Consider the following 57,671-nt stretch of genomic DNA (forward strand, 5'->3'; position numbering starts at 1 on the left):
GTAACCGCCCGATTGGCACCGCCTGCCGCATAATGCCTTAATGGCCTAAGACACGTGTTTAACGACGTCGTTAGCGACGTGTCTTATGGGGGGATCGCGATGCGCGTTGAAATTCTTGGGCAAGAGCGGCGGCGCCGATGGCGCGACGATGAGAAGCTCGCGATTGTCATGTCGGTTGGGGATGTTGGAGCGACCATCACAGAGGTTGCCCATCGGCACGATATTACGCGGCAGCAGATTTACGCTTGGCGTAGCGAGCTGAAGAAGAAGGGGCTTCTCTCGGCGTCGTCGAATGCATTGTTCATCCCCGTCGATGTGAAAGCGGTGCAGATGGATGTTGCTGATGACCGGGAAAGGTGTTCCGGGATGGTCGAACTGCGATTGACCTGCGGCCGCAACCTTCGCTTCGGCAGTTCGGTCGATACGGCTGCCCTGACGCAGATCATCCGGGCGGTGGAAGCAGCATGATCGGGCCTGGGACCGGCGTTCGGGTCTATCTTGCGTGCGGGATCACGGACATGCGCAAAGGAATTGAAGGCCTGGCTGCGCTTGCGCAGGACGTCTTGCGCCAGAAGCCGACGGGCGGCGCGGTATTTGCCTTTCGCGGCAAGCGTGGCGACCGTTTGAAGCTACTGTATTTTGATGGCCAAGGCTTCTGCCTGTATTACAAGATTTTGCAGAAAGGTCGGTTCCCGTGGCCTTCAGCGTCCGACGGTACAGCGCGACTGACGTCGGCTCAACTGGCGATGTTGTGGGAAGGGATCGATTGGCGTCGTCCTGATTGGGGCGCGCCACCGGCCCGTGTCGGGTGATTTATCCCTCTGAAACCACTCGTTTTTATGGCAATTTCTCCTGACTTGTGGTAGTCAGGATCATGTCAATCGCAACGACAAATCTTCCTGATGATCCAGCCTTTCTCAAGGCAATAATAATCGCGTTGCAGGCGGAAAACGCGAAGATGTCGGCGACGTTGCAAGCGCACGACCAGTTAATCCAAACACTGCGGCTGCGCATCGCCAAGCTGAAGAAGCAGGTCTTCGGCAAGTCGTCCGAAAAGATCGAGCGTGAAATCGAGCAGTTGGAACTGGCGCTTGAGGATCTGTTGATCGCCGCCGCTGAGAGCAATACGGCCCCAATAGATGAGCCTGATGAGGAAGCGTCTATTGTTGCCTTGGCGGATACGGCTGAGAAGATCATGCGCCGGCGCCCACGCGTCTCGGACAAGGCAGTTCGCGAACGCCGGGAGCTTGATCCTGGCTCCTGCTGCCCGGAATGCGGAGGTGAATTGCGTCTTGTCGGGGAGGACACAAGCGAAATCCTCGACATGATTGCAGCGCAGATGAAGGTGATCGAGGTCGCCCGATTGAAGAAGTCCTGCCGTTGCTGCGAGAAGATGGTGCAGGTGCCTGCGCCCAGCCGCCCGATCCCTGGCAGCATGGCGGGCGCTGGCCTCTTGGCGTACATTCTGGTGTCGAAGTTCGATGACCATTTGCCACTCTACCGTCTGAACGAGATCTTCGCCCGCATGGGTGCCGACATTCCCGACAGCACGATGGTTGATTGGTGTGGTCGTGCCATGCAGGTGCTGCAGCCTCTCATCGAACGGATCGAAATGGCGATCATGGCGAGTGATCTCCTTCATGCTGACGACACGCCAATCCGGGTGCTGGATCGCTCGCTGCGAGACAAGGGCTTGGGCAAAGGCGTGAAGAAGGGCAGGCTCTGGACGTATGTTCGCGATCAACGTCCCTGGGCTGGCAGTTCTCCGCCCGGTGCAGTCTATTATTTTGCTCCCGACTGGAAAGAAGAGCACGTCCACCGCCACCTCAGGCAATCAAGCGGCATCCTTCAGGCTGATGGCTACAAAGGATATGGCAAGCTGTACTCGCCTGGAGCGGATGGGCGTCCTCGCTTCAAAGAGGCGGCCTGCTGGGCCCACTGGCGACGCGACTTCCACGATATCTGGACATCGAACAAGTCCGAGATCGCGCGAGAGGCGCTCGATCGTATCGGAGCGCTTTACGATATCGAGCGAGGCATCAACGGCCAACCTCCTGAGATCCGGCTTGCCGCGCGTCAGATGCAGAGCAAGCCTAAGGCTGAAGCATTACGCCACTGGGCTGAAGCTCAACTGACGCGCATTCCGGGCAAAGGCGATCTGGCGGTAGCGTTCCGCTACGGGTTGAGCCGATGGTCTTCGCTCTGCCTGTTCATGGAAGACGGTCGTGTCGCGATCGACAACAATGCTGCCGAGCGGGCTCTGCGTCCGATAGGTGTTGGAAGACGCAACTGGCTATTCGCGGGAGCCGACACCGGAGCGGAGACTTTGGCGCGGGCCATGACGATCATCGAGACGGCCAAGATGAATGGTCTTGATCCACAGGCATACTTGGCTGACGTGCTTAATCGCATCCACGATCACAAGATCAATCGGTTAGACGAGCTGCTGCCGTGGAACTGGTCGCCGCTCGTCACAATCTCTGCCGAGGCAATCTGATGGCAACAGTTACCTACGTCCGTACGATCAAATTTGTTGCCGAAATTCTCAAAGAGGACCCGGAGCTTCTTCAGGCAATCGTCTCCAACGATGATAATCTGAGCTACGGCAGCATCATCTCCGTCTATACCGGAGACGATGAATCCATCACCGCACTGACAGACGACGGCATGGACGAGTTGGAGCAGATGCTCAAAGACGCCCGCCGCTCACCCCAAGAATGGAACGACTTCCTAGACAGCTTTGTTGACAACGAGCTGCTCGTCGCTCGCATCAAAGCCAAATCTACGCGGTAGCAATCGGGCGGTTACCCAAGAATGGAACGACTTCCTAGACAGCTTTGTTGACAACGAGCTGCTCGTCGCTCGCATCAAAGCCAAATCTACGCGGTAGCAATCGGGCGGTTACGATCGAGTAACGCGCCACCCACTCCGAAACCGAAGGTGCGATCGCCGCGGAAAATAGCGCCGGTAGAGAACCCACTATCTCGTGCCGCACAGCGAAAGCGGAGGCGACAAGGTCGCCCGATACTGAAACTGGTGAAGCCGGAGTCCTGAACTCGAGCGAGGCGTACGGTCACATTCGCATTTGCATGCGGTTTGCGTGAGGCAAGCGTGTGGGGCACCGGGGCTGAGCGGAAATTACCAATGAACTGAATGAGACTCCGCCCAACCACTGTTGTAGGAGCTCGGAGCGGTGTGATGCAGCTTTCCGACTGTGTCGCCTCCTTGACACCAGCCTACCGCGTTACTAGCGCTCAGTTCGCTTGTCGACGTAAGCGGTACGTGCACAGTCCGCCCAATCTACTGAATCGTCATCGCTGGCGAATGCCTTGACTTGTTTTTCTTGAAAACCGTTTCCCGGTTTTTAAAGCCATTATCTCATGCTCCCCTGGGCGCATTTCCGAGATAATATTGTTGGCATTTTCGAGGGGATTTATATCCTCCCAACGAGCATTTATGCAGATAACATTATCTCCGTTTTCCAACCGATATTATCTTATCAGACGAATTTCATTATTGAAAATTTCACATTAATTCTCCGAGATAATATTGTCGACAATCAACCACGACCTCCCATCGCGCCCCGCAAAGAGCATTTTTAAAATAATGCTATCTTCATTATTCCCATAATATTATCTCAATCTCAGCGGCGATTATTGGCGCATTACATTCGTTTCCGGGGCTCTGTTGAGCATTCGGTGATCGGCCCTTTTTGCTATCCGCACATCTCGCAGAGCGTGGCCATCGCCGTTGGTGGTCACCGTGTTGTCTCGCGCGAGCGAGTGACAATGTCGGTGATTCCAACATTCTTTGGCGGCATGCGGATTTGTTGTCATCGTCGTTTTGTAGCTCGCGAGCTGTTCTATTACTCTGCATACTGTCAGTTTAAATTGGGACATCGAGTGGGTGATGGAAGACGATCGCGCGCGGACTGTGAAACATATACTGGACGACTACATGCAAAGCCCATCCCTCCGTCATCTTCGTGATCCGACCTCCTTGTTGAAGGTGGCGGAGGCTATCGTCAAACGTTTAGATCGGGAGAACGGCATCTGGCAAAAATGGGAAGGTGAGAGAGAAGCGCTTCTCAGGTCAGCTGTCGGATGCTGGATTCCTGTTGAGGATTTGCGAGGATACCTTAATCGAATGCCGGGCCCCTCCCTGACGATGACGGATGTTGCACAGCGGCTCAGGGCCTTTGAAGAAGAACCATACACCCTCTACCCCGATGATGACCTGAAGGATGGATGTCTTTCGGTGTTCGCCAGGGAGAAAGCGGAAGGAACCGAACTGCCGGCGATCATCCGACTGCTTTCAGAGCATGTCGAGCAGGAGCGCGAGCGGCTCCAACTTGAGCGCCAGGCGCGGCGGAAATCGTTGAGGATGCAAGAAAGGATAGCTGCGGAGCAGAGGCTGCTCTCGGGAGCCGACTGCAAATGGACCCAGCTTGGCAAAACTCCGAATTGGTATTGCCGCAGCAACGGGCGAACATACCGCCTCACGCCAACAAATGATAAGCGATGGGACCTTTATGAGGTGGAAAGCCCGTCCGCGGACGAGATGGGTGATTTCATTGGGACGTATGGGGCGCGTGGAGCCGCGACCAAGGCCGTGACTCAAGTTGCATATCAAACGAGTACACGATTTTAGCCTTCCGGCACGGCCGTGGCCGGCTATCGGTGTCGAGACGGCCGCTCGACGCAATCCCTTGAGCTGGATAGCCATTATCTAGATAATCCGAGATATTAATCGAAAACGGATTTTTACAATAATCGCTCGGACTTTTGTTCGGGGTGCTTGGCCGTGCCGCTCTTCCGAGATTATGGATGCAAGTTCCGCGTAACGTCCTACCCGTGAAATTCTCGATGATTATGGGAGAACATCAAAAATGGATTTTCGAGATAATAGCTGCGCGATCCATTCCTCAAAAAACATGCTGACGGATCCAGGCCTGACTCAATCCCCCAAGTTGGCGAATTGCCCGAACCATTGTTCGGGTGCATTTCCGTATAACACATCCGAGACCATCGGGCGCAGGTTCTCAATAAAGCCACTTATTATCTCGATAATTGCCGGAGATAATGACAATGGATTTTCGCGATAATAGCTGCGCGATCATTGCCCCTGGCTACACGACCGATCGTTTTACCCTCTTGGTAAATCCATTGTGCAAACGCCGACGACGAAGCAAGCAGGGCGATGCCAATATTTTGCGCTTGGATGCCAACTCTTTCGGCTCCCGTAGCGGGCGGACCGCCGTAGCGTCTCCTAGGACGCCAAAACAGAGCGGGATGGACTGCGCCATCCGGAACGCAATCCTGTCCTGCGCCGGCCCTGTGGAATGCTGTCGACATTTTGCTCCCACTACGTCAACGGCCCAATCGGCATCAGCCAATTGATGTTCCATTGAAATCGCCCGCATCCGGCCGCTAGGCGCCTGCGAGCTGACAACATTATCTGGATAATTGCAGGAGATAATCGAAAGTGGATTTTCGTAATAATAGCTGCGTCACCATTACACAAAACCAACTTGACGGGACGGCGATGCAGAATAGTTGTTGAACCGTTCGGTATATCGTTCGTAACTGCAAGCGCGCTTTGAGGATCGACGCCTAGTCAAGCTGAGCCACTGCTACGACGAGCCACGGAGCATGACGAGGGAACAGATTGGCTGTATACCGCGTCGATTATCATGAAAATCGGAGAGGATAATCGAAAGGCGATTATCTTGATAATAGCCTGAACACGCCAACGACCGAGCTGTACCGCTCTGTCCCTGAAGCTACCGACCGTCGTCCTGAGACGCATTCCCCTCGCCATGACCTCCTCCTGGATCCGCCCTTGCCCGTTTGGTTGGGCAGCATTGCAGAGTCAGGCAGGTGCCGTTGCGACCATGGAAGCGCAGAAGCGCCCACCCGAACTTAGACCAGGGATAAAGAAACATGGCCTGTTTTATTCTCGTAGAATAACGGCGATGACTTTTGACCAATTCCCACGGAAGGTGATGATGGCGTCTGGTCGAGCGGAACTTCGCGAAATATTCCCGGGATCGAGGCCGGGTTCTTTTTTGTGTGGGGGGCTTGCCAGACCCCCCATTCACAATGTAGGGATATTTATCCCTAACGCCGAGAGGCCTAAACTTTTATTCTCTCTTATCTATAAGAGAGAATGAGAGAGAGAGAGATGTTGTGTAATCCAGAGAAGATTACACCATAGGGATAAATAAAACTCCCCCATATAAAGATAATATTAAATAGAAAATAATCCATGATGATTTGAAAATCAGTATGGAAAATAATAATGATATTATTTTGGAACCCCCATTCTCATTATATTTATAATCTTAATTTATATTAATACGTTGATTTACTTCATTAATTGCGTGGTATTTTTAGACTTTTTTGATTGATAATCTTTATTTTATTTATGGTTCCAGTATGCTCACCAGYACTTGCCTCTCGCATTACCCTTCGCTCGCTGCGCTCGCTCGGGATGCTTCGGCTCGTCTGGTTCGCACCGGAGGTGATGAAAGAGAATATTATTATTTCGGGAATGGGCATTTTCGAACTGACTGCGGTGTTCACACCGGGGGCTCCCCCATGTTTTTTATGTACCCCCCCGGTCGATGCCCGCACATCTGACACATGCCCCCCACCTCGTTTCACTGGTTCCCTTAACAGGCGCTTCGCGCCTGTTGGAATACTTTACCGACGAGAGCTAACCAGAATGCTTTCCATTGGTTCCTCTTGGATCGCCCTTCAACCGATACAGTCAGGTCTTCTTTCTGGTTCGCTTCGGACAACATAGGATTCGCTACCGGAGCCCGAGGGGAACTGATGCGAAAGACATCAGAGGAGATGGATCGGCAACCAAAGCCTATGAGGCATTCGACAAGACCTAAACGCCATTGATAGTCTTCTTGAACCTGAGAGAACCTAAAGCATAACAAGAGCCCCGACACATTGTCGGTAAGGCCAGATCACGGTTCCTTCGTTTTCGGATAGACCAGCAGCAACTCAGCCATTCAAACCATAGCCGAGGAATTCGAGGAGAATTCTGGGATTTCCACTCTCGAAGTCGGAGGAAGTTGAACTCGTTCCATCTCTGGTTCCAACTTTCTAAAGACCAGCCGCATTTTCTCGAGTGGGGGGACGACAGGTAGCCTAAAGCCTATTCATTTGAGAGCATCGTTAATAGGGTCAGGACTCATTGATCGAAGCCAGAAGATGACTGCGGCTGCGATGCAGATCGCCGAGAAAAAAGTGCGGGCACGCGGTCGTAGCGCATCGCAATGCGCCGCCAGTTGCGGGCACATGTCGGCACGACAGAACGAAGGACTGCACTAAGCGCGGATCGGCGACGGGCCCTTCGAAAATCTTCCGAGCGGGTGCCAACGTACGCGGGCTCGCGATACTACCAATTTTGATGACGTGACTGTTCACCAGCGATGAGGGTAGCATCAGCTACGACAGGGTTGCCAAACCTGAAGACGGACAGGCGCGTAATGAATATTGAGATTCTGCCGCTGGCAGGTTTGACCAAGATCATTCCAACAAGACTGGGTGATCATCGCGGATATTTTTCAGAAGTGTTCAAGGACGGCTGGTTCCGCGAAAATGTCGCGGACGTTGCGTTCGTGCAGGAGAACGAATCTCTTTCTGCGACCGCTGGAACCGTGCGTGGTCTGCATTTCCAACTTGACCCGTTCGCTCAAGGGAAGCTGGTGCGCTGCATCGCCGGCACGGTTTTCGACGTAGCCGTCGACATCCGCGTCGATTCGCCAACCTATGGCCGGTGGTATGGTTGCGAACTTTCGATGGAGAACGGCGAACAACTGTGGATTCCGACAGGCTTTGCACACGGTTTTGCGACACTCCTTCCGGACTGTGTCATTTCCTACAAAGTGACGGCCCCTTATAGCGCGGTCAGCGACCGCGGTGTCTCTTGGGACGATCCGGAGATCGGTATCGAATGGCCCGTGCCGCTCGCCAATGTGGTCCTGTCGGACAAGGATAGGGCACAGCCTAAACTGGCGGATCTGCCCCCGTCTTTCAAATATTGACCGTCACAAAGACGGACGACGAGCGGAGATAACTGATGCGTATTCTCGTAACCGGCGGAGCGGGCTTTATCGGTTCGGCGCTCGTCAGGCACCTCGTGAAAAACGTCGGCGCGGACGTGCTCAATGTCGACAAGCTTACCTATGCCGGCAATCTCGCTTCACTCAAGGAGATCGAAGGCGCTTCAAACTACCGTTTTCTGAAGGCCGACATTTGCGATCTTGCAAAGATGTCGGAGGCAATGAACGGTTTCCAGCCCGACCGGATCATGCATCTTGCCGCCGAAAGCCATGTCGATCGCTCGATCAGTGGTGCGGGCGACTTCGTGCAGACCAATGTCATGGGCACGTTCAGCCTGCTGGAAGCGGCACGGCATTATTGGAACGGGCTGCCCGCTGATCGCAAGGAGACATTCCGCTTTCTGCATGTATCGACGGACGAAGTGTACGGATCGCTCGGCGATCAGGGCCTGTTCGAGGAGGCCACGGCGTACGATCCGTCATCACCCTACTCTGCTTCGAAAGCGGCGAGCGACCATCTGGCGATTGCGTGGTACCGCACCTACGGTCTGCCTGTCGTCCTGTCGAACTGCTCTAACAACTACGGACCTTATCACTTTCCCGAAAAGCTGATCCCGCTGATTATCCTTAACGCCATGGACGGAAAGCCGCTGCCGGTCTACGGCCAGGGCGTTAACATTCGCGACTGGCTCTACGTCGAAGATCACGCCCTTGCGCTCGACCTGATTGCGTCGCGCGGCCGCCTCGGTGAAAAATACAATGTCGGCGGTCGCAACGAGCGCCGCAATATCGACGTCGTGCATCGCATCTGCGCTCTGATGGACGAATTGCGCCCGAAGGCAAAGCCGCATGCCGACCTTATCACCTTCGTCACGGACCGACCGGGCCACGACGCCCGCTATGCCATCGATGCCACCAAGCTGGAGACCGAACTGGGATGGGAGGCGCAAGAAAACTTTGACAGTGGCATCGCGTGGACGGTGCGCTGGTATCTGGAGAATGAATGGTGGTGGCAACCGCTGCGGCAGAGGGTGTATTCCGGTGAACGTCTGGGCGTTCTGAAGAAGGCTGAGCAATGCGCGTTGCCGTGACGGGAAAACAGGGCCAGGTTGTCTCGGCTCTTCTAGAACGCGGTCCGGCGGCCGGTGTCGAGATCGTCGCCGTTGGTCGTCCGGAACTCGACCTGGTCGACAGGAACTCGATTCGTGCCGTCCTTTCGCAAATCAGGCCGGATGCAATCGTTTCCGCCGCCGCGTATACGGCGGTCGACAAGGCTGAAAGCGAAGAGGCTCTGGCTTTCGCCGTCAATGCCGAAGGAGCAACGGCGATAGCGGAACTGGCAAGCGAGTTCGGCATTCCGGTCGTGCATCTGTCGACAGACTATGTGTTTCCCGGTGACAAGCATGATGTATATGTCGAAACGGACGCAACCGACCCGTTGTCTGCCTATGGTCGCTCGAAACTCGCGGGCGAGGTAGGCGTCGCCTCTGCCAACCCCAACCACGCCATTTTGCGCACCGCCTGGGTCTATTCGCCCTTTGGCGCCAACTTCCTAACTACCATGCTGCGCTTGGCCGAGACCCGTGATTCGCTGAACGTGGTCGGCGACCAGCACGGCACGCCGACCAGCGCGCTTGATATCGCCGATGCGGTGATCACCATCGTGAAGCGCCTTTCTGTCGATCCGGACACCAAACTGCGCGGTGTCTTCCACCTGACCGGAAGCGGCGATACGACATGGGCGGATTTCGCCGAGGCGATCTTTGCTTCCTTGCTGGCGAAGAGCGGCAAGATCGTGTCCGTGCGCCGAATCACGACGGCGGAATATCCGACACCGGCAAGGCGCCCGGCCAACTCGCGGCTTTCGAATGAAAAACTGAAACAGGCCTACGGATTCGTGCTGCCCGATTGGAGGGTGTCCGCAAAGGTTGTCTTGGACCGCTTGTTATAGGTTGGCGCTTTCGGGTTTCATGAATGGAAGGAGTAAGCATGAAGGGTATCATTCTCGCTGGGGGCGCCGGCTCGCGCCTTTACCCGATCAGCAAAGCCGTCTCCAAACAGCTCATGCCGGTCTACGACAAGCCAATGATCTACTATCCACTGACCACGCTGATGATGGCGGGGATCAAGGAGATTCTGATCATCACCACGCCGCACGACAACGACGCCTTCAAGCGGTTGCTCGGCGACGGCAGCCAGTGGGGTATCTCGATCGAATACGCGGTGCAGCCGAGCCCGGACGGGCTCGCGCAGGCCTTCATCATCGGTGCCGATTTCGTGGGGGAAAATCCGTCGGCGCTGATTCTCGGCGACAATATCTATTATGGGCACGGCTTGCCGCAGATTCTTCGCTCCGGTGCATCCACGGTCGCGGGCGCGTGCGTTTTTGCTTATCACGTCACTGATCCGGAGCGTTACGGCGTTGTCGAGTTTGACGACAGCATGAAGGCGCTTTCGATCGAGGAAAAGCCGGCCAAGCCAAAGAGTAATTGGGCGGTTACCGGCCTCTATTTCTACGACAAGCAGGTTATCGACATTGCCGCAAACCTGAAGCCGTCGCAGCGCGGCGAATTGGAGATTACCGACGTCAACCGCGCATACCTTGAGCGTGGCCAACTGACAGTTGAACTAATGGGCCGCGGTTACGCTTGGCTCGACACGGGCACGCCGGACAGCCTGCTGGACGCCGCCGACTTCGTTGGAACCCTCGAAAGGCGTCAGGGTTTCAAGATCGCCTGCCCGGAAGAGGTGGCGTACCGCATGGGGTATATTGATGAGAATCACCTACAGAAGCTCGCTGACGAGCTCGGCAAGAGCGCTTATGGCCAGTACTTGGCGAAGCTCGCAAAGACCAAATACACCTTAGAACTCTAAAGGGCGTTGGCCCCACTGAAGCAACGAGACGAGGAATAGGCGGTCTTGGCTTCCATCAAAGGGGGCTCCGTAAAGCCTGGGCGACACATCGCTACTCTCTGCACCAACGTTTGCAATGAATCGATTATCTTGACTGACGAAGACGGCGAGACCCAGCCTGATTTGGTGCCACTGGTTTGAAAACTATCGATATCCATCGCTAATCTCTTGACACTTTCGCATGACGGCTTACCGACACAGGCCGTAAGCCAGTGAATATAGGGAACTTCATGAAATTCGGCACCAGCGGTCTTCGCGGCCTTGTAACTGATCTTCAGGGCCATGCATCGGCTCTGTACTCAACCGCATTTGCAAGACATCTGCTGCGTACCGGATTGGCAAAGGCGGGAGACCGCATCTTTGTCGCTGGCGATTATCGTCCCTCAAGCCCCGACATTGTCGCCACTTGCATCGGGGCACTCGCCCGCGCCGGCCTGCAGCCTATCGACTGCGGCGCAATCCCGACTCCGGCGTTGGCGCACTATGCCATGTCGAAAGAATGCGCGTCACTGATGGTCACGGGTTCGCATATCCCGGCAGATCGGAACGGCATCAAATTCTATCGCCCGGATGGCGAGATCGACAAGAACGACGAGCTTGCAATCACCCGTATCGCTGCCGAGATCGGAGACACGATTGATGACTTAACACCTGGAGAGGCACCGAACGAAAAGCATCATGCCTTTGCTCTTTTCTTGTCGCGAAACAGCGCGCTTCTGCCGGCTGGCGCTCTTTCCGGCCTGAAAATTGGCGTCTACCAGCACAGCACGGTTGCCCGCGACAGCCTGCGCGACGTCATCGCCGGCTATGGCGCGGAAGTCGTGGCACTCGGACGATCCGACCATTTCATTCCGGTCGATACAGAAGCCGTATCGGCGCAGACGATTGAATACTTGCGTGGCTGGGCGACGGAACATGATCTCGACGCTATCGTTTCCTCCGATGGTGATGGCGACCGACCGCTGGTCGCCGATGAAGAGGGAACGCCCCTGCGCGGTGACCTGCTCGGGCTCATCGTCGCGCGTTTCCTGGGAGCGGAGGTCGTAGTCACCCCGGTGACCTCCAATTCCGGCATCGAGGCCGCGGGTAGCTATCGCGTTATTCGCACCAAAGTCGGGTCTCCCTTTGTTATCGAAGGTATGAACAAGGCAGTCGCGGCGGGCGAAATGGCGGTAATGGGGTTCGAGGCCAATGGTGGCGTCCTGGCTCAGTCGGCCTTCGCCCTTTCCAAGGGAATACTCGGCCCTCTTCCGACACGTGATAGCTTTCTGCCGATTCTTGCGACGTTGTTTCTCGCCAATCAGCATGGCAAACCGTTGTCAGCCATCGCCGCCGATTTTCGCCTTCCGGTGGCGGCGGCCGGCCGCCTCGAGAACTTTGCCGTGGAGACTAGTACGGCGTTAATGGCGCATCTGCGCGCCTCTCCTGCAAACCTTGCAGCTTTCCTCAAGCCGCTCGGAGTTGTTCGCTCGGTCAGCGATATCGATGGCCTGCGCGTTACGCTCGCCGACTGTTCCATCGTTCACCTTCGTCCTTCCGGCAATGCGCCGGAAATGCGCTGTTATGTCGAGGCCGAAGATGGGACGGTTGCTTCTTCGCTGCTAGACAAAAGCCTTTCCCTCGTTCGCGACTGGGCGAAAGCGCAGTGACCCGATTGTCAATTAACAGTTGAGCCCCTACAAGCACGGTCCGTCCGTACCCGGAGATTTTTATGACCCAGAAGATCATTCCCGTCATCATGGCCGGTGGTAAGGGCACCCGCCTCTGGCCATTGTCGCGATCGAGCGCGCCAAAACAGTTCATCAAAGTCGTTGATGAAAAAACCTTGTTCCAGGAAACACTTGAGCGTGTGACGGACCACACGGTCTACGAGGCGCCTGTCGTCATCACCAATCAGGATTTTCGATTCACAGTGGCCGAGCAGGCCCGCGAGGTCGGCGTCGATCTGTCGGCCATCATCCTCGAACCGGTGGCTCGCAATACGGCTGCCGCCATCGCTGCCGCCGCTTTCTATTTGAAGCAGAAATTCGGCGAGGATGCCATCCTTCACCTTCTGGCTTCCGATCATGAAATCGATGCCAATGAGCATTGGTACGAGGCGATCGCATCAGCGCGCCAGACCGCCGCGGCGGGTAAGATCGTCACATTCGGCATCAAGCCGACCGAGCCCGCAACCGGGTACGGTTATATCGAACGGGGCGAACCGCTTTCGACAGGCGCGCACAAGGTTAAGCGCTTCGTCGAGAAGCCGCAAATTACCGCCGCCACAGAGATGCTGGCCGCTGGCAACTTTTTCTGGAACTCCGGCATTTTCATGTGCCGGGCCGACTTGCTCCTGAACGAGCTATCAACCTATGCACCGGCCGTGCACCAGGCAGCGGAGGGAGCGGTTGCCCAGGCCGCGATCGATCTCGATTTCGTACGTCTTGATGAGGCGAGTTTTCAGGCAAGCCCCGATATTTCGATCGATTATGCGGTCATGGAGAAGACCTCCAATGCCGCCGTGATCACATCAACCTTCGCATGGTCGGATCTTGGTAGTTGGGATGCTGTCTGGAAACTCGGTGAAAAGGACGAGAAGGGCAACGTCGTTATCGGCCATGCAACCGTCATGAATACCGAAAATTCGTTGGTCCTTTCGCGGGCCTCTCATCTCGCGGTTCAAGGATTGAAGGACGTAGCCGTCATCGCCAGCGAGGACGCGGTCTATGTTGGTCGACTCGATGAAGCGCAAGAAGTTGGTAAGCTTGTGAAATATCTCGCTAGTACCAACGCGACATCGAGCCTGACGGAAACTCACCCAACTTCCTACCGCCCTTGGGGCGGATACACCTCGCTATTGAACGGCGATCGTTTCCAGGTGAAGCGCCTGTTCGTCTTGCCCGGCAAGAAACTGTCGCTGCAGAAGCATTTCCACCGTTCTGAACACTGGGTCTGCGTGAAAGGCACTGCAGAGGTGACGGTCGGCGATAAGGTGACTTTCGTGCGCGAAAACGAGTCCGTCTATATCCCTCAAGGCGAATTGCACCGCCTCTACAATCCCGGCCGCATCATGCTGGAGATGATCGAAGTGCAGACCGGCTCCTATCTCGGCGAGGACGATATCATCCGTGTTTCCGACGAGTTCGGGCGGGAATAAGTCCCGCCGGTTCAGGTGCGCCGCCATGCTATTCTAGGCCTGAGATGTTGACCAACTACAGCTCACCACACAGTGCCGGGTATTCTCTTGTCGTATTGGCGCGATCTCGGTGGGAAAAGCCCGCTGAGCACGCGTTCTAGTCATCACCTTTTGGAACGGTGATACTCGCGCGACTGACGCCGCAGGGCAAGGCAATACTCTGGTACGCAGTGAAAGCTAAGAGCGCCGCCTGATCCACCGCGAAAGGCGGCGTAGAGCTGCAATCTTCAATGAGCTGGACGGTGCGGCAACCCCCAGATCGAATTCAGCCATTTCATTTATGCGATGGGCGATCCCGACAGGGCCATTCTCCAGCCCTACATGTGGCACGAGTTCAAGCTTAAATCCGGCCTTGGTGAAGGCAGAAACAATGAACTCCCGAGACCAACCGCTCTCGAACCAGCCGAATTTTCGGATACAATAGACGGAAACGGCATCAAGACGCAGTCCCCAATTTCTCCAGTAGCCGTAAATGGGTTCACCAGAGAATACAATCTTGCCCCCGTCTTTCAAATGCCTGCCTGCGTTCTCGATGACGATCCAGGGACGCAATGCATGGTGCAGGCACTCATAAAAAAACGCGACGTCAAACTTCTTGCCGATTTCGAAATGATCAAAGTTTCCCTGCCGCGCGTCGATCGGAAGGTTAAGCCGCTTAGCACGCTCCGTTACCAAATCGACAAATAGGGGGTTTATGTCAACGCTGGTGACCGAACCGCCACAGAAAGCGATAATCTCAGAGCTCAAACCCCATCCGCTTCCGATATCCAGCACATCGGCTTTGGGAGTAAGTTTTGCGATCAACATCGCAGTGGCCACTGCCCTAACGTGCTTTGTCATAAAGGCCAGATCTGTTGTATTATAGGGATTGACCGCAGCTGCATGGGCCGGAACGTCCAACGGCATCATTTCACCGGATGACTGATCGATGTCGCGACCGGCTATTTCCCTATACAACGCTATTTGCTGTTGGAAATATTCATCGCCGAAAGGGTCGAGCTGCTCGTTTACTACGCTCCTATAGCTGAGTGAAAAGTCAGTGACATAGTTCATGGCCTTCGGATCGGCTATCCCACCCAATGCATCGCATGCGGCCACAAAATCTGAGAGATCGTCAACAGAAATATGTCCAATTCCCATTCCTGATATCATCCGCACGCAAGAGACTTCGTCATTGTGCGCAACCTAAAGAACTGGCGTACGTGAAGATCGAATGCTCTGTCAAACTGGGGGCTCACATGGCGGCTTGGCGCCTACGGGTCATCGTTCCAACGGCCTTGGGCGCACGTCATCGTCTGGTCAAGCCGGTCTCCGATACGTACTGCGGAAGCATCCGAACGGCTCGGGGCTCCTGTTTTGCGCGCTCGCTTTGCCGAAACTTTTCCACCGCTGAGACCAACCAAACCTCCCGAATTGGCTTCCGGTCGTTGTCATTGGGCCTAAGACGAGCTAAATGGCGCAGGATAATTAGCATTCGACCAAGCGCCTTCAGGTGGCATTGCGTTCGTCTAGCTCAATGACAGGTCGTAGCGGCCGAAGGAACGGAGACTGAAGTGGCGAAAAAAGCGTTAATTACGGGCATAACTGGTCAGGATGGCGCCTATCTCGCAGAGTTGTTGCTGAAGAATGGGTACGAAGTTCACGGTCTCGCGCGCCGGTCAAGCACGTCCGATGTCAATCTCAGCCGCCTGCAGTGGTTGGGCATAGAACGTGACGTTCGGATCGTTGATGGGAACCTGTTGGACCTATCCGGCCTCATCCGGACGATGCGCGATGTAAGGCCAGAGGAAATCTACAACCTCGCGGCCCAATCCTTCGTCAAATCGTCGTGGCAGCAGCCTTTTCTTACCGGTCAGGTTACTGCGCTTGGTGTAACCAATGTCTTGGAGGCTGTTCGTCTTGAGAAGCCGGACGCGCGTTTCTACCAGGCATCTTCATCCGAAATGTACGGCCTGATCCAAGAGCCCATGCAGTCAGAAACCACGCCGTTCTATCCGCGCTCGCCTTACGCCGTCGCCAAGCTCTACGGCCATTGGCTGACAGTTAACTACCGCGAAAGCTACGGACTGCATGCATCCAGCGGCATCCTTTTCAATCACGAGTCGCCACTTCGTGGCATTGAGTTTGTCACCCGCAAGGTTACGGACGCCGTCGCGCGTATCAAGCTCGGCTTGGCGAAGGAACTCCGCCTCGGAAATATTGACGCAAAACGCGACTGGGGCCATTCCAAGGATTACGTGCGTGCGATGTGGCTGATGCTGCAGCAGGACGTTGCCGACGATTATGTGATTGCGACTGGTCGCACGACAACTGTTCGTGATATGTGCACCATTGCATTCCAGCATGCAGGCCTCAACATGGACGATCACCTCGTGATTGACCCCGACCTCTTCCGGCCGGCGGAAGTAGATGTCCTGCTCGGGAATCCACAGAAGGCGCGGGATAAGTTCGGCTGGGAGCCCAAGATCAGTCTCGAAGAGATGATCGTCGAGATGGTCGATGCCGATCTAAAACGACTGAGCCAATACATCTGTCATTGAGTTGTGAGTGTTCATGCCGCGGGAAGATCGAATTCTAGTTACAGGGGCCAACGGCTTCGTTGGGACATGGCTTCGGCGTGAATTTGACCGACGGCTGGCAGAAGATGGATGCAGGTTTTCCGTCATCACAACTGGTCACGGAACCGAGTCCGACCGGACGACCGACATAACGGAACGATACCAAGTTGTGGACTTGATCAAAAGCTGTCGGCCGTCCGCAATCATTCATCTGGCGGCGATGGCCGCCCCGGCGGAAGCTCGCAGGATGCCACAGCGAGCTTGGGACGTGAATTTTCGCGGGACGATGAATCTTGCGTACGCAACGCTCGAACACGCCCCCGAAGCGCGCTTTATCTTCGTCGGTAGTTCGGAAGCGTACGGCGCTTCGTTCAACGATGCGGCTGGTGCCGCGGTTAGCGAAGATCGGCCGCTTAGGCCGATGACTGTATACGGCGCTACGAAAGCTGCCGCGGATGTATTGGTCGGACAACTTGCCTACGAAGGATTGAAATCGATCTGCTTTCGACCCTTCAATCACACGGGACCTGGTCAGACCGATAGCTATGTCGCAGCTGCGTTTGCCAGGCAGCTTGCCGAGATCTCGTCAGGCGCCAAACCCTCTCGCATAGAGGTAGGAAATCTATCGGCCTTTCGAGATTTCCTCGATGTGCGAGACGTTGTACGAGCATATGCAGATTCGGTACTTATGGAAGTGCCACAGGATGCGTTTGGCAAACCATTTAACCTGTCTTCCGGTCGACCGATACAAATTCGGTCAATCCTCGAGACGCTGATTGAGCTGTCTGAACTTACAGTGGAAGTAGAGCTTGATCCCGAGCGCCTGCGTGGGTCAGAAGTCGCGGTGGCTTCAGGTGATAGCGAAGCGGCTTTCAGAACCTTTGGCTGGAAGCCTACAATTGAACTACGCCAGACGCTTAGTGATGTGCTCGAGGATTGGAAGGCCCGGATAAACTACCAGTGACTATCGAGGGAGTAGTGGGGGAGACGATTGCCGAATAGTACCTGGAGATACAGACACTTCATACTTTCCTCCATAAAGGGGAAACTGCATGGGCGACTGGTTCGCTCCCCATCGAGGCTTCTACATGGAGACTCTGACGCGAATCACAGGCGTTCACCTCAAACAGACGCACTGTTGAACAGGATTTCGTTTCCGTTCGGTTATCTTCCATGGCCCGATGCCAAGCTCAACATTTCAAGGCACCACTAAGCATGTTTACTTCCTACGCACAAAATTTCGAGGACGTCATCCTTTGGCGCGCCTTAAAGCATATTGAGAACGGCTTCTATATTGATGTCGGCGCCCAGGATCCCGTTGTCGAATCCGTCAGCCGGGCATTCTATGAAAATGGCTGGCGCGGCATTCACGCAGAAGCTACGACTTATTATGCTGAGAAAGTGCGCCAGGATCGGCCTGACGAAACGGTCGTCCAGGCAGCGATCGGTGATGGCGATGGCCATATCCGCTTCTTTGAAATACCGCAAACAGGCCTCAGCACCAGCGACCATGCCATTGCCATGAAACATCAAGCAGTTGGGCACGTGGTGACGGAGACCAACGTTCCGCTCATGCCCCTCTCAACGCTGCTAAACCAAGCTGGCCTTAGAGAGATCCATTGGCTCAAGATCGATGTTGAGGGCATGGAGGCATCTGTAATCCAAAGTTGGACGCCGTCCGAAGCAAGACCTTGGGTGGTCGTGGTAGAGAGCACTGCGCCCAACTCACAGGAAGAGGTCTTCGAGACATGGGAACCCACTTTGCTGGGGAAGGGCTACCGATTTGTCTATTTTGATGGATTGAGCCGATTCTACGTTAGCGATAAGCACCCAGAGCTTGTTCATTTTTTTGGTGCTGGCCCAAATGTCTTCGATGCCTTCGTTCTTGCGGAACGGACGCCGTATACGGCCCTTGTGCGGTCGCTCTCCATCAGTCGCATTAACGAAGAGAAAGCAGCCAGAAAACTCCTGGAAGCAAGTGAAGCGGCAATGCTGGATCAACTGCATCAGTTAGGACATCAACTACATCGTATGGAAAGAAGCTTGTCGTGGCGTCTAACCCGACCGCTTCGAGAGATGAATTTGTGGGTGGCTTCCACCAAAGCTTTTCCACGAAAACTCGTCCGAAGCTTGGCTGAGCGGGCAGTTGAGACGATTTCAAGAAATCACAAACTCAAGAGTCTGGCACTCCTCGTCTTGAACTATTTGCCGGGAATGAGGGCAAGAATAGAAATCTTCGCGGCATCACGCGGGTACGGAAGCGCTTCCGGCCCAGAGGGGGAAAACGAGAAAGGGTGGCAAATTAGCGCGCCCAAAGGTGCGACCGCGCGTTGGGCGAAACTGCTTGATCCCTAGAATTCACAAACGAAAGAAGAGAATACATGCGACTATGGGTAGACGGTCAATGTTTCCAGACCCCAAGCAAGTTTCGAGGGATCGGACGTTACGTCCAGGAATTGCTCATTGGGATTATTGAGAACTTCGCAGACGTGGAAGTTCTGGTTTCTTTTAACGCAGCTTTGCCGAATGAAGCTTTATCAGCGCGGGATTACATAGCTAAATGGGTTAAGCCGGCCAACATCTACATGTGGAACGGACTCGCGGAAGGCGGCGAGGCAATTCGCGGCCTTACTGACAGCCGACGCCTGAGTGAAATTGCCTTGGCCTACCACGTCGCTTGCCTCCAGCCCGACATTGCGCTCTCAGCTAGTCCCTTTGAAGGCGACACGAATAAGGCCGTTCCGCTTGCTCCCAACGATATCTCTGAAATTCCAGTAGCATCTATATTCTATGATGCAATCCCATATCGTTACCCTAAAAAGTACTTACGCTCCGCGAGAGCTCGCGCATTTTACAATCGTAGGCTGCTTCAGTACTCCAAATACGATTTAAACTTGTGCATTTCAGAGTTCTCTCGATCCGAGTGCGTAAAACTATCTTGCAACCCCCGATCGGTAAACATCCTAGCTGGCGTCTCCAAAAGCTTTGCGAAGGCACTCGAAAACGACCGAGAAGAAATCAGCTCCGCCCGCAAACGGTCTGTCCTTTACGTCGGTGGGTTAGACTGGCGAAAGAATGTGCCCTCCGCAATTGTCGCATTCGCGCAACTTCCCAACGAGCTCCGTGAGAAATTCAGCTTTATTTTAGCAGGAGATAGCCCAAGCTCGGCCCAAATGGAACTTAAAGCAAAATGGAAGAAGCTGGGCTTGCCCGAGGAAGACCTAGTCACCGTTGGCCATGTGTCGGATAGGGACCTAGTTTCGCTTTATGAAAGCGCGGATCTGGTGATACAACCCTCATTGTCTGAGGGTTTCGGTCTGACAGCCCTTGAGGCCATAACATGTGGCGTGCCCGTTATCGCGTCAAATGCTGGAGCACTGCCAGAAATCGTCGAGGACAAGGACTTCCTTTTCGATCCTATGGACATCAAAGACATCTCAAGAGCGATGGTACACGCTCTTAGCAATCCCGAAGAGGCAAAAAAGTCAGCTGAGCGCCATCGAACTAGAGCATCGGAATTTAGTTGGTCAAAATCGGCAATGATTGCTGTTGACGCACTGAGAAATGCAACACGCAGTGCGCCGTTGATCACTACCTCGGATAGAACAGCCGAGATCACAAGGTCTGTCTTGCAAAGTGTCAGAACCTTGTCCCTTCCGAAAGATCTAATAGCGGAAGCTCTTGCGCGCTCCGAGACGGTCGTGGAGACGGAACCTCGGCTGATTATCGACGCCACGGCCACATATAACGTGGACCACAAAACGGGAATTCAGCGTGTTGTCAAAAATATCTGTGCCAACATTGGTAGAGAAAAAAATATCGTTGGAGACGGTACGGAGTGTTTGATTGCGTCGTGCGATCCAAAGATCGGTTGGTTTCCTGTTGATCGTACACTGGAGAAAAAGACATCTGAGGTTTTCAGATCTGATGTACCGTTGGAGTTTTCTTCGAGTGATCGCATTTTGATGCTCGACAGTTCCTGGGATATCCATCAATCCGAGTATAAAAGGTTAAGATCCGCTCGATTGAGAGGAGCAGCTATTATCTCGTGCCTCTACGACACCGTCCCACTCATGTATCCCGCCATGTGCCATGCGGGAATGCCACCCTTCTTTTCGGCGTGGTTCCAGAAGGCACTACAATATTCGACAGCATTTGTGTGTATATCAAAAGCAGTCGCAGATGAGTTGATTGCTATCTTACACGCAATCCAATTTCCTAGAGAGCTAAGGGTCGGATATTGGCATCTTGGTGCCGATTTTGCAGAGCCAGCATCAGGCACAACAGCCACTCCAAGTGGCACAAACCTTACGCCGACCTTTCTTATGGTTGGCACGTTGGAGCCTCGCAAGGGACACCAGGTAGCTTTGGATGCGTTTGATAGTTTGTGGAATGCCGGTCTAGACGTCAAATTGGGTATCGTCGGAAGGCCTGGATGGGGCGTGGACAATATTGTTAAGCGCATCCAAAATCATACCGAATACGGAAACCGCCTGCTTTGGTTCAATGGCATTTCCGATGAGGAACTCCAGGAAACCTATGCGAGTAGCGATGCATTGATAGCAGCCTCCTATGCAGAAGGTTTTGGACTTCCCATCGTCGAAGCACAGCATTTTGGGAAATCGGTAATTGCGAGTGATATTCCAGTCTTCCGCGAGGTCACAGAACGTGGCCAAAACTGCAGCTTTTTTACCGTCGGTTCGCCTGAGTCACTTGCCAATGCGATCCGTTCTTTCCTTGATGTAGGCGCGAAGCGGACCAATACTTCACAAGGTAGTTGGATCAGTTGGAAGGAGAGCGCCGAAGAGCTTCAGAGGACGGTGCTGTCAGAGAATTGGTATCAAGTATATCGGCCGAAGTCTGAAAGGGCCTATGTCCCAATAAGCGATATCGGCGAGACAAAAATGAAGGCAGCCCTCTCTCCGAACGAAGCTCGGTGCAAAATCGAACTCATTGAGGGACCAATCACCACCGATGACGGCCACCTCCTGAAGTATGTAGTAAGGATTACAAATCTCTCCGGTACGCTATGGTCCAGCGTGGGCGAGCGTGGTGGCGCATTTGCGATCATGGCAGGCTATCGGATAGTAACAGGCAGCGATCAAATCATAGTGTCCGAGAGCCCCCACCTCTCTATGCCCTTTGTACTTCCGCCTGGAAGCAGTCTGTACCTATCAATCCCAATCCCGGCTGACTTCACAAGGAAGAATGGCAAATTTGCAGATATTGGTCTGTTTCAGAAATCAGTGGGTTGGTTAGGCGGCGAGTTGCGAGTTCCGCTGTGAAGCAACTAGAAAACAGGAATTCTGAATAGCCATGAGAATTGGTGTAGATGCGCGCAATCTCACTACCAGCATGACTGGAATTGGGCGGTATGTTCTGGAGATGAGCCGTCACCTCGCCCAGCTGGGGCATGAGTTGTACTTCTATCTCCCACAAAGACCCTATGGCGACCCAGCGGAGTTACCCGCGGCGAAAGTGCGCGTCGCCCATGCGTCGAGCAGCATGAGGCGCATGATCTGGGCACAAGGGGAACTGCCACGCCTCGCAGCAGAGGATGACCTCGATGTATTTTGGGGGCCGGCTCATCGACTGCCTCTATTTCTCGATCCCCGTATCGCACGAGTGATAACGATACACGATATGGTGTGGCGGAACATGGCATCGACCATGCGATGGCAAACTTGGATGGCCGATCGCTTGCTGATGAAGCCGGGTGTCTTAATCGCCGATGAGATCGTCGCCGACTCTACTGCTACAGCTAGAGCACTAACCAACGAGTTTCCTGCAATCGGCAAAAAACTTAGCGTCGTTCACCCTGGTCTGACGACCATCAAGGGAATTACGACCACGGATGGTCTCACACGGCTGGGCATCGCAGATCGCTACATCCTATTTGTCGGAACTCTTGAGCCTCGCAAGAACTTGCTTCGGCTGCTAAAGGCTTATGCCTCTCTCCCAGAGTCCACACGGCGGCAATACCTGCTTGTGCTAGCCGGAGGGCAAGGTTGGAGATTGCGGGATCTGACAGGATATATACGCGATTTGCGGATCGAACCGTTTGTGCGCCTTACCGGCTATGTCAGCGACACTGACCTATCGTTTTTATACACTCACGCACGATTTCTCGCGATGCCTTCTCTCTACGAAGGCTTCGGCTTTCCAATTATAGAAGCAAATGCAATGGGCATTCCGGTGCTAACGTCGAATTCGTCATCGATGCCTGAGGTCGCAGGTAAGGCAGGCATCTTGATCGATCCCAACAGTGTGCAATCCATTCGCAATGGCCTGGAAGACTTAACAAGCAATGAGGACCTCTATGCTCGTCTTGTTGAACAGGCAAGGCCAAATGCATCCCGCTTCGACTGGAAAAAAAGCGCTCAAGCACTCGAAGTCATATTTGAAAAAGCAATGCATAAGCGCCTTCAGCTTAGGTCGGAATAAGGCTATCGACGCGATGCTCCGCCTCGCGCCCCAAATGGCAGCGGCGTTAAGAGACCGAGCGAAGTCATTTTTACTAGGTTTGCCTGCTCCCGAGCTGACAAACGTCCGAGCGCTCATTCAACTGCATATTGCGGTCAGTTGAACTGGCGGACATCTATTACACACTGTTTACGCTACTAGAACGCAAATAGCTGCCAAGCGAAAGAGGAACACCGATGCTAAGAAAACTTGCACTCCATATTCCACCAATAAAGAGGCTATGGGAGCACAGAAATTCTTTGCTAAGCAGGTTGAACGTTAGTGGTGAGAAAGGAAGCCCGTTTTTCAACTACGTAAGTTCATTCGATGCAATTGAAGTGATGCAGCGCCATGCAGCCAAATCACTTACGCCGTCACCGGACCATTTGACAAATTTCCTTGGAGTTAAGATTTCTCCGGATTTTTTTCCAGGGATCCTTGATGGAAGAGCAGGACAGATTGAGGAGATTCCTATCCCCGCTAACTGGCACGCCGATATTGCAGAATGGGCCGCGGCTTTGCGCGCGGTTGATCTATCGCAAGAGAAATTCAGGATAATTGAACTAGGGTGCGGTTGGGGCTGCTGGTTGAATAATACTGGTGTCGCTGCTCGCAACTCTGGACGTGACGTGGAGCTTATTGGTGTCGAAGGAGACGCTGGACATGTCGAGTTTGCTCACCGGGCCATGGCCGACAATGGCTTCTCCAATACGGAATATCGGATAATTCATGGGATCGCGGCGCCGGCCGATGGGAGAGCTTTGTTCCCCGCAGTCGAACGCGCAGGCGCGACGTGGGGGTCAGAGCCACTTTTGAACGCCACAGAGGCACAACGAACAGAGGCCGCGGCAACAGGCGGCTATATCGACTTGCCATCGTTCGCACTTTCCAGCATTGCCCACGGCCGGCCGGTTGACCTACTTCACATCGATATTCAGGGTGGCGAAGCGGACTTCGTGCAATCCACACTGGTCGATCTCAATTCTCTCGTGCGGTACATTTTAGTCGGCACTCACTCTCGGGAAATTGAGGGTAGGCTGATGGCCATACTACGCAATGCGGGGTGGCAGCTGGAAATGGACAGGGCTGCCATAATAACCATTCTGGACGGCAGGCCTCAGATTTCTGTCGACGGCGTGCAAGCTTGGCGCAATCCAAGATTGTAGTTGGAGCTATTGGCCTCTGCTCACTTCCTGAGCAGGACGGCATGTATTTGTGACGGCTCGAAGATGGTCGAGTCGTCCTATCGCTTCAAAGTAAGCCGGGTGCCGCTCACGCCAGGGCGGAATTCCCGACGCGGGCACGATGCTCCGTCAGCAAGCTAGGCATGTAGGAGATCAACGGTGCTGATCGTTTCTGCCTTCCAGCCAGGCGGGCTTATGGGGAGAGACCACGCAACTCAGCTTCGATGCGATAGAGTTCACTGATCCGCTTCACGCCGTCTTCAGCAACCAGCGCTGAGCCAGTGCGGGTGATCTCGACAAGCTTACGCCGCGCATCGCCTTCAATCTATAGCGCTCCGGCACGTCACCTACCATCACGCCGGGTCGCAAGCTCTCTGAAACGAGCTGCCCTTTCACATTATCCGGCCATTCCCGAGGAACCTCACGCCCAGACTTCCTGGTCGTGAAAATCTCCAATGTACTCGCCATGGAGAAGTTCTCCTTCGTTTGTCCAGGGAAAGAGGCAATCACAGGCGGTGCGGCGATGACAACGGGGCAAAACATCGGTCACGCTCCAAAGCTGCGCGCATGGAACACTTTTCCGAGTAGAGACTGCTAAGGTACTGGCAACGAAACAAGCAGCCGCTGGGTCCCAACTCGTGGAGAACTCTGCACAAATCTCTGCCGCAGCAAAATGCCGGCTCATTGCGAATTAGAGAATACAAAGTGCTTATTCAAAAGATAAGATAACGCAATATATATGGCTCCAGCGGGGAGCTGAGCGAAACCTTTATTGACGTGGAAAACGTCGATAAGCGCAATCAATACTACAAGGTTTGCTGCATACGCCAAAAAGAATACCAAGGCGAATTTGAATGGCTCGGAAATATTCCTCGACTCTGTCTTAAAGGTAAACCATTTGTTTAGAACAAACGATACGACAATACCAAATCCATAACCAATAAAGTTGCTTGCAACTGCATCGATCGAAAGAAGATACATACACGCAAATATGACAGCATATCCTAAGAGCGAATTGATCACGCCCACACATATGTATCGAAGAAATTGATTCATTTTGCGTGCCGCACCACACTGCAGTATTGCCCCCCGAGAGGTAGCCACCCAAGGTGGTCTTCTAACCTGACGAGCGAGGAAAGCCTTGGCGGAACGAACAGGCAAAATGACCGGTCGGTAACCGTCATATTAACTTGGCTGAATCGCTTCGCCAGTTCCGAAGGGCGGAGAAGAACCGCATCAGCATCGAATGGGCACGTATTGACGATTGAGCGCGTGATCGGATTGTATGGGTTGTGCTCGAAGACTGTCATCGTTCCGGAACGCACTAGTCTGTTGCTTAGCAATTGGCAGACAGCTGGACGCTCGACGGGTGCAATATGGTGGAATACGCCGGCAACGAAGATCAGATCGAACTGCCCGATTTCCAGTCCGGGACTTTCCAACGCAAAAGTGGCAGTCTTGTTTTCTGCCGCCGCCAGCTCCAAACCAGCGGCCGAGATATCGGTCCCAAATACTTCTGCTCCAGGAAACATCGACTCTAGAAACGGAATATTTCTGCCAATTCCGCAGCCGTACTCGAGTATTCTTTTAACTTGATGCTTAACCTTCCTACGCGCCAACCTGACTTTGTATTCGGCAAAATAGTTCTCATTACTCGTAAAGAAGCCCGTACTATCTCGGAGAAGATCGTTGTAGTTATCGGTGTATTTGTCAAAATCGACTTTTTCACTCATGCGACGATATCTCCTCATCAATAATGTATTTCGGCCTAGCCTTTACTTCATTATATATGCCGCCGATGTATAGCCCGATCACACCTAGAACTGTCAGCTGAACTGCGCTGAACAGCAGCAGTAGCGTTACCATGCTCGTCCACCCACTCGGTAACGAGCGGTCTATGAAGAAATTGACTATGGCGGTGCACATCAACACCAGGGCAACAATGCCAAACGCTGCACCCACAACAATTCCAGTTTGCAGAGGCTTGGTACTAGACGAAAGGATCCCACTCGAGGCTAAGCGAACCATTTGTGAGATCGAGTATTTCGATTGGCCGGAGGCTCTCGGTGCCGCAGTGAACTCAACGCCTACCTGGCGGTAGCCCATCCAGGTAAAGAGTCCTCGCAAGAACATGTTGCGTTCTGGAAATTCTGCCACCAGCGTGGTAGCGACTCGTTGGGAGATCAACCTGAAGTCGGCCGAATTGGGATTGATCGGCACGTCAGAAATTCGATTCAGAGTGTCGTAAAACAGATTCCCCAGGAATTTTCGACCTGCCCCGATATCGAGCGTATCTTTGCGGACGGTGAAAACGACGTCGGCGCCCTCGCTGAAGTGCTGCACGAGCTCTGGAATCAACTCCGGCGGGTGCTGCAAATCACTATCCATCATAATCACGGCGTCAGCGTTGACGGAATGCTCGATTCCCGCGAGAAGCGACATCTGGTGGCCAAAACGGGCGCTTAATGCAAGGACTACCACTGCACTATCTCGCGAGGCAATCTCTCTCAGAATCTCAAGCGTATTGTCCGTACATCTATCGACTACATAGACCACCTTGAAATCTAGTTCAGGACATTTTTTAAGGACACCACTTAGCCGGCCGTGAAACTGTTCGATGACATCAGCTTCGTTAAACACAGGACAAACCACGTTGAGCTTGATCGGGGACATTACTTAGCACCCATAAGGGCGATCGTATGTTCAACGTCCGCGTAGATGACGGGTACGTCAAAGCCGCTCCGCCCGTGAGGTAGTGCTCCCTCGACGACAATGTCCATTCCTAGGCCCCGCTCTTTAAGCATCCCTTGAAGCAGTTCTCTCATCGAAACTGGTTTTCCGCTTGCAACATTGTAGATCGAGCCAGATTTCCCGGCCTTTATGATGGCCATCAACTGCTCTCCGGCTCCCGAGAGCGATATGTAATCTCTGACCGCCGCCAAAGGCCCTGTCTCGATCCTGTCGCAACTTCCAGCGTCCAATTGTTTGAGCTGCTTATAGACGCGACCCACAAACAGCCGCTCGGACATGCCAATACCAACGAGATTAAATATCCGCGCAACAACGACATCCTGCCCCTTGTGCGCACTGTGGACTCCCCACTGCGTCTGCCAGGACTTGGTGACCCCATAGATTGACACCGGACGCAGTACTTGCGCGACCGAGATCGGGTTTTCCTCAGGATGGACGATCCCATATTCTGCAGCGGATCCAGCCAACAGAACCCGGGCGTCAAGATGGTTTTCCTCGAGCGCCGCGAGCAGGTTCTTTGCGCCTATGACATTCGTGGCGAGCGCCAGCGCAAAATCGTCGGAAAACACGGCCGACAAGTGCACGACAATCTCCGGCCTGAGAGATCTCAGCGCTCCGGACAGATCGGCATAATTGCAGACGTCGATGCATACGGAGTCAGGGGCGTCAACATTTGACCGCCCGGCTTGAACAACGTGATGGCCGACGGATCGAAGTTGTATTGCCAATGAACGGCCGAGTGCGCCCCAACCGCCTGTGATCAGCACTCTACTCAAGGCAGGTTTATCCCCAGCTTCCCCGCAAGTGTGTCAAAATTCTCATCAGCGTACTGATAATCATCCGGCCTGCCAATATCCAGCCAGTATCCGGAAAATGGCCTGATCGTCGCTGGACTATCGGTGGCTAATCCATCCAACATCAAATTGTCAAAACCGTATGTCCGCCCTTTCTCAAGGCGCTCCACCATCTGCCGACTAAGGCAATAGATTCCCATGCTCACATCGAAATGGAATGTCGGCTTCTCCTCGAACGAAACCAGTTTTCCTTCAACGTGCTTCAGTACTCCAAAATCAATCTTGACGTCACGACGGTAGGCAGCAACTGAAACCTCACTACCCGCCTTCACGTGCTCCTGCAGGAACTCATGATACGGCAAGTCCGACAGGATATCCCCGTTCATGACTAAGAAGTTCTCGGGAAGGTCCCTAATCAGCGTCAAAGGACCGATTGTACTAAGTTCACTCTCCTCAATCGAATAGTCTAGTTTTACACCCCAACGTGCACCGTCCCCGAAATACGCCATGATGAGGTGTGAAAGGTGGTTCACCGCTAACGTGATGTGAGTAAATCCGGAGCTGCTAAGCTGCATGATAATGATCTCGAGAATCGAGAATTTTCCGCCCAGTGGCACCAACGGTTTAGGTATTAAGGTGGTGTAGGGCCTCAACCTCGTCCCCTTACCGCCTGCAAGTATGATGGCCCTCATCGTTTACATCTCCCTCGTCTCAAACATTATAGAGCCAAGCCTTGTAGCGGTTCAGATTTTCCGGCATCTTAAACCATTCGACCGTATCGCGTAGTCCAGCTTCAATGTCGTAAGAAGCCTCCCACGCCGTAAGGCTCTTGATAAGACGGTTGTCTCCGATAAGTCGAAACACCTCTGACGCTTCGGGCCGCAGACGCTCTTCGTCGGTGGCGATTGTGGCATCCGGATTGATTTGTGCGACAAGAGTTCGCGCAATTTCTCCAACAGATACTTCCGTCCCTGTTGCAATATTTACTTCCCTACCAATTGCCTCCTCGCATTCAGCAAGCGCGAGGAATCCCGCAACCGTATCCTTTACGTAGTTGAAATCACGCGTCGGCGAGAGGCTGCCCAATTTTACTTCGGACGCTCCAAGCAAGAGCTGCGTGATCACTGTAGGGATGACAGCTCTTGCCGACTGCCGCGGTCCGTAGGTATTGAAAGGTCGAACTACTGTCACCGGCGTTTCAAATGACCTGAAAAATGACTCCGCCAGGCGATCGGCACCGATCTTCGTTGCGCTGTAGGGCGACTGGCCCTGAAAAGGATGGGATTCATCAATCGGGGCATACTGAGCAGTGCCGTAGACCTCAGATGTAGACGTGATCAAAACGCGTTCGGTTTCGAGGCTTCTAGCGGCTTGGAGCACGTTGAGAGTGCCCTTGATGTTTGTGTCGACATAGGAGTCGGGCGAGTGGTAGGAGAATGGAATTGCGATCAAGGCCGCCAAGTGGAAAATCACGTCGCATCCCGCCATCGCAGTTGCGACTCCGTTTGGGTCGCGAATATCGCCGGGAAACACATCCAGGTCTTTGAGCTGGGACTGGGGGAGCGAATCCAGCCAGCCCCAACTGTTGAATGAGTTATAGAAGACAAACGCGCGCACGTCGCAGCCATGATGCAACAGCGCTTCAACAAGATGGCTGCCTATGAACCCGTCCGCCCCTGTCACCAGAACCTTCTTGTTCTTCAAATCCATGTTCAGTCCTCTTTTAAAGTCGGATTAACAAACCGAAAGTACATTACCCGCGCATCGCCGTTTGCAGGCACCCTGTCACCCACGTATCTGAATGTAAGCTTTGTCGTTTGCTTCGCTGGTAGCTCCAAAGGCACGGAAAAATCGCCGCTTCCAGACTGCAAGTCCACCATTGTATCCAGCTCTGATCCGAGAATATGCAATTGGCCGCCGGGGAGACTTCGAAACCCGGCAGAAAACGTTACGCGTCGCGTGGTCGCAGAGGGATTGCTCAACAGTATTCGCGAAACGCGTTGTGACCATCGAAACGACTCCCCATCCGCGCCAGCCTCCTTTTGGTAGATACCAGAGGCAAAACCGAGAAAAGGAGCGTCCAGGGCCAGCTCCCCACGATCGACCGACGAAACACCTTGATTGGCAGCGGGCGATCCAGGTTTTTCGCTTAAATCAAAAAATGCATATCGCTTTGTGTTCGACTCAAGCTTCGGAGGTCCGATCTGGCGGCGAAGTGAGGCCTCAATTTCCGGCAAATCCTGCTCGCCGTAGCCGTATCGATCAAGCCAAAGCCCATTGAACCCCGAATCGAAAAGGTTTCCCAGAAACTCTGGATCTGAAAGGGATCCAATTCTTTCGTGCCATGCCTCCGACCTATAAGAGAAGCTGGGCCAACTCCAGCGCACTGCTTTAGACCAGACGAATGGGCGCCCGTGATCATAAGCTTTCATTCTGTTCTGGCCAGCGTCCAGAGGGAATGGGGTCTCGGGCAACTGATATATTTGCGTCACACTGGGAAAACGCTGTTCCACTTTGTCTACAAGGTCTTTCTCATCGATTGCTTGCGCGCTATCTGCGCTATATCGCTTTACCAACGGCCGTGCCGCATCACCTTGATCGATCAAGCCCGCAAGGAAAATCATGGCAACCAGACCAGCGGAAGCACTCTGCCTGGCCCACTTTCGGGTTTGAAACACGGGTTGGCTCTCTATAGACCTAAGCACGTCGGACAAGAGGGCGCATAGCACGACCGCGGAGAAAAATGCGATAAAGACAATGATCCGATTGTACGCTCGAATATCCGGCGCGATTAGCAAGTTGAAAATTGATCCGAGCCCGCCAATCGTGGCAACAAATGTTCCAAGCAACACCAGAACACCTGCAGCCCATCGGATATCGTTTCGGCTAGGGGGGGCTGTGAACAGCGCGTAGAATATCGATAAAAGATATCCAAGAGCCAGCACGATACCTAGCCTCACAAACCGATTCTCATTTTCCAGCGGGAAACCCGCCTTATCGGCACGTCGCTCCAGCATCACCGGGCTGATTACCTGCCTGATCTTTAGGCCATAGTAATCTGCCTCGACCGCGGACTTATAACTCATATTGGGCGGCACGCCGTTAGTCATCCACGTGACCGCAGAAGGAACGAAGTTTATCGCAGAAAAAATACAGATTATTGCAATAAATGGAGCGGCAGATCGAGATGGTTTCGAATTTCTCTTGATAACCGTAGAAACACCGGCAGCGCAAACCAGAAAGAAGCAAGCAAAAAAAGCATTGTATACGTAATCAAGTCCAAGAAATACACAGGCAACGACAAGCATTGCTCGATTTTTCCTGTTGAGCTTATCATTTTCACTGCTGCTGATGATCCTCAGGCAATGCGCACATATAACCGGTACAAACGCGTAAGTAAGGCTAATATGCGCGACATTACGCTGCAGGGCGTATGGAAGCAGCGCGTATAGTGTCGACACGAGAAGCACTACCGACCATCTAAAACTGAAGAGTCGCAAGCTATAGCAGCAGACGATTGAGGTCAGAACGCAAGACAACAACCAATATAGATTTAGGATCCTGGCAGGATTTGACGTGAAAATTGAAAGGATCTTCATCACGGCGGATGATGCGGTGATGTTCTGCGGAAATGCGGCGGCATCGAAGCCAAACGGAGCGCCTAGATCGGACACCCACCATATCCACCCGCCGGAAGCAATCGACTTGGCAAGCGCCAACTCAAATATAGTGTCGCCTTCATAGTTGAAGGGAATCCCCATATCGAAGCGCCATGTCCTCAGAAGAATCGCGAGACACAACGATGTCAAGACAACCTGTATGAAATAAAGCAAATGTTCGCTGCGAAACGGCTCATTGGTCATAGGTAGAGGCACAAGTACGATCTCGGGTTCGGTTTCGTGCCGCGTTTACACTATTTGACTAGCTGTTCATACTGCTGGTGGTACAAATCCACCATCTTCGCAGCCTTTAGATTTTCCACGTAACGTCGTCGGGCATTCGCTCCATATCTGGCACACGCCGACGCCGAGCCAGCGATCTTTGTCATTGCAGCCGCCAGGGCTTCACTGTCCTGCGGCGGCACCACCAGTCCCGTGATACCGTCCAGATTTATGTAGCTCGTGCCCGTTCCTATTTCGCAGGAAATCATCGGCTTCCCAAACATCGCCGCTTCCACAAGGGAAAGACCAAACGCCTCGGAACGCAAATGGGATGGAAAGACGAAGCCGGTGCTTAACTCGAGAAGCGCGGATTTATCCGCATCCGACAATGCTCCGAGAAAATGTACGTTTTCTAAGTGGTGCTCCTTCGCGTACGCTGTCAGAGACAACTCCATTGGCCCTTCCCCGATCAACGCTATATCAAGCGTTGTCTGCCTTGCAGCCTCCAGGAGTGTGTGGACACCTTTGTAGTAGCGCAAAACACCCACGAAGAGGAAAAATGGCTTCGGGAACCGCTCTCGCCAACGTTCCTTCCGGTCGTCGGAGGCGCGGGGGTAGTCCCGCTCGTCTAGTCCAAGCGGAATGACCGTTATCTTGGCCTTATAGCGCTGCAAAACGTCACTGGTAGCAACATAGTTCGGAGACGTGGCCACAATCTTGTCAACACTGCTCAGAAAGCGGTGCATGACCGGCTTATAGAGCTGCAATAGTACTTGCTGCTTCACGATATCTGAATGATAGGTGACGATTGCCGGCCTCTTTGGCCGTGAAGTGAGGTGAACAACGTCCATCAGCGGCCATGGAAAATGATAGTGCACGATGTCGGCCTCTTCGATGAGTGCCCGAAATTTTCCAAAGACCTCACGCGAAAAGCCCGTCGAAGCGAATTCAAAGTCGAGCTTGGCCTTGTAAGCCAAATGTCCGTCAAACTCGCGACTGTTTTGCTCAGGCGCCCTGCTCAAGGAGAGTACGTCGGACTGAATACCGTGTCCGGCAGTTCCCTTTGCGATTGCGTGAATGGTTCGCTCCACTCCGCCAAAAGTATCCGGCCAGTATGTCTTGAAGAAATGTAAAACGCGCATCTCACTCCAATGCCCATTCAGTAGATCGCGGTCTTTACTTTGCCGAAATCAGCGCACATCCAGTGGAGGCATGCATAGCGGCTCGGAGACCCAATTACAGAGCGGCGAAATAACCCCCGATTGCGGGGCGATGAAGGCACTATCAACAAGCATGTGAACGGCAAAGCCGAGCAAGACTGTTTCCCAGTAGCTGCAGGCCTGAACAGATCGGCATGAGCAAGATTTAGCTACCCCTCAAGAGGGAATACATAAAATCCGCAGCCGGGGTGTTCTTTAGGCCCCGAGCCAGCCAGGTCGCCAACGACGCTTTTCGGTACGCCACCAGAGCAATCAAGGATTGCACTAGTACTTCCCTCCAATTTGCCTCGCCCTCTAACCGACGAAAAAATACGGCATCGCCCCAGCCTAACCAGTCTCGGGAACCACTAAAGGGTGTGCCTGCAAACGGATAGCGGCACAGCGTAGAGAAGTCTACTAACTCGAACCCAATAGCACGCATGTATTGTTCCACTTCGGAGAAGAGGGCCTGCCCCTTGTAGATCTCAACAAATGAAACTTCACAATGCACAACCAACGTACGCCTCAGTATCTCGCTCGCATGCTTCAAAGCCTCGAGTTCAAAACCCTGGATGTCGAGCTTAAGCAGGTCAACGTAAGGCTCGTCCGCTAGAATTTCATCCAGTGTGGAGGTAAGCGCAGTCTCTGTCCTCACAGTCCGCAGTGGCTCTAATTCCAGGAATCGGCCCATTACTTCAGGATTGAAAGGAAGCAGCGATGACGTTGAATCCGGCTCATTCAGCCGGAAGACATGTTCTCGCCCATCTCCGATGAACGCAGGCAGCAGCGTAAGTCCGGTTTCGTCGCCCTCCAGTCTTTCCTTGCGGCGGTGTTCTAGAGGCTCAAATCCAATCACCCGACTGGGAATATTTTTATCTATCAGACGTGCATAGACGTGGTCTTCGTCGCTTAGATTCTGCGCCCCAACGTCAACAATTACCACCGGAGAATTTTTTAGAACTCCCGGCAGGGCTTTAATTGTCGCCACCTCATTCACAATTTTTACTGGCGCTGATAGTCGCCTCGATTTGTATTCATCGCTTGACATCAATCCATTAGCGATCGCGGTGAGGTCAGATCCGCTCTGCCAGCTTGCAATCCAATGCGCAAGACCGGAGGCATCTGGTTCACGCCCCAGCAAAGACAAGTAAAGCCCACGCACTATTACGCCCATCTCATTGACGGACGGAGCGAAGGACGTGTTGTTATTGCGTCTTGAGTTCATAAGTCTTTAGAACCTGTTGTGCCGGCTGTCACCTGATTGTCAGACCACTGCCAATGGGGAACCGGGTGTATGTTGACAACTCCGGCCCAGATAATGGCCGACGGATTGGGCAAGACCCGGAATGAAATCACATCGTGCGAATAGTTTAAGAACTCGCGAAAAGCTCCACCTGGCAAACTGCCATTGGACAGCCCAACCGTTATTGTGTAGTCACCCGGTGAAAGGTCGATCGAAAATGCAAAACGGACCTCCACCTGCGAACCGGGATGCGCGACACCCAAGATGCGGCCCATGCAGTAGGTATTTGACTCGAATATAACCGTGCCAGTGGCAGCCCGAACTTTGAAGCCGACGTGAGGATCTTCGAGATATCGGTGCATCTGATATTTCACCGCCAACTCGACGCTATCCTCGCTAAAAACGACCGATATCTTCTCGCCGTTCTCGTTCACCAACGCCGCGTCCATACAAGTCGCATCATCGGTTAAAATACTGCCTGCACTTCCAGTGACTGATGCGCTGCCGTTGGAGGAATTGACGGAACTGATTGTGGGGTTGCTGTCACCTTCATGCTGCCTCACCAATACATCGGCCTGATACAAATCGACAGCTTCTTTGGGCGATCCGTCGCTAGCTATCATCCCGGCGCGCAAATAGATGGCTCTCGTACAAAATTCCAGAACTGTTGACATACCGTGCGTCACGAACAGTAGGGTCGTTCCATCGGCTACATATTGGCGAATCCGATGATAGCACTTTTGTTGAAAATGAACGTCGCCGACGGCTAGTGCTTCATCGACAATGAGCACATCAGGTCTATCCGCAACCGCGACCGCAAACGCCAAGCGAACTTGCATTCCGCTTGAGTACATGCGGACTGGCTGGTCGATATAGTCACCAATCTCTGCGAAAGCCAGTATACCGGGCATAAGCCGGTCGATTTCTTCAACACCGTGGCCTAAAAGCTGCCCGGCCATGTACACATTCTGTCGACCAGTGAAATCAGAATGAAAACCCATGCCAAGTTCCAGTAGTGCCGCAACACGACCTGTGACACACACGCTACCAGTAGTCGGTTGAGTGGTACCAGTAATCATCTTTAACAGCGTGCTCTTGCCTGCGCCGTTCACACCGATGATGCCTACCGCTTCCCCGGGTTCAATCGTAAAATTTAGGTCTTTGAGGACCTGACGCAGGTGATGGCGCGGTTTATGACGCGGATCCAACCATTCCGCGAGACGCGCCCAACGAGAAGTATATTGCCTGTAAGCTTTGCCGAGATCGCGGACTGAAACAGCGGCCATTAGAGTTCGTCCACCATTTCGCCTACTCGGCTGCGAAATAGTCGCAGTCCAAACGCAGATAGCACGATTGCCAGCGTCGCTAAGTAGAGCAGGCCTCGGAATTGAGGCCACTCCCCTAGGACGAGAACCCCCTGCACAGCCTCAATAAGATTCACCATTGGATTGAGCGCAATTATGTCCTTCACGCGTTCTGGCAAGATCGACACCGGATACACAATTGGCGTGAGCCAGAACCAGAACGTAATAACAATGCTGAACAACTGTCCTACATCTCGGAAAAAGACATTGAGGACACCAAGGATCAATCCTAGGCTCGCACCGAAGACCACCAAAAGCGCGATCAGTGGCACCAAACATACATAGACAAGCCCTGGAAAATTGCCCGTTACGATCAAAAAAGATGTGAACAGCCCAAAGACGATTGCGAAATTTAACAAGCCAATCGCCACTATCGTCACCGGCAGACACAGCCGCGGAAAATTCAGCTTCTTAAGGAGATTTGCGTTCTCCAAAAACATGCCCTGCGAGCGAGTTGTGATTTCTGCAAACAAACCCCACGTCAGAATTCCTGCACACAAATGAATGCTATATCCAAACGTACTAGCCACACCAGGCAATTTTGCATGCATAATCTGAGAAAAAACAATGGTATAGACTAGTATCTGAGCCAAAGGCTGAAAAAAGATCCACGCCGCACCCAACAGCGAATTGCGATATCTAGACTGGAATTCCCGCTTAACACTACCAAGCACGAACCCACGGTAAATCCAAACGGGACGCAAAATAGCTAGCATTAGACGCGTCCGTATAAATCTTGGAGGCGAACCGTGTCATCCTCATTCAGATATATGCTGTCAACGATGCTCGAATTATCCAGTTGACGCATGTGACCTGCAGGCATGTAGGTAGGCTTATTGGTGCTCAACAGAATCTCCGGGGTCGCCATCTAAAACTTTTGCTCCTGCGACTGCAACCGAATGTCGATTGCGATGGTGACGCATTTGCAAGCCCAAGCGCTGTTCACCGCACTTCGGACGCGCCACCGAGTGGTAGACCTGCCATGAACTTCTTAACCCATTCTGACGGCGGCACTTAATGGCTATCGCAGCTAACATGCGCGTTTGCGAGACGCAAGGAGTGTAAACACATGCGCTGCCTCCTTTCCCCACCGAGCGTCGCCAGTTGCTTAGAGGGATCGAACGGTGGACAGCAGTTTCCGGCAGGTGTTGTCTCGGAAATCTTCGGTAGCAGTGCACTTCATCGGGGCTATCCAGAAGCGCCTTGGCTATTTTATCGCACGCTGAGAAAACCGCACCGATGAAGATAGCACCATCGGTCCGGGCTGCCGAATGACCAGCCAGCAGATCGACGGCCAACCGATAGAGGGGCAGCTTATTCGAATGCTATCCCATGTCCCTGGACAGCAGCCGTCACCCTCCTAGGCAGAAGGCCTCCCACGCCAACATCATGGCCCGCCGTTGATCGATAAGGTCGGTACGATGGTAGGCACCCTCGACTGCATTTTTGACAGGATGGGCGAGCGCCTGCTTCGTAACATCGCGAGATGTGTTCGTTTTAGATGCCCAGTCCCAAAGCTTGAGCGGAAGCCATGAGTGATAGCAATGCGCCCTGGCGTATCGCTCATAACCTTGTTGTCCCGGAGGAATTTGGTAAGCGTCATAACGCTCATCGCCGTGACCATTGCCCGAAAGTTGCGGCGCCCAGAGCCAACGATGAACACTAGGAACGCCAGGTGACGTATAGCCGATTTCCGCCCCAACGCCGCTACAAAATCGAGACCCGGCATGTTGCGTTTGTGTCGCGTGGACTGGCCGAGTTTGCGTGGAAACCGTTGGAAATCAAAGGAATCGGATTGCAACAAGGGCGCAACACAATCGCTATCGAAAACCGGCTAAGTTCTTGAAATTTATGGTGCCCAGACGCGGATTTGAACCACGGACACGCGGATTTTCAATCCGCTGCTCTACCAACTGAGCTATCTGGGCTTACCGGCTTCACTGCGGTTCTCGTTGACTTAGAACCGCGGGGCATTGGTTTTCCCCGGAAGCGAGCGGGGTTATAGCATCTTGCTCGGACATGGCAAGCGTCAAATGAGAGTTTTTTGAAAGGCTGCACGTTTTTGCAGATTATTAAACAAATTGAATGGCTTCGCGTACGGGAAACCCGGTCACTCCTCGTCCGGATATTCAGCCTTGGTCTCGTCTTCGGCAACCGGGATCGCATAGGAACCCGTCAGCCATCGCGAAAGGTCGATTTCACGACACCGGTTGGAGCAGAAAGGGTAGTGTTCACGGTGGGAAGGCTTGGCGCATTCCGGGCATGGGCGCGTCTTGCGCAACGGCTCTACTTTGGCACCCGTTTTCATCTGGTCTGACATTAGCGGTCCTCGGAGAGGGTTTCAGGGCGATCAGCCCTCTGGCCACCGGCTATGGACGTCGAAGCCTTCGCCGGTCAGCAACAGGATGGTTTCATAGAGCGGCAGGCCTACGACATTGGTATAGGAGCCGATCATCTTCTGGACGAAGGTGCCGGCAAGCCCCTGAATGCCGTAAGCGCCGGCCTTGCCGCGCCACTGACCGGAGGCAAGGTAGTTCTCGATCTCGAAACCTGAAAGGCGCTTGAAGCGCACCTTGGTCTCGACGATCTTCTGACGGATCTTGCGGTCCGGCGTTACGAGGCAAACGCCAGTGTAAACCCAGTGGCTGCGGCCGGACAAGAGATAGAGCGACGCCGATGCTTCGTCCGCAAATTCGGCCTTGCCGAGGATGCGGCGCCCGACGGCGACGACGGTATCGGCAGACAGAACGTAGCTGCCCTTCCACGTCACGTCGCCCTTGATCGCGGCAAGGGCCGCCTCGGCCTTCTCGGTCGACAGACGTCGTGCGAGCGAGCGCGGGTGCTCCGACTTCCTGGGCGTCTCATCGATGTCCATGGGCATCAGGCGCGAAGGTTCGATACCCGCCTGGTTGAGCAGATCGACGCGGCGGGGCGAACCGGAAGCCAGAATGAGCTTGTATTTGAGCGACATGGAACCTCGACCACCGGCAGACGGGAGCAAAAGCCCTTGCGGGCTTTCGGGCCAAGCTTATTTGAAACGATAGGTGATACGGCCCTTGGTGAGGTCGTAAGGCGTCATTTCCACAAGAACCTTGTCGCCCGCCAGAACGCGAATACGGTTCTTGCGCATGCGACCGGCCGTATGGGCAATGATTTCGTGTTCATTTTCGAGCTTCACGCGGAATGTCGCATTCGGCAGAAGTTCGGTCACGATACCCGGAAATTCGAGGACTTCTTCTTTAGGCATATAACGGTTTTCTTCCTGTTAGTTGAGATGACGGCGCTGGCCGCCCCAAAATTTGGGCGGAAACTACACAATCGGGTGCGGTTTGTGAACCGAATTGATCGCGTTTCCGTTATTTGTTTCACGCCGACTGCGCGGCAATACCATTTCTCTTGAGTAGCCGGCTCTCGATGAGATCGGTCAGGCGGTTTCGGACCTCTCGATAGGCATGCAGAATCTGGTCTCGCGTTCCCTGCACGACGGTCGGATCCATGGTCGGCCAGTAGACGACTTCGATGGCTTTGGAGCGGGTGAGTTCCAGGGCGGCGTGGTGGGCCTGCGGCGAAAGCGTGATGATGAGATCGAAATAGTCGTCTTCGAGCTCATCGAGGGTCTGCGGATGACGGCGACCGAGAGAAAGTCCGATTTCCTCCAGCACCACGTCGACGAACGGATCGCGCTCACCGGCACGCACGCCTGCCGAGCGTATGTAGATATTGGCGGACAACATGCTGCGGGCGATCGCTTCGGCCATCGGCGAGCGGATGGCGTTCATCCCGCACATGAAAAGAATGGCGCCGTGCCCAGTTGTGACATTCCTGCCTACCGCGAGCTCCATCACTCTCACCCGCGCCAGTAGAGAACGCAAACCAATGTGAAGAGCCTGCGGGCGGTATCGAAATCCACCTCGATCTTGCCGTTCAGGCGATCCCTCAGCGTCTGCGAGCCTTCGTTGTGAATGCCGCGCCGTCCCATGTCGATCGCCTCGATGCGGCTCGGGGAGGCGGAGCGTATGGCTTCGTAGTAGCTTTCGCAGATCATGAAGTAGTCCTTCACGATGCGGCGAAATGGAGTTAGCGACAGGATGTGCGTGGCAACCGCAGCGCCTCCATCCGTGGTAATGCCGAAAACCAGCTTGGCATCGACCAGCGAAATATTCAGCCGGTACGGACCGCCTGAATGCCCAATGGGCGCGAATCTGTTTTCTTCGATAAGGTCGAAGATGGCGACCGCGCGCTCGTGCTCGACATCGGGCGTCGCTCGGCCGATGGTGTCGTCAAGGACGACGTCGCAAAGCCGGAAGTCGCCCGTCGCCATGTCCTACCTTTCCAGATTGAGACGGATCGCAACCGATCGCGCATGGGCGTCGAGCCCTTCCGACACCGCGAGCGCAATAGCCGCCGGGCCGAGCGTGCGAAGCTGCTCGGGACCAAGCCGCAGGATCGAGGTGCGCTTCACGAAGTCGAGGACAGACAGGCCTGACGAGAAGCGTGCTGAACGTGCCGTCGGCAGAACGTGGTTCGACCCACCGACATAATCGCCGATCACCTCCGGCGTATGTGCACCAATGAAGATCGCGCCAGCATTGCGAATGCCATCGAGCAATGGGTCCGGATCAGCAACGGCGAGTTCGAGATGCTCGGCCGCGATGCGATTGGCCAGCGGAATGGCATCCCTGAAGTTTTTCACAAGAATGATCGCGCCGAAATCGCGCCAGCTCGCGGCCGCGGTTTCCGAGCGGTTCAGCGTTGTCAGCTGGCGTTCGACCGCAGCTTCTACCGACTTCGCAAATACGGCGTCGTCAGTAACGAGTATCGCCTGTGAACTCGTGTCGTGCTCGGCTTGAGCCAGCAGGTCGGCGGCAATCCAGTCCGGATTGTTGTGCCGATCGGCAATAACCAGCACTTCCGAAGGCCCGGCGATCATGTCGATGCCGACCGTGCCGAACACATGTTTCTTCGCGGCGGCGACATAGGCGTTGCCGGGACCAGTGATCTTGGCGACGGGTGCAATCGTCTCCGTGCCATAGGCGAGTGCTGCGATGGCCTGGGCCCCGCCGACCCTGTAGATTTCGCTTACGCCCGCCAGCTTGGCAGCGGCGAGCACCGCCGGGTTGACCAAACCGCCGGTCGCAGGAACCGCGATTACGATGCGATCGACGCCTGCGACTTTCGCCGGCACGGCATTCATCAGGACCGAACTCGGATAGCTTGCCGTGCCGCCGGGCACGTAGAGGCCGACGGCCTCAATCGCCGTCCAGCGCGAGCCGAGGCCGACGCCCATGTCGTCCTCGTAGATATCGTCCTTCGGCAGCTGGCGTCGATGGTGAGATTCAATACGGACGGCCGCGACCTTGAGCGCGCCAAGAACTTCCGCGGGAACAGCCTCGACCGCTGCATCGATCTCCGCTTCGGTCACGCGCATGGGTGTCGTCGCGTAATCGATCCCGTCGAATTTCTTCGAGTATTCCGCCAATGCCACGTCGCCACGAGCGCGCACATCGTCGATAATGGCGCGAACGACCACATTCACATCTTCGGACACTTCACGCTTGGTCGTCAGGAAAGCGGCAAAACGCTGCTCGAAACCCTCCGATGCCTGATCCAGCCAGATTGCCAACGCCGATATCCCTCTTCCTATACTCAGTTAATGCAGGCTAGGCGCCGGGGTGGCGTGGCCTAGAGGCGGCTTCCCACGCACCACCGATATCTGCAAGTTGAATTTCAATGCATTCCACGTCGAGCACAATGGTGGCGGCGCCGGAAAGCACCAGTTCGATGGTGCCGTCAGGCCCCTCGCCCTTCTGTTCGAAGCGGATGGCAAGCAGCGACAGTACGTCATCGCGATTCTTGCGGTCGATGCCGGTGGAACGAACGGCAAGCACCCGCTTGAACACCAGTGCGGCGCGCCGGCGTTCAAAACCCTTGCGCTTTCTCGCCGCCTCTTCCCAGACGAAGCGATTGGCGGCGACGGAAAACTGGCCATCGCGCGGCGACCAGGCGATATCGGCGACCTTGAAGACACTATCCTGCAAATGCGCGGAGACGACGGCAAGATCTTCGCTATCAAGCGCAACAAGCTTCAGGTCAGTCATGCAGGCAAAACCCCATCGCCGATGCACCGCCGGAATGGCGATGCGTTCTGACAACGGACATAAGGCGCGACAGCGCAATGCGCAACCGGGCTATAGGGCGAAGAAACGCCCTTTCGTTACTCGCTGACGCGCTCGACGATCGCCCCACAGCGAGTGAGCTTCTCTTCCAGACGCTCAAAGCCGCGGTCTAGATGATAGACTCGAGAGACAATGGTCTCCCCTTCAGCCGCAAGGCCGGCGATGACCAGCGACACCGAGGCGCGCAGATCGGTCGCCATGACGGGCGCGCCGCGCAAGCGCTGGACGCCTTCGATCTTGGCCGTCTGGCCGGAGAGCGAGATCTTCGCGCCAAGACGCGCAAGTTCCTGCACGTGCATGAAGCGGTTTTCGAAGATGGTCTCGGTGACATGCGAAATGCCGGTGGACCGCGTCATCAGAGCCATGAACTGCGCCTGCAGGTCAGTCGGGAAGCCGGGGAAGGGATCGGTCACAATGTCTACGGGCTTGATTCCCGCGCCGTTGCGCCTGACGCGCATGCCGTTGTTCGTTGAAGAAATCTCGGTACCGGCACGGCGAAGCGTCTCGAGCGCCGTATCGAGCAGGGCCACGTCGGTATTCTCCAGCACGACGTCACCGCCGGCCATGGCCACGGCCATCGCATAGGTGCCGGTCTCGATGCGATCAGGCAACACGCGGTGGCGCGCGCCCGAGAGCGACGTGACGCCCTCGATGGTAATCGTGCTCGTGCCGGCGCCCGATATCTTGGCGCCCATGGCGATCAGGCAGTTGGCGAGATCGACGACTTCAGGTTCGCGGGCCGCATTGCCGATCACGGTCGTGCCGCGGGCAAGCGTTGCGGCCATCATCATGACGTGGGTGGCACCGACCGAGACCTTCGGGAAGGTGTAGCGGGCGCCGATCAGGCCGCCCTTTGGCGCCGTCGCGTTTATATAGCCGGCGTCGATCTCGAGGTTGGCGCCGAGGGCCGTCAGGCCATCGAGGAACAGATCGACCGGGCGCGTGCCGATGGCGCAACCGCCGGGCAGCGAGACGCGGCACTGGCCTTCACGCGCCAGAAGCGGGCCGATAACCCAGAAGGAGGCGCGCATCTTCGATACCAGTTCGTAAGGCGCGGTCGTATCGACGATGGTGCGGCAAGTGAAATGGATGGTGCGGGAGTAGCTGTCCTCCTGGCGTTCGCGGCGGCCGTTCACCGACACATCGACGCCATGATTGCCGAGAATGCGCAGCAGCTGCTCGACGTCGGCCAGATGCGGCACGTTTTCAAGCGTCAGCGTATCGCTGGTCAGCAGCGAGGCGATCATCAGCGGCAGGGCGGCATTCTTGGCGCCGGAAATCGGAATGACGCCGTTAAGCTCATTGCCGCCGACAATTCTAATACGATCCATGTGCGCTTACGGGCTATGCCCGCCTTTCTGAACGACTGTCTTTTAAAATGATGCGGGTGTTTAGACGAATTTGGAGGGCGCTTCAATTCGTCACGGACGGAACATTAAGATTCGTCCGTTTTTGCGGCAGGCAGTCCATTTGCCTCATCCGCCTGCCCGGATCGCCGCGCGCGCGTCTGCTGTTTGCGGCGGGACAGATTTTCCCGAAGTTTCTCGGCGGCTCGATCGCGGCGCAATTTCGCCTGGCGTTCGATCTCGGCCTTGCGGCTCTGCTGGCCTTTTTCAGTATCTTGGCTCATGCTGCATGGCTTACCCGAATTCGCGCCAATCCAAAAGTGGCCACGTTAATCTGCGTGAAGATAGAAATTGCGGCTTGCGCTTGTCCCTAAGCTGTGGCAATAGCCCCCCCGTTCACGCAATGCAGCCGGTTCGGTTGCGCGTCTGGTCCTTGCTGCCGTAGCTCAGTGGTAGAGCACACCCTTGGTAAGGGTGAGGTCGGTGGTTCAATCCCACTCGGCAGCACCAGCTTTCTTCAGGAAAATCAAAGAAAAGCACGCGCCCGAAATCGGCGACGGCGTGCGACGAGGCTTACTTTCCATCGGCCGAAACGGCGTGCGACGAGGCTTACTTCCTATCGGCCGAAAGAGACAGGATGCAAACGGGCTTCCGGCGCTGAGTGGCAAAATCCATCTCGTGATGCGCCTCTATTGGCCGAATCCTATGCGACCGTCAATCTGCCGGCGAGCGAAGGGACTTGGCGGCACCGGGGCTAAAGCGCATAGCAGCCGCAGGTTATCGTGCCCATGCGGTATTTCTGGCCCAGCAAGACGGATCGGCCGCTGCGACACAACCGATCACAGCGCCGAGCCTTGCATACGGGACGAAGTATTCGTGCTTAGACGAATAATGATATGAAGCGCGAGATGCACTGGCTTGCGGTTCTCCTCTGACAGCCAGCGAAGCACGCGGTCAGTCGATAAAGCGCACCGCCAACATCAAACGGTCACCTCGCGTGGGAGGAGACGCCCTGTGAAAGCAGGAGGTATCCTGAACGAATCCTGTACCCGCCGGGCCTTCGATCGTTATCTCGTTTTCGCGGCCAAACTGCTTGTAGACAGCATCCTGGCTCGCGCGCGCCGATCCCAGCAGCATACGCAACGGCTTCCATTTGTGCGAGCGCTTCATCATTACATGTGCTCCCGAATATCGATCGGTGTCAGTGATGTAGAAACTCGCATAAACGAAGGCGTATCCAGCAACATCGTAGTGGTAGTCGATCACGCCATGCTTCAATCGCCGACGCTCCTCATCCGCCATCGACGACGCGAAGCTCCAATCGAGTATGGTGGTGATCTTTCGCGGCTCGTGACCGAGATACTTGCGCACGATCGAGCGCAGGACGGGATCGTTGATAACCTTCTGCACCGCAGGGCAGCGGGCAGGGTCAGACACACCGCCTATCGGCATCGGTCGCCCGTCTGACGCTACCCCCTCTGACACGTCAGAATAGAAAAATGTCGGGCCTTTCGGATCGTAGATCGCATGCAGCGGCTCAGTCAACGCGAACGTCCTTATTTCGTCCACGATATGTAGCGGAAGGTTGAGGCCGACGAAAACTGCCTCGTCGCGGATGCTTTGCACGATGTCGGGTATTTTTGCACTCGGAAACAGCGTCGGCATGACCCACTTGCCGGGCGCCTTGCCGGCGCGCTGCAAGAAACCAATCGCGCTTCGACCAGAACTATAGGCGGCGCGAACCATCCTGAACCTGCCCAAGACGTAAGCGATATTTTGTTTTCGTATCTTTCTCACAAGTGCTGCTGCATCCATTGGTGCCTTCTCCCATAAGCTAAAAGTGCAACCCAGCCGTTTAACAAACTAAAGTGTTGTTAGTTTGAGGGGAATTTACCAATCTGAGGTCGATGGGTCGCTAAAGCGGTAGGTGACGGTCAACTTTCCGACGTAAGCGAAGATGAACACAAGGCGCTAGGATAGCGACACCAGATGGCCGAAGATTGGAAAAGGGAAATACTGGCAGCCGCGCCTTCTGCGGGACTGCATGAAGGCGTCAAGCAGGGCTTTTCGACAGGTGCTCGGTTGCGTGCCACGGGACGTAAAAGCTGCGATGGCGCCGGCTCCTGCCACAATCCCGGCTCGCCTTCAAATCGTCACCGAATTGGGTAGCTTCCTCCGACGCATCCAAGCCTGAACACACTGACTTGAGTTGTGCACCACACGTAGGTTTTCCCATTTGCGGGTTTCCGAAATATCGCTAAAATACCTTCTGTACAATGCTTCCTGGAGGAACGCGGAAGCATGTGTGCACGTTATGGCGTAGGCAACGGAGGAGTACGCCGATGGCAAGCAACAAATGGAACGACCCGATCGATCTCGGCTTTGAAAATACCGCGGCGCGCACGATCCTCGGTCCGTTCGATGCCCTGAAATGCCTTGCTGACCTTTGGCCGAGTGCTCGCGGCCTGCGCTATCTCAAGGCGAGAAGTGCATGCCGTGCGGCGCTGGATGGCCGCAAGAGCCTTGAAGAAGCCCGCGCCGAATTCGTCGCGGCGGCTGAGGAAGCCAAATTGGTGGTGCGATGAGAGCAGGTATTTGAGCGTTGGGGGACAACCGGTCCAGAACAAGACAATAGTTTATTTTTATTTAACCTTCGGCACAGCCAACAGTGCGTTCCTGCGGAAAGCTATTGCCCCCGGAGACTGCCTCTTAATAGAACGTCTGCAGCCATCATGATGATGGCCAGAGGCTCGTCACCCTCTGCTTTGCGGCAGACGAGCCTCGTCCAGCGTAGCCATCGTTCAACAACGGCTTTCGCTCTCAACCTCAATGTAGCCAACGCCGATGATCGTCCCGTCGAGGGCCCGAATGAAGGATGGGACATATCGGGGGCTTACCGGCACACAGGCAACGGAACCGGTATATTCAGTGAAGGCGATTTCGTCTTGTGGCATCGCGGTGAAACCGCTGTTGATCTCAAGCGAAGCCGAGGCGGGCGTGATAAATCCGCCTGTGGCCAGCGTCAAAAACGGGATCCCAAGTCGAAGAAGGCATCGCATCTGCTTCTCCTGTGATTTGTATACGGACATTAAACTAGCAAACGCGATATTAGTTCCAGTGCACCCCTTTACCTCTTTCGCATAGTTGAGCATTCATATTTTCGATAGTGCTAAATTTATTGTAGTTACATAATCATAAGCTGCTTTGTCGTGGGACACATCAGTTGGAAAGCAACCGCTCTAAAATGAATACTTCGGATTCACGCCAATCGTTGGCGGCGTGTCTATCGGTGAAGAATTCGGCTCTGGACGTAGCCTTTTCCAACTATGTTCTCGGCGATTTGGTTAGCGCGTTCAACGTCGCCTTTCCGCCTCACAAAGCCCTCGAGGATGACGTAAGGGCCGAGAACGGTGACAACGATTTCGCCTGCCTCGATTTCGTGGGCCGAGCACAAAGCGCTTTCGACTGACGCTCGCGTCGAGGAAATACTGTGACCGCGACCACAGGAATCACCGTGCTCTTCCGATATCTGGAATCGTAGCACCATTACCGCCTCCAATGACGAACTGTTAATGCCTAACGCGGGATGCTTCGATTTGGTTGCAAAGATGATCCTGTACTTTGCCAATACTAGGTTGCTCTCCGTGACCATCAGGGGTTGTCTGGCCGGGTGCGATCGACAGCGCGACCCAGGTCCAGCCGATCCCAGCCAGCATTCCCACGGTGGCCAACCTTTGAACAGGCCGATCGCCTCCCGACTGGGTCTTTACAATTCCTTCTAGGGCTCCACCGGTCCAAGGCTAAGGAAAGGTATCCTGCAGCTGGATCGCAGGCTAAAGCTCACCGGCCGCGCCGTCGTGCCGGACTTCCCCAAGTCGGCAGCAGACTTGACAGTCGCCGTGTTCGAGAACATTCAAGGAACGAACAATATTTCCGCGGTGCGATTCTCCCCGGGAGCAAACGGACGGATCGATGTATCTCGACAAACTCAATCCGCAGCAGCGTATAGCAGTCGAACACGGAACACTGATGGACGGCACTCACGTTGGCGGCCCTCTGCTGGTCATCGCCGGGGCGGGCTCAGGCAAGACGAATACGCTGGCTCACCGTGTCGCGCACCTGATCGTCAAGGGCGCTGATCCGCGACGGATCCTACTGATGACTTTCTCCCGCCGCGCGGCGGCAGAAATGGCGAGGCGCGTCGAGCGTATCTGCACGCAGGTGCTTGGCAGCAATTCCGGCATCATGGCGGATGCGCTTGCCTGGAGCGGGACATTCCACGGTATCGGTGCGCGCCTGTTGCGAGACTACTCGGACCAGATCGGCATCGATCCAGCCTTCACGATCCACGATCGTGAAGACAGCGCCGACCTGATGAACCTCATCCGGCATGACCTGGGTTTCTCGAAAATGGAGAGCCGCTTCCCGACCAAGGGGACATGCCTTGCGATCTATTCCCGCGCGGTCAATTCGGAGACAGAGCTCGCTGTCGTCGTGCGCGATGCCTTTCCGTGGTGTACGGCCTGGGAAAAGCAGCTGCGCGAACTCTTCGGCGCCTATGTCCAGGCGAAGCAAAACCAGAACGTCCTCGATTACGACGATCTGTTGCTTTACTGGGCACAGATGGTAGGGGAGCCGATGATCGCCGAAGACATCGGCAGTCGCTTCGATCATGTTCTCGTCGACGAATACCAGGATACCAACCGGCTGCAGGCATCGATCCTACTCGCCCTGAAGCCCCACGGACAAGGTCTGACCGTTGTCGGTGATGATGCGCAGTCGATCTATTCCTTCCGGGCCGCGACCGTGCGCAATATTCTCGATTTTCCGGCCACGTTCACCCCCGCTGCCGACATCGTCACCCTCGACCGCAACTATCGTTCGACCCTGCCGATCCTTGCTGCCGCCAATGCCGTGATTGACCTTGCGTCGGAGCGTTTCACCAAGAACCTCTGGACGGAGCGACAGTCCGCCCAGCGCCCTCGACTGGTCACGGTGCGTGACGAGGCCGATCAGGCGCGCTTCGTCGCGGACAAGGTGCTGGAAAACCGCGAAGAGGGAACGAGGCTCAAGCAACAGGCGGTGCTCTTCCGTGCGTCCCACCACAGCGGTGCGCTAGAAGTCGAACTGACGCGGCGCAACATTCCCTTCGTCAAATTCGGGGGCCTGAAGTTTCTCGACAGCGCCCACGTCAAGGATTTGCTTGCCGCGCTGCGCTTTTCTCAGAACCCGCGTGATCGCGTTGCCGGATTTAGGTTGATGCAGATCATTCCAGGGGTCGGTCCCTCGACAGCCCAACGGGCGCTCGACCAGATGGGCGCTGACACCAACCCTTTGCAGGTGCTCTCGGAACTGCCGGCACCCTCGCGATCCGGCGAAGACTGGACATCGTTTGTGTCGATGCTGCAAGAGGTGAAGGCGGGCAAGGCTGGTTGGCCGGCAGAGATCGGGCTCGTGCGCGAATGGTATGCCCCGCATCTGGAACGGCTGCACGAAGATTCAGCCACCCGGCAGGCCGATCTGCTGCAACTCGAGCAAATTGCCGGTGGCTACCCATCGCGCGAGCGTTTCCTGACTGAATTGACGCTCGATCCGCCTGATGCAACCAGTGACCAGGCAGGGGTACCCTTGCTTGACGAGGATTATCTGATCCTTTCCACCATTCATTCCGCCAAGGGCCAGGAATGGACCAAGGTGTTCATGCTCAATGTCGTCGACGGTTGCATCCCATCAGACCTTGCTGTCGGCACCAGCGCCGAGATCGAGGAGGAACGGCGACTGCTCTACGTCGCAATGACCCGCGCCAAGGACAACCTCGATCTCGTCGTACCCCAGCGCTTCTTCACGCATGGGCAGAACGCACAGGGCGATCGCCACGTCTATGCATCCAGAACACGGTTCATCCCGGCGACACTGCTGCAGTTCTTCGAAGTGTGCGGCTGGCAGCAGCCAAAAGCGGATGGCAGCGCATCGCATCAGGCACGGCAGGTGCGCGTCGATGTCGGCGCGCGCATGCGCAGCATGTGGCGCTAGAGGGCGAGTGGTCGCGAGGCTGGTTGCAGGAAGACGTCGACCGCCGCCTGATCCACTGCCTCGATTGTTGCCGGGTGCCACTTCGGGTTCCGATCCTTGTCGATGATCGCGGCGCGGATGCCTTCGTAAAAATCGGGAGTATTCAATATCCGCATGCAAGCGCCTAGCTCCCGGTTCAGGCATTCCGCCAGCGTTCGGCTTTGACCGCCCTGACGCAGCAAGCGCAACGCCAGCTTCAGGCTGGTGGGCGAACGCGTCAGCAGGATGCGTCGCGTTTCGGCTGCAAACTCACCTGCTTCATTTTCCAGGGCGCCGTAGATCTCTTCGACGCTTCCGAAATGAAACGCGCGCTGGATCAGGTCACCATTCCGCTTGAGTTCGCTGTCGCCCGGATGATCCGACAGGTTCTTGAGAAGGGAGCCGACGTCCCGAAAGGCCGCATTTCTCGGCAGCTCGGCCAGCGTTTCAATGAGTTCCGGCAGCTGAAACGACGCAACGCGAACATCTGCCAGCCCTGCATAGATGGCATCCGCGGCATTGATCGCCGAGCCGGTCAAGCCCATCCATATCCCCGTTTCGCCCGGCGCCCGCGGCAACAGCCAGGTAGCTCCGACATCAGGGAAATAGCCGATCCCGGTTTCCGGCATGGCAAGCCTTGTTCTCTCGGTAACGACGCGGTGGCGGCCATGCGACGATAAACCGACGCCGCCTCCCATGGTAATCCCGTCCATCAATGCGACATACGGTTTCGGATAGGTGGCGATGCGATGGTTGAGCCGAAACTCCTCGCGCCAGAACGTCTCGGCGATATCCGTGCCAGTCCGGCCGCTCTCGTGCAGCACACGAATGTCTCCACCGGCACAAAAGCCACGATCGCCGTCGCCAAGGACGATCACGGTCGCCGTTGCGGAATCCAAGGCGAACTCATCCAGTGCCGCAGCAATCGACCGGATCATCTCGAGCGTCAGACTGTTCAGTGCGCGGGAGCGGTTGAGACGGATGATGCCAGCCGATCCCCGGCGTTCAACGACGACGTCGCGCTGTTCGGTCAGCTCTGGCATGTCGATCTCCTTGGTCATCATCATGCGCATCTGGGTCTTCGTCCGACCCAGCCTTTATAACGGTCAGGCGGCGAGGCGCTACCGCCACACCACGAGCTTACCGCACTTGGCGTGATAGTCGATGGCTGCAGTGATTGCCGAGCGCAGAGCTGCGCCGTCTTGATGCCGTGGGCGACGGAAGTCTGTCAGAACGCCGCGGCGAGCGCCCGATGCATGCTCGGCAGATCCTCGACGTTTCGGTGCATCAGGAAAAGTTCCCAATCCAGAGCGCTGCGCACAATCGTCTCCAGAGAATCGTGTGTCGGCTTCCAGTCGAGAACGCGATGGGCGAGCGTCGAGTCCGCAACAACGCTTGCGGCATCGCCAAGGCGTCTCGGTGCCATGTGGACCTTGAATGAGTGACCGTGCAGGCGTGTCACCATGTTGAGGACGTCAAGTACCGAATAGCCTGCGCCGTATCCGCAGTTGGCAACCAGAGAGCCCCTGCCCTTGCGAAGATGCTGCAGGGCGTTGAGATGGGCATCCGTCAGATCGCTGACGTGTATGTAATCGCGCACCCCGGTGCCGTCATGGGTCGGGTAGTCGATGCCGTAGACGTGCACACCACTGCGCCGGCCCAGTGCAGCTTCGCACGCGACCTTGATCAGATGCGTCGCGCCGGCAGTCGATTGCCCGGCACGACCGCGGGGATCGGCGCCCGCGACGTTGAAATAGCGCAGAGCCACATAGTTGAAGTCATAGGCCGTCGCTGCATCCCGCAACATGAATTCGGTCATCAGCTTGGACTGGCCGTAGGGATTTTCCGGATTGAGGGGCGCTGTCTCCGTCACCGGTTCGGACGTCTTCTGGGGACCGTAGACCGCTGCCGTCGACGAAAAGACGAAGTGGCGGACGCCGGCACTGATCGCCGCGCTCATCAGGGCGCGTGTCTTGCCGGAATTGTTGTCGTAATAGGATAGCGGGTCGGAAACGGAAGCAGGGACGACGGCAGATCCGGCGAAGTGGATGATGGCGTCGATGTCGTTTTCGATGAAGATCGCTTTCAGCGCCTGCGGGTCGGCAACGTCCCCAAGGTAAAAGCGGGCGCCCGGTGCGACCGCCCAGCGAAAGCCGGTCGAAAGATTATCGAGGACGACAACATCCTCGCCCGCATCGAGCAGCGTCCAGGCCATATGGCTTCCGATATAGCCGGCACCGCCTGTAACCAAAATTGCCATGTCCCTGCACCCCGTATTCGTCACGCGGGGACATCTGACGCCGTTTTTCCTTCAGAGTTTCCTATCAAAAACGCTTGGAGCCGCTTTTATCAGGGTTAGTTTTACAGCGTGGTTAGGGACCGATTTCACCCGACGCTACAATTTTATCGTTCGCCGGACGCGGGACAAAAAACCCGGCGATGCGCCGGGTTTTGGCAATATCTAGAGGTTGAGGATGTAATCGCAGAGCCTGTCCGCGGCTGTCTGTATCTGCGCGGGATCGCGCAGGAAACAGGCGCGCAGGAACAGCTCGCCGCCCGGTCCGAACGCCGTTCCCGGAGCCAGGCCGACGCCGGTCTTGTCCACGATGTCGATGGCCGTCTTGCGGCTATCTGTTACACCATCGATCTTCAGGAAGGCATAGAGCGCGCCATCGGGCTTCAGCGTTTCGACACGGTTCGTCGCGATCAACGCGTCGCAAAGGATATCACGCGAACGTTTCGCCTTGTCGATATTCGATTGGACGAATTCGTCCCCATCGTTGAGCGCCGCGACGGCACCCTTCTGCATGAACTGCGCAACACCCGAGGTTGAATACTGGATCAGGTTCTCAAGCACTTGCCCGGTCTGCGGCGGCGCCACGATCCAGCCGACGCGCCACCCGGTCATCGACCAGTTCTTCGAGAAGGAGTTGACGAACATGACCTTGTCGTCCGGCTCCATGATATCGAGGAAAGACGGTGCCCGACTGCCGGCAAAATAGTACCGGGCATAGATTTCGTCGGCCATGATCCAGAGACCGTGCCGGCGGGCCAGTGCGAGAATAGCCCCTAGATCTTCGAGCGAAGCCGTCCATCCGGTCGGATTGGAGGGCGTATTGATGAAAAACGCCTTGGTCTTCGGCGTTATGGCGGCGGCGATGCGGTCGATATCGACGACCCACCTGCCACCTTCGAACTCGAGCTGTACGCCGACGGAACGTGCGCCGGCAATTTCCAATGCAGCGGCAATATTCGGCCAGGCCGGTGTCAGGTAGACGAGTTCATCGCCCGGCGACGTCAGTGCCTGGACAACGATCTGAATTGCCTGCATGCCGGAGCCGGTTACGTAGAAATGCTCAACCGGCAGGGTGAGGCCGAAATGCCGGGCGTAATAATCGGACAGCGCCTGGCGCAGTTCCGGAATGCCGCGCTGATAGGTGTAGAAGGTCTCGCCTCCTGCAAGCGCATCCATTGCCGCCCTGTTGATAAAATCCGGCGTCGGCAGATCACCCTCACCGACCCACAGCGGCAGCAGACCATCGCGCCCGCGGGCATAGTTGACGACTTCGACGATCCCGCTTTCAGGTGCGGCGACGGCGCGTGGGCTAAGGCTATTCACAATCGACATGCGTTGCTCCGGTTTTCGCCTTCATAAATCAATTACGAAGGCAAATCCCATGACAAACGGTGATGCCCTATCGATTTCTGTGATGGATGAGCCCTACCCGACGCAGCACAAATTTGGCTAGACGGCAGGGCGCTTGGCCAGAAGGTCACGAATTTCGGTGAGCAAGGCAACGTCCGCAGGCGGAGGCGCGACGTCTTCCGATGCGGCCTTCTTCCTTTCCACCTGCTTCTGCAGCGCGTTTACGCCCTTGACCATAAGGAAGATGATCCACGCAAGGATGAGGAAATTGATGAGAACGGTGATAAAGCTGCCATAAGCGAGCACAGCGCCCTGCTGGCGAGCGGCAGTCAGGGTCGGCGAGTTGACGTTGGCCGACAAGCCAACGAAATAGTTCGAGAAGTCGAAGCCACCGAAGATGGCACCGACGATCGGCATGATGACATCGTCGACCAGCGATTTTACGATGCCGCCAAAGGCACCGCCGATGATAACACCGACGGCAAGGTCCATGACGTTGCCGCGGGCGATAAATGCCTTGAACTCGTTGAGCATCCGATCCGTCTCCCTCTGATGCAGTCTCTCTGACAGGCCATTGTTTTCATTAGCTACATCTTCGATCCAATTATTCAATTGCTAATTACAAATTAATGGGCTGCGCCTGCCTTCTTTGACTTAAGGCCTAGACCGGGCCGATGTTCAAAGCTTCGAATTTACCTTAATCTCGAAGATACGGGAGAACCGGCGCTTGGCGCGCCGGCGGAGGTTCAATGCTGCCAGGCTGGGTCATACTTGCGTCTGCATTCGGCTATCTGCTGCTGCTGTTCGCCGTTGCAAGCCACGGTGATCGGCGGAGGAGGATGTTCGGCACACCTTCGGGCGGCAGACCTGTTGTCTATGCCTTGAGCCTGGCGATCTATTGCACCTCCTGGACCTATTTCGGCGGCGTCGGACTTGCATCGCAACGGGGGCTGGAGTTCACCGGCATCTATATCGGCCCGATCCTCGTCTTTACACTTGGAATGCCGGCGCTGCGACGGATCATCGAGCTTGCCAAGGCTGAAAAACTGACATCGGTCGCCGATTTCATTTCCGCGCGCTACGGCAAGAACTCCACGGTCGCGACCCTCGTCGCCTTGATCTCCCTTGTTGGCGCCATTCCCTACATTGCGCTGCAGCTCAAATCGGTATCGAGCACGATGAGCGCGATGCTCAACCCGTCGGACTACGGCATCGGCAGCGGCAATCTCTATTTTCTTGACCTGCCTTTGCTCGTGACGCTGGTGCTCGCCTGCTTTGCGGTCATGTTCGGCACACGCCATACGGACGCAACCGAGCATCAGGACGGCTTGATCCTCGCAGTTGCCATGGAGTCCGTGGTCAAACTCTTCGCTTTCCTGACGGCCGGCATCTGCGTTATCTGGTTTCTCTTCGACGGGCCGTCCGACCTATGGCAGAAGGCTTCCGAGAACCAGCTCGTGCTGTCTGCTCTGAACTACCACACTCCCGTCAGCCGGTGGATCACGCTGATCCTGCTATCGGCTTTCGCAATCGTCATGCTGCCGCGGCAATTTCACGTCACCGTGGTCGAAAACCGCACCGCGCGGGAGCTTCGGCTCGCCGGCATGCTGTTTCCGCTCTACCTTGTCGTCATCAATCTGTTCGTGCTGCCAGTGGCAGTCGGCGGTATGCTTACCTTTGGCGGCAGCGGCAATGCGGATCTCTACGTGCTCTCGCTTCCCCTTGTCGGGCAGATGCCACTCATTTCTCTGATCACTTTTATCGGCGGATTTTCGGCTGCGACAGCAATGGTGATCGTCGCCTCGGTCGCGTTGTCGATCATGGTCTCCAACGACATCATAATGCCGATCTTCCTGCACAATAAACTTGCCGGACGTACCGGGCTCCGGGACGATTTTGCAAAAACGCTGCTCAATGTCCGACGCAGTGCGATCTTCGTCGTTCTGCTCCTCGGTTACGCCTACTATCGCTCGACGGACAGCACGACCGGCCTGGCGTCGATCGGTCTCCTTTCCTTCGCCGCCATCGCGCAAATGGCACCTTCGCTGCTCGGCGGCCTGATTTGGCGGCGAGCCAACGCCAGGGGTGCAATTCTCGGCCTCACCTCCGGCTTTGTAATCTGGGTCTATCTGCTGTTTCTTCCCTCACTCGGCGGGCCCGACTATTCCTCCGTCGCGAGCGCGGTCCTCGGCTTCGTCTTCGCGGGTACGACCGTGTTCACGGCAGTCGATGCCGATCCTCTCGTCAATGCGACCGCGATGAGCCTGCTCGTCAATACAGCTTTCTTCGTGATCGGCTCCCTCACGCGCAACGCTCGACCGCTCGAGCGCATCCAGGCGGGTATCTTCGTCAGGGGACAGTCGCGATCGCAGTTTGCCACGCGCGGGTGGAAGACCCGCATCGCCGTGGGCGACCTGAAAGCGACAGTATCGCGCTATCTCGGCGAGGAGCGCATGGAGCGCTCCTTTCAGACCTACCAGCAAAATTCAGGGCGAAAGCTGGAGGACGACCAGCCGGCAGACATGGCGCTCATCCATTTCACCGAACAGCTGCTCGGAAGCGCAATCGGCTCTTCGTCCGCGCGGCTGGTCCTGTCGTTGATACTGCAGAAGGTCGAGGATGCTTCGGCGGATACCGCGTGGCTGCTCGATCAGGCAAGCGAGGCGCTTCAATACAACCAGGACATGCTGCAGACGGCCCTGTCTCAAATGGATCAGGGCATCGCCGTCTTCGACAGCTCCAACCATCTGACGATCTGGAACCGCCGCTTCCGGCAGCTGCTCGACCTCCCCGAAAATGCCGGTCAGGTGGGTTTCCCTCTTTCCGATATCGTTGCCATCCTCAGCCAACGGGGCGACCTGCCTCCGGGCGACGTCAGCCAAACCGTCCGACACTTCCTGACACTCGACAAACCATTTGCGCTTGTCCTCGGAGGCGGCGAGCGCATCATCGAAGTCCGGTCGAACGCGATGCCGGACAAGGGCATCGTTGCAACCTTCACCGACATCACGCAACGCGTTGCCGCGGACCGCGCACTGAAGCAAGCCAACGAAACACTGGAGCAGCGCGTGGTGGAACGCACCGCGGAGCTCACCCGCGTCAACCACGAACTCGGCGAAGCCCGCGCCGCCGCGGATGAGGCAAATCTCGGCAAGACTCGATTCTTTGCGGCGGCCGGCCACGATATTCTGCAGCCGCTCAACGCCGCCCGGCTCTACTCCTCGGCGCTGGTCGAGCGTATGGGCCAGTCGGACGGCAGCAGCGCCATCGTGCGCAATATCGATTCCGCGCTCGAATCCGTCGAGAGCATCCTCGGAGCGGTGCTGGACATCTCGCGGCTCGATACCGGGGCCATGCGCCCGCGCCTCGCCTCCGTCGCGCTCTCCGACCTGTTGGAGCGCATCCGTACGGATTTTGCGCCGATCGCCCGTGAGAAGAACCTGAAGCTCGTCGTCATGCCGACTTCGCTTCGGGTCCGATCCGACCCCAACCTGCTTCGCCGCCTCGTGCAGAACCTTGTTTCCAACGCCATCAAATACACGATCGACGGCAAAGTGCTCGTCGGTGCGCGACGGCGCGGAAACCAGGTCGTGATTCAGGTCATGGACTCGGGGATCGGCATTCCGCCATCTAAATTCCGGACAGTGTTCAAGGAATTCGCCCGGCTGGAAGAAGGCGCCAGGACGGCATCTGGCCTTGGTCTTGGCCTATCTATTGTCGACCGTATTGCGCGCGTCCTGAGCCATCCCGTGGAACTGCACTCGACGCATGGCAAGGGCACCGATTTTCGCATCGTGATGCCGCGTGACGTCTCGCGGTTGGCGGAGGCCGCGACCGTGAAACCGTCAGCGGACCAAACAATGCAAAATCTCAAAGGATTGAAAATCCTCTGCATCGATAATGAGCCGCATATTCTCGAGGGCATGCGGCTTCTGCTCAGCGGATGGGGTTGCGAGGTCCAAACTGCGGATTGCCTTGCCACCGCCGAGAGCTGCAATGCGCGCCAGGTACCGGATCTGATCATCGCAGATTACCACCTTGGCGACGGAACCGGCGTCGCCGCCATTCTGGCGGTGCGCGCGCAGTTCGCCGCATATGTCCCCGCCCTGATCATCACTGCTGACCGCACGTCCGAGGTTCGTGCAGAGGCCGAGCGGCATGGGATTGGTCTTCAGCACAAACCCGTTCGGCCGGCGGCTCTGCGAGCCCACATCACCCAGATTTCCGCACAGAAACGGTCGGCGGCCGAGTAGGCGTGGCCGTCGCCAACCTCCCGAAGCGGAGAGAGGCTTGAGTTACCGCGTGGCGCGGGGGCTTGACGCCGATCGATCGTTTCGTGAAGCGTCAGAACGAAAAAAGGCCGGGCAAACCCGACCTTCCCTTCCATCTCAACGAACCGTGCCAGTACATCCGTGGTCACAGTTCGGAGACGATATTTGCAGCCTTTAAGGCTCAGATCTCCTGAAGGCGATCTGCGGACATCTTGCCCGAACGCTTGTCGGCTACGAGCTCGTAGGAGACCTTCTGGCCGTCCTTGAGATCGCGCATACCAGCGCGCTCAACAGCGGAGATGTGTACGAAAACGTCAGCTGCGCCGTCATCCGGCTGGATGAATCCGAAGCCCTTGGTTGCGTTGAACCACTTTACTGTACCTGTGCTCATGACGATATCCTTTTCAAAATCGTGCATATTAGAAAACGCACCGGCCTAAACCGAGGCGCGATGAAGACCGATTTTGGAAGAAGTTCGCCAGTTACAGCATGGCTGTAACTAAGTTCACATAGCAAGATCGATGTCGGAGCTTTAATCATAAATTGTGTCGTTGGCAAGGCGGCAATTTCACCT

Annotated in this window: 49 protein-coding genes, 2 tRNA genes and 1 pseudogene; 21 read left to right on the plus strand and 31 right to left on the minus strand. The window is 55.5% G+C overall.

The window, feature by feature from the left end:
* Positions 1-99 precede the first annotated feature (99 nt).
* The 11 genes from ASC90_RS00005 to ASC90_RS00060 all read left to right on the plus strand — a co-directional run bounded on the left by ASC90_RS00005 (position 100) and on the right by ASC90_RS00060 (position 14,132).
* Positions 100-468 carry a transposase gene (locus tag ASC90_RS00005; RefSeq protein WP_056533970.1) on the plus strand — a complete coding sequence of 123 codons (369 nt, stop codon included), beginning with the start codon at positions 100-102 and terminating at the stop codon, positions 466-468.
* Positions 465-812, plus strand: coding sequence for an IS66 family insertion sequence element accessory protein TnpB (gene tnpB, locus ASC90_RS00010; protein WP_056533973.1), 348 nt, complete (start codon positions 465-467; stop codon positions 810-812). Before ASC90_RS00005 ends, tnpB begins: the two co-directional genes overlap by 4 nt.
* A gap of 62 nt (positions 813-874) precedes the next feature.
* Positions 875-2,497, plus strand: a complete 1,623-nt coding sequence (locus ASC90_RS00015) for an IS66 family transposase (protein WP_056533976.1) — start codon at positions 875-877, stop codon at positions 2,495-2,497.
* Entirely contained in the window at positions 2,497-2,793 is a 297-nt protein-coding gene (locus ASC90_RS00020) for a hypothetical protein (protein WP_056533978.1), read from the plus strand. The genes ASC90_RS00015 and ASC90_RS00020 overlap by 1 nt, the downstream gene beginning before the upstream one ends.
* Positions 2,794-3,909: 1,116 nt before the next feature.
* Positions 3,910-4,650, plus strand: coding sequence for a hypothetical protein (locus tag ASC90_RS00030; RefSeq protein WP_244480265.1), 741 nt, complete (start codon positions 3,910-3,912; stop codon positions 4,648-4,650).
* Between the two features lie 2,854 nt (positions 4,651-7,504).
* Positions 7,505-8,062 (plus strand): dTDP-4-dehydrorhamnose 3,5-epimerase, encoded by a 558-nt coding sequence (rfbC, locus tag ASC90_RS00035; protein WP_056533984.1) that lies wholly within the window; start codon positions 7,505-7,507, stop codon positions 8,060-8,062.
* A gap of 35 nt (positions 8,063-8,097) precedes the next feature.
* Positions 8,098-9,171: a dTDP-glucose 4,6-dehydratase gene (gene rfbB, locus ASC90_RS00040; protein WP_056533991.1), complete on the plus strand. Its 1,074-nt coding sequence runs from the start codon at positions 8,098-8,100 to the stop codon at positions 9,169-9,171.
* Positions 9,156-10,031: a dTDP-4-dehydrorhamnose reductase gene (gene rfbD / locus ASC90_RS00045; protein ID WP_056533994.1), complete on the plus strand. Its 876-nt coding sequence runs from the start codon at positions 9,156-9,158 to the stop codon at positions 10,029-10,031. The genes rfbB and rfbD overlap by 16 nt, the downstream gene beginning before the upstream one ends.
* 38 nt (positions 10,032-10,069) lie before the next feature.
* The gene (gene rfbA / locus ASC90_RS00050; protein ID WP_056533997.1) at positions 10,070-10,954 is read left to right on the plus strand and encodes a glucose-1-phosphate thymidylyltransferase RfbA; all 885 of its coding nucleotides are present in this window, start codon (positions 10,070-10,072) and stop codon (positions 10,952-10,954) included.
* 269 nt (positions 10,955-11,223) lie between these two features.
* The gene (locus ASC90_RS00055; RefSeq protein WP_056533999.1) at positions 11,224-12,642 is read left to right on the plus strand and encodes a phosphomannomutase; all 1,419 of its coding nucleotides are present in this window, start codon (positions 11,224-11,226) and stop codon (positions 12,640-12,642) included.
* A 62-nt stretch (positions 12,643-12,704) separates the two neighbouring features.
* Positions 12,705-14,132 carry a mannose-1-phosphate guanylyltransferase/mannose-6-phosphate isomerase gene (locus ASC90_RS00060; RefSeq protein ID WP_056534001.1) on the plus strand — a complete coding sequence of 476 codons (1,428 nt, stop codon included), beginning with the start codon at positions 12,705-12,707 and terminating at the stop codon, positions 14,130-14,132.
* Between the two features lie 216 nt (positions 14,133-14,348).
* On the opposite strand, the gene ASC90_RS00065 is transcribed toward ASC90_RS00060, so the two are convergent.
* Positions 14,349-15,311: a class I SAM-dependent methyltransferase gene (locus tag ASC90_RS00065; protein WP_056534004.1), complete on the minus strand. Its 963-nt coding sequence runs from the start codon at positions 15,309-15,311 to the stop codon at positions 14,349-14,351.
* A gap of 413 nt (positions 15,312-15,724) precedes the next feature.
* On the opposite strand from ASC90_RS00065, the gene gmd reads away from it, so the two are divergent.
* The 6 genes from gmd (at position 15,725) to ASC90_RS00100 (ending at position 24,357) form a co-directional block, all read left to right on the plus strand.
* Positions 15,725-16,711 (plus strand): GDP-mannose 4,6-dehydratase, encoded by a 987-nt coding sequence (gmd, locus tag ASC90_RS00070; protein WP_056534007.1) that lies wholly within the window; start codon positions 15,725-15,727, stop codon positions 16,709-16,711.
* A 13-nt stretch (positions 16,712-16,724) separates the two neighbouring features.
* The gene (locus ASC90_RS00075; RefSeq protein WP_056534010.1) at positions 16,725-17,693 is read left to right on the plus strand and encodes a GDP-mannose 4,6-dehydratase; all 969 of its coding nucleotides are present in this window, start codon (positions 16,725-16,727) and stop codon (positions 17,691-17,693) included.
* Between the two features lie 251 nt (positions 17,694-17,944).
* Complete coding sequence (locus ASC90_RS00085; protein WP_162246950.1) at positions 17,945-19,084, plus strand: FkbM family methyltransferase; 1,140 nt, start codon at positions 17,945-17,947, stop codon at positions 19,082-19,084.
* Between the two features lie 26 nt (positions 19,085-19,110).
* Positions 19,111-22,014, plus strand: coding sequence for a glycosyltransferase family 1 protein (locus tag ASC90_RS00090; protein WP_056534023.1), 2,904 nt, complete (start codon positions 19,111-19,113; stop codon positions 22,012-22,014).
* Between the two features lie 31 nt (positions 22,015-22,045).
* Positions 22,046-23,173, plus strand: coding sequence for a glycosyltransferase family 1 protein (locus ASC90_RS00095; RefSeq protein ID WP_056534026.1), 1,128 nt, complete (start codon positions 22,046-22,048; stop codon positions 23,171-23,173).
* A 215-nt stretch (positions 23,174-23,388) separates the two neighbouring features.
* The gene (locus ASC90_RS00100; protein WP_056534032.1) at positions 23,389-24,357 is read left to right on the plus strand and encodes an FkbM family methyltransferase; all 969 of its coding nucleotides are present in this window, start codon (positions 23,389-23,391) and stop codon (positions 24,355-24,357) included.
* A gap of 112 nt (positions 24,358-24,469) precedes the next feature.
* Here ASC90_RS00100 and ASC90_RS27570 read toward each other — a convergent pair.
* From ASC90_RS27570 to ASC90_RS00215, 22 genes and pseudogenes are all read right to left on the minus strand, one after another.
* Positions 24,470-24,688 (minus strand): annotated as a pseudogene (locus ASC90_RS27570) (transposase); the annotation flags it as partial.
* A complete protein-coding gene (locus ASC90_RS00105) occupies positions 24,625-24,843 on the minus strand; it encodes a hypothetical protein (RefSeq protein WP_156392809.1) in 219 nt (72 codons plus the stop codon). The gene ASC90_RS00105 and the pseudogene ASC90_RS27570, both read right to left, overlap by 64 nt.
* Positions 24,844-25,427: 584 nt before the next feature.
* Positions 25,428-26,108 carry a class I SAM-dependent methyltransferase gene (locus tag ASC90_RS00115; protein ID WP_056534040.1) on the minus strand — a complete coding sequence of 227 codons (681 nt, stop codon included), beginning with the start codon at positions 26,106-26,108 and terminating at the stop codon, positions 25,428-25,430.
* The gene (locus ASC90_RS00120; RefSeq protein ID WP_056534044.1) at positions 26,101-27,048 is read right to left on the minus strand and encodes a glycosyltransferase family 2 protein; all 948 of its coding nucleotides are present in this window, start codon (positions 27,046-27,048) and stop codon (positions 26,101-26,103) included. Before ASC90_RS00120 ends, ASC90_RS00115 begins: the two co-directional genes overlap by 8 nt.
* Entirely contained in the window at positions 27,048-27,893 is an 846-nt protein-coding gene (locus ASC90_RS00125) for an NAD-dependent epimerase/dehydratase family protein (RefSeq protein WP_244480281.1), read from the minus strand. Before ASC90_RS00125 ends, ASC90_RS00120 begins: the two co-directional genes overlap by 1 nt.
* A 5-nt stretch (positions 27,894-27,898) precedes the next feature.
* Positions 27,899-28,612: a sugar phosphate nucleotidyltransferase gene (locus ASC90_RS00130; protein ID WP_056534048.1), complete on the minus strand. Its 714-nt coding sequence runs from the start codon at positions 28,610-28,612 to the stop codon at positions 27,899-27,901.
* A gap of 19 nt (positions 28,613-28,631) precedes the next feature.
* Entirely contained in the window at positions 28,632-29,630 is a 999-nt protein-coding gene (locus tag ASC90_RS00135; RefSeq protein WP_056534050.1) for an NAD-dependent 4,6-dehydratase LegB, read from the minus strand.
* A 2-nt stretch (positions 29,631-29,632) separates the two neighbouring features.
* On the minus strand, positions 29,633-31,681 hold the full coding sequence (locus tag ASC90_RS00140; protein ID WP_156392810.1) for a hypothetical protein: 2,049 nt from the start codon (positions 31,679-31,681) through the stop codon (positions 29,633-29,635).
* Between the two features lie 152 nt (positions 31,682-31,833).
* Positions 31,834-32,943 (minus strand): glycosyltransferase family 4 protein, encoded by a 1,110-nt coding sequence (locus ASC90_RS00145; RefSeq protein WP_056534054.1) that lies wholly within the window; start codon positions 32,941-32,943, stop codon positions 31,834-31,836.
* A gap of 223 nt (positions 32,944-33,166) precedes the next feature.
* Complete coding sequence (locus ASC90_RS00150; RefSeq protein ID WP_200950823.1) at positions 33,167-34,225, minus strand: FkbM family methyltransferase; 1,059 nt, start codon at positions 34,223-34,225, stop codon at positions 33,167-33,169.
* Positions 34,222-35,529, minus strand: coding sequence for an ABC transporter ATP-binding protein (locus ASC90_RS00155; protein ID WP_082519766.1), 1,308 nt, complete (start codon positions 35,527-35,529; stop codon positions 34,222-34,224). The genes ASC90_RS00150 and ASC90_RS00155 overlap by 4 nt, the downstream gene beginning before the upstream one ends.
* Positions 35,529-36,323, minus strand: a complete 795-nt coding sequence (locus tag ASC90_RS00160) for an ABC transporter permease (RefSeq protein WP_056534057.1) — start codon at positions 36,321-36,323, stop codon at positions 35,529-35,531. Before ASC90_RS00160 ends, ASC90_RS00155 begins: the two co-directional genes overlap by 1 nt.
* A gap of 1,136 nt (positions 36,324-37,459) precedes the next feature.
* A tRNA-Phe gene (locus ASC90_RS00170) sits at positions 37,460-37,535 on the minus strand.
* A gap of 182 nt (positions 37,536-37,717) precedes the next feature.
* Positions 37,718-37,927, minus strand: a complete 210-nt coding sequence (gene yacG / locus ASC90_RS00175) for a DNA gyrase inhibitor YacG (RefSeq protein WP_056534062.1) — start codon at positions 37,925-37,927, stop codon at positions 37,718-37,720.
* 30 nt (positions 37,928-37,957) lie between these two features.
* On the minus strand, positions 37,958-38,578 hold the full coding sequence (locus tag ASC90_RS00180; protein ID WP_056534064.1) for a Maf-like protein: 621 nt from the start codon (positions 38,576-38,578) through the stop codon (positions 37,958-37,960).
* A 57-nt stretch (positions 38,579-38,635) separates the two neighbouring features.
* Positions 38,636-38,854: a translation initiation factor IF-1 gene (gene infA, locus ASC90_RS00185; RefSeq protein WP_003545338.1), complete on the minus strand. Its 219-nt coding sequence runs from the start codon at positions 38,852-38,854 to the stop codon at positions 38,636-38,638.
* 118 nt (positions 38,855-38,972) lie between these two features.
* Positions 38,973-39,449, minus strand: coding sequence for a low molecular weight phosphatase family protein (locus tag ASC90_RS00190; protein WP_056534067.1), 477 nt, complete (start codon positions 39,447-39,449; stop codon positions 38,973-38,975).
* Positions 39,450-39,454: 5 nt separating this feature from the next.
* The gene (locus ASC90_RS00195; RefSeq protein ID WP_056534070.1) at positions 39,455-39,928 is read right to left on the minus strand and encodes a UPF0262 family protein; all 474 of its coding nucleotides are present in this window, start codon (positions 39,926-39,928) and stop codon (positions 39,455-39,457) included.
* Positions 39,929-39,931: 3 nt separating this feature from the next.
* Complete coding sequence (gene hisD / locus ASC90_RS00200) at positions 39,932-41,230, minus strand: histidinol dehydrogenase (protein ID WP_056534073.1); 1,299 nt, start codon at positions 41,228-41,230, stop codon at positions 39,932-39,934.
* 37 nt (positions 41,231-41,267) lie between these two features.
* Positions 41,268-41,705 carry a DUF2948 family protein gene (locus tag ASC90_RS00205; RefSeq protein WP_056534076.1) on the minus strand — a complete coding sequence of 146 codons (438 nt, stop codon included), beginning with the start codon at positions 41,703-41,705 and terminating at the stop codon, positions 41,268-41,270.
* Positions 41,706-41,821: 116 nt separating this feature from the next.
* Positions 41,822-43,114 (minus strand): UDP-N-acetylglucosamine 1-carboxyvinyltransferase, encoded by a 1,293-nt coding sequence (gene murA, locus ASC90_RS00210; protein ID WP_056534079.1) that lies wholly within the window; start codon positions 43,112-43,114, stop codon positions 41,822-41,824.
* 104 nt (positions 43,115-43,218) lie between these two features.
* Positions 43,219-43,413 (minus strand): hypothetical protein, encoded by a 195-nt coding sequence (locus ASC90_RS00215; protein ID WP_056534082.1) that lies wholly within the window; start codon positions 43,411-43,413, stop codon positions 43,219-43,221.
* A gap of 151 nt (positions 43,414-43,564) precedes the next feature.
* Between ASC90_RS00215 and ASC90_RS00220 the strand changes: the two genes are divergently transcribed.
* Positions 43,565-43,639, plus strand: a tRNA-Thr gene (locus ASC90_RS00220).
* Between the two features lie 444 nt (positions 43,640-44,083).
* Here the strand turns inward: ASC90_RS00220 and ASC90_RS00225 are convergent.
* Positions 44,084-44,830, minus strand: coding sequence for a hypothetical protein (locus tag ASC90_RS00225; protein ID WP_244480266.1), 747 nt, complete (start codon positions 44,828-44,830; stop codon positions 44,084-44,086).
* 641 nt (positions 44,831-45,471) lie between these two features.
* Here ASC90_RS00225 and ASC90_RS00230 point away from each other — a divergent pair.
* Positions 45,472-45,714, plus strand: coding sequence for a DUF982 domain-containing protein (locus ASC90_RS00230; RefSeq protein ID WP_056534088.1), 243 nt, complete (start codon positions 45,472-45,474; stop codon positions 45,712-45,714).
* A 216-nt stretch (positions 45,715-45,930) separates the two neighbouring features.
* Here the strand turns inward: ASC90_RS00230 and ASC90_RS00235 are convergent, their stop codons facing one another.
* Both ASC90_RS00235 and ASC90_RS29565 read right to left on the minus strand, forming a co-directional pair.
* Positions 45,931-46,188 (minus strand): hypothetical protein, encoded by a 258-nt coding sequence (locus ASC90_RS00235; RefSeq protein WP_056534091.1) that lies wholly within the window; start codon positions 46,186-46,188, stop codon positions 45,931-45,933.
* A 224-nt stretch (positions 46,189-46,412) separates the two neighbouring features.
* Positions 46,413-46,676 (minus strand): hypothetical protein, encoded by a 264-nt coding sequence (locus ASC90_RS29565; protein ID WP_082519777.1) that lies wholly within the window; start codon positions 46,674-46,676, stop codon positions 46,413-46,415.
* Between the two features lie 425 nt (positions 46,677-47,101).
* Between ASC90_RS29565 and ASC90_RS00245 the strand changes: the two genes are divergently transcribed.
* Positions 47,102-49,162 (plus strand): ATP-dependent helicase, encoded by a 2,061-nt coding sequence (locus ASC90_RS00245; RefSeq protein WP_056534097.1) that lies wholly within the window; start codon positions 47,102-47,104, stop codon positions 49,160-49,162.
* Here ASC90_RS00245 and ASC90_RS00250 read toward each other — a convergent pair.
* The 4 genes from ASC90_RS00250 to mscL form a co-directional block, all read right to left on the minus strand.
* On the minus strand, positions 49,159-50,223 hold the full coding sequence (locus tag ASC90_RS00250) for an enoyl-CoA hydratase/isomerase family protein (protein ID WP_056535169.1): 1,065 nt from the start codon (positions 50,221-50,223) through the stop codon (positions 49,159-49,161). The genes ASC90_RS00245 and ASC90_RS00250 overlap by 4 nt on opposite strands.
* A gap of 185 nt (positions 50,224-50,408) precedes the next feature.
* Positions 50,409-51,440 carry a UDP-glucose 4-epimerase GalE gene (galE, locus tag ASC90_RS00255; protein WP_056534100.1) on the minus strand — a complete coding sequence of 344 codons (1,032 nt, stop codon included), beginning with the start codon at positions 51,438-51,440 and terminating at the stop codon, positions 50,409-50,411.
* 201 nt (positions 51,441-51,641) lie between these two features.
* A complete protein-coding gene (locus tag ASC90_RS00260) occupies positions 51,642-52,808 on the minus strand; it encodes a pyridoxal phosphate-dependent aminotransferase (RefSeq protein WP_056534103.1) in 1,167 nt (388 codons plus the stop codon).
* A gap of 117 nt (positions 52,809-52,925) precedes the next feature.
* Entirely contained in the window at positions 52,926-53,360 is a 435-nt protein-coding gene (mscL, locus tag ASC90_RS00265; protein WP_056534106.1) for a large conductance mechanosensitive channel protein MscL, read from the minus strand.
* Positions 53,361-53,575: 215 nt separating this feature from the next.
* Between mscL and ASC90_RS00270 the strand changes: the two genes are divergently transcribed.
* On the plus strand, positions 53,576-57,079 hold the full coding sequence (locus ASC90_RS00270) for a PAS domain-containing hybrid sensor histidine kinase/response regulator (RefSeq protein ID WP_056534108.1): 3,504 nt from the start codon (positions 53,576-53,578) through the stop codon (positions 57,077-57,079).
* Positions 57,080-57,278: 199 nt separating this feature from the next.
* Here the strand turns inward: ASC90_RS00270 and ASC90_RS00275 are convergent, their stop codons facing one another.
* Positions 57,279-57,488, minus strand: a complete 210-nt coding sequence (locus tag ASC90_RS00275; RefSeq protein WP_056535172.1) for a cold-shock protein — start codon at positions 57,486-57,488, stop codon at positions 57,279-57,281.
* Between the last annotated feature and the right edge of the window lie 183 nt (positions 57,489-57,671).

This window comes from Rhizobium sp. Root1220 (assembly GCF_001426265.1).
Classification (GTDB): domain Bacteria; phylum Pseudomonadota; class Alphaproteobacteria; order Rhizobiales; family Rhizobiaceae; genus Rhizobium.

What these genes read in the sequence shown, in the direction of transcription:
- ASC90_RS00005 (WP_056533970.1), top strand. Translation starts at nt 100, where the DNA reads ATGCGCGTTGAAATTCTTGGGCAAGAGCGGCGGCGCCGATGGCGCGAC.
- tnpB (WP_056533973.1), top strand. Translation starts at nt 465, where the DNA reads ATGATCGGGCCTGGGACCGGCGTTCGGGTCTATCTTGCGTGCGGGATC.
- ASC90_RS00015 (WP_056533976.1), top strand. Translation starts at nt 875, where the DNA reads ATGTCAATCGCAACGACAAATCTTCCTGATGATCCAGCCTTTCTCAAG.
- ASC90_RS00020 (WP_056533978.1), top strand. Translation starts at nt 2,497, where the DNA reads ATGGCAACAGTTACCTACGTCCGTACGATCAAATTTGTTGCCGAAATT.
- ASC90_RS00030 (WP_244480265.1), top strand. Translation starts at nt 3,910, where the DNA reads ATGGAAGACGATCGCGCGCGGACTGTGAAACATATACTGGACGACTAC.
- rfbC (WP_056533984.1), top strand. Translation starts at nt 7,505, where the DNA reads ATGAATATTGAGATTCTGCCGCTGGCAGGTTTGACCAAGATCATTCCA.
- rfbB (WP_056533991.1), top strand. Translation starts at nt 8,098, where the DNA reads ATGCGTATTCTCGTAACCGGCGGAGCGGGCTTTATCGGTTCGGCGCTC.
- rfbD (WP_056533994.1), top strand. Translation starts at nt 9,156, where the DNA reads ATGCGCGTTGCCGTGACGGGAAAACAGGGCCAGGTTGTCTCGGCTCTT.
- rfbA (WP_056533997.1), top strand. Translation starts at nt 10,070, where the DNA reads ATGAAGGGTATCATTCTCGCTGGGGGCGCCGGCTCGCGCCTTTACCCG.
- ASC90_RS00055 (WP_056533999.1), top strand. Translation starts at nt 11,224, where the DNA reads ATGAAATTCGGCACCAGCGGTCTTCGCGGCCTTGTAACTGATCTTCAG.
- ASC90_RS00060 (WP_056534001.1), top strand. Translation starts at nt 12,705, where the DNA reads ATGACCCAGAAGATCATTCCCGTCATCATGGCCGGTGGTAAGGGCACC.
- ASC90_RS00065 (WP_056534004.1), bottom strand. Translation starts at nt 15,311, where the DNA reads ATGGGAATTGGACATATTTCTGTTGACGATCTCTCAGATTTTGTGGCC.
- ASC90_RS00075 (WP_056534010.1), top strand. Translation starts at nt 16,725, where the DNA reads ATGCCGCGGGAAGATCGAATTCTAGTTACAGGGGCCAACGGCTTCGTT.
- ASC90_RS00085 (WP_162246950.1), top strand. Translation starts at nt 17,945, where the DNA reads ATGTTTACTTCCTACGCACAAAATTTCGAGGACGTCATCCTTTGGCGC.
- ASC90_RS00090 (WP_056534023.1), top strand. Translation starts at nt 19,111, where the DNA reads ATGCGACTATGGGTAGACGGTCAATGTTTCCAGACCCCAAGCAAGTTT.
- ASC90_RS00095 (WP_056534026.1), top strand. Translation starts at nt 22,046, where the DNA reads ATGAGAATTGGTGTAGATGCGCGCAATCTCACTACCAGCATGACTGGA.
- ASC90_RS00100 (WP_056534032.1), top strand. Translation starts at nt 23,389, where the DNA reads ATGCTAAGAAAACTTGCACTCCATATTCCACCAATAAAGAGGCTATGG.
- ASC90_RS00105 (WP_156392809.1), bottom strand. Translation starts at nt 24,843, where the DNA reads ATGGCGAGTACATTGGAGATTTTCACGACCAGGAAGTCTGGGCGTGAG.
- ASC90_RS00115 (WP_056534040.1), bottom strand. Translation starts at nt 26,108, where the DNA reads ATGAGTGAAAAAGTCGATTTTGACAAATACACCGATAACTACAACGAT.
- ASC90_RS00120 (WP_056534044.1), bottom strand. Translation starts at nt 27,048, where the DNA reads ATGTCCCCGATCAAGCTCAACGTGGTTTGTCCTGTGTTTAACGAAGCT.
- ASC90_RS00130 (WP_056534048.1), bottom strand. Translation starts at nt 28,612, where the DNA reads ATGAGGGCCATCATACTTGCAGGCGGTAAGGGGACGAGGTTGAGGCCC.
- ASC90_RS00135 (WP_056534050.1), bottom strand. Translation starts at nt 29,630, where the DNA reads ATGGATTTGAAGAACAAGAAGGTTCTGGTGACAGGGGCGGACGGGTTC.
- ASC90_RS00140 (WP_156392810.1), bottom strand. Translation starts at nt 31,681, where the DNA reads ATGGGGATTCCCTTCAACTATGAAGGCGACACTATATTTGAGTTGGCG.
- ASC90_RS00145 (WP_056534054.1), bottom strand. Translation starts at nt 32,943, where the DNA reads ATGCGCGTTTTACATTTCTTCAAGACATACTGGCCGGATACTTTTGGC.
- ASC90_RS00150 (WP_200950823.1), bottom strand. Translation starts at nt 34,225, where the DNA reads ATGAACTCAAGACGCAATAACAACACGTCCTTCGCTCCGTCCGTCAAT.
- ASC90_RS00155 (WP_082519766.1), bottom strand. Translation starts at nt 35,529, where the DNA reads ATGGCCGCTGTTTCAGTCCGCGATCTCGGCAAAGCTTACAGGCAATAT.
- ASC90_RS00160 (WP_056534057.1), bottom strand. Translation starts at nt 36,323, where the DNA reads ATGCTAGCTATTTTGCGTCCCGTTTGGATTTACCGTGGGTTCGTGCTT.
- yacG (WP_056534062.1), bottom strand. Translation starts at nt 37,927, where the DNA reads ATGTCAGACCAGATGAAAACGGGTGCCAAAGTAGAGCCGTTGCGCAAG.
- ASC90_RS00180 (WP_056534064.1), bottom strand. Translation starts at nt 38,578, where the DNA reads ATGTCGCTCAAATACAAGCTCATTCTGGCTTCCGGTTCGCCCCGCCGC.
- infA (WP_003545338.1), bottom strand. Translation starts at nt 38,854, where the DNA reads ATGCCTAAAGAAGAAGTCCTCGAATTTCCGGGTATCGTGACCGAACTT.
- ASC90_RS00190 (WP_056534067.1), bottom strand. Translation starts at nt 39,449, where the DNA reads ATGGAGCTCGCGGTAGGCAGGAATGTCACAACTGGGCACGGCGCCATT.
- ASC90_RS00195 (WP_056534070.1), bottom strand. Translation starts at nt 39,928, where the DNA reads ATGGCGACGGGCGACTTCCGGCTTTGCGACGTCGTCCTTGACGACACC.
- ASC90_RS00205 (WP_056534076.1), bottom strand. Translation starts at nt 41,705, where the DNA reads ATGACTGACCTGAAGCTTGTTGCGCTTGATAGCGAAGATCTTGCCGTC.
- murA (WP_056534079.1), bottom strand. Translation starts at nt 43,114, where the DNA reads ATGGATCGTATTAGAATTGTCGGCGGCAATGAGCTTAACGGCGTCATT.
- ASC90_RS00215 (WP_056534082.1), bottom strand. Translation starts at nt 43,413, where the DNA reads ATGAGCCAAGATACTGAAAAAGGCCAGCAGAGCCGCAAGGCCGAGATC.
- ASC90_RS00230 (WP_056534088.1), top strand. Translation starts at nt 45,472, where the DNA reads ATGGCAAGCAACAAATGGAACGACCCGATCGATCTCGGCTTTGAAAAT.
- ASC90_RS00235 (WP_056534091.1), bottom strand. Translation starts at nt 46,188, where the DNA reads ATGCGATGCCTTCTTCGACTTGGGATCCCGTTTTTGACGCTGGCCACA.
- ASC90_RS29565 (WP_082519777.1), bottom strand. Translation starts at nt 46,676, where the DNA reads ATGGTGCTACGATTCCAGATATCGGAAGAGCACGGTGATTCCTGTGGT.
- ASC90_RS00245 (WP_056534097.1), top strand. Translation starts at nt 47,102, where the DNA reads ATGTATCTCGACAAACTCAATCCGCAGCAGCGTATAGCAGTCGAACAC.
- ASC90_RS00250 (WP_056535169.1), bottom strand. Translation starts at nt 50,223, where the DNA reads ATGCCAGAGCTGACCGAACAGCGCGACGTCGTCGTTGAACGCCGGGGA.
- galE (WP_056534100.1), bottom strand. Translation starts at nt 51,440, where the DNA reads ATGGCAATTTTGGTTACAGGCGGTGCCGGCTATATCGGAAGCCATATG.
- ASC90_RS00260 (WP_056534103.1), bottom strand. Translation starts at nt 52,808, where the DNA reads ATGTCGATTGTGAATAGCCTTAGCCCACGCGCCGTCGCCGCACCTGAA.
- mscL (WP_056534106.1), bottom strand. Translation starts at nt 53,360, where the DNA reads ATGCTCAACGAGTTCAAGGCATTTATCGCCCGCGGCAACGTCATGGAC.
- ASC90_RS00270 (WP_056534108.1), top strand. Translation starts at nt 53,576, where the DNA reads ATGCTGCCAGGCTGGGTCATACTTGCGTCTGCATTCGGCTATCTGCTG.
- ASC90_RS00275 (WP_056535172.1), bottom strand. Translation starts at nt 57,488, where the DNA reads ATGAGCACAGGTACAGTAAAGTGGTTCAACGCAACCAAGGGCTTCGGA.